At 53.4% G+C, this 56,777-nt stretch carries 54 protein-coding genes and 1 tRNA gene; 25 read left to right on the forward strand and 30 right to left on the reverse strand.

All coding sequences use genetic code 11. From position 1 onward, the window contains the following. Positions 1 to 79: 79 nt before the first annotated feature. The 9 genes from PsAD5_RS16310 to pcaDC all read right to left on the reverse strand — a co-directional run bounded on the left by PsAD5_RS16310 (position 80) and on the right by pcaDC (position 8,260). A tRNA-Phe gene (locus PsAD5_RS16310) sits at positions 80 to 155 on the reverse strand. Between the two features lie 199 nt (positions 156 to 354). Then, complete coding sequence (locus PsAD5_RS16315; RefSeq protein WP_063288043.1) at positions 355 to 1,743, reverse strand: M20 family metallopeptidase; 1,389 nt, start codon at positions 1,741 to 1,743, stop codon at positions 355 to 357. Positions 1,744 to 1,776: 33 nt separating this feature from the next. Beyond that, positions 1,777 to 2,847, reverse strand: coding sequence for a 3-carboxy-cis,cis-muconate cycloisomerase (locus PsAD5_RS16320; protein ID WP_063292842.1), 1,071 nt, complete (start codon positions 2,845 to 2,847; stop codon positions 1,777 to 1,779). Position 2,848: 1 nt separating this feature from the next. Continuing rightward, complete coding sequence (pcaF, locus tag PsAD5_RS16325) at positions 2,849 to 4,054, reverse strand: 3-oxoadipyl-CoA thiolase (protein ID WP_063292843.1); 1,206 nt, start codon at positions 4,052 to 4,054, stop codon at positions 2,849 to 2,851. Beyond that, entirely contained in the window at positions 4,054 to 4,845 is a 792-nt protein-coding gene (locus PsAD5_RS16330) for a CoA-transferase subunit beta (RefSeq protein ID WP_063292844.1), read from the reverse strand. Before PsAD5_RS16330 ends, pcaF begins: the two co-directional genes overlap by 1 nt. Beyond that, positions 4,842 to 5,696, reverse strand: a complete 855-nt coding sequence (locus PsAD5_RS16335; RefSeq protein ID WP_063292845.1) for a CoA transferase subunit A — start codon at positions 5,694 to 5,696, stop codon at positions 4,842 to 4,844. The genes PsAD5_RS16330 and PsAD5_RS16335 overlap by 4 nt, the downstream gene beginning before the upstream one ends. 9 nt (positions 5,697 to 5,705) lie before the next feature. Further along, positions 5,706 to 6,317 carry a protocatechuate 3,4-dioxygenase subunit alpha gene (pcaG, locus tag PsAD5_RS16340; RefSeq protein WP_063292846.1) on the reverse strand — a complete coding sequence of 204 codons (612 nt, stop codon included), beginning with the start codon at positions 6,315 to 6,317 and terminating at the stop codon, positions 5,706 to 5,708. 1 nt (position 6,318) lies between these two features. Then, the gene (gene pcaH, locus PsAD5_RS16345; protein WP_063293081.1) at positions 6,319 to 7,077 is read right to left on the reverse strand and encodes a protocatechuate 3,4-dioxygenase subunit beta; all 759 of its coding nucleotides are present in this window, start codon (positions 7,075 to 7,077) and stop codon (positions 6,319 to 6,321) included. Beyond that, entirely contained in the window at positions 7,061 to 8,260 is a 1,200-nt protein-coding gene (gene pcaDC / locus PsAD5_RS28765; RefSeq protein ID WP_063292847.1) for a bifunctional 3-oxoadipate enol-lactonase/4-carboxymuconolactone decarboxylase PcaDC, read from the reverse strand. The genes pcaH and pcaDC overlap by 17 nt, the downstream gene beginning before the upstream one ends. An 83-nt stretch (positions 8,261 to 8,343) precedes the next feature. Between pcaDC and pcaQ the strand changes: the two genes are divergently transcribed. The 5 genes from pcaQ to pobA all read left to right on the forward strand — a co-directional run bounded on the left by pcaQ (position 8,344) and on the right by pobA (position 13,887). Further along, positions 8,344 to 9,282, forward strand: a complete 939-nt coding sequence (gene pcaQ / locus PsAD5_RS16355; protein ID WP_208981791.1) for a pca operon transcription factor PcaQ — start codon at positions 8,344 to 8,346, stop codon at positions 9,280 to 9,282. Positions 9,283 to 9,530: 248 nt separating this feature from the next. Continuing rightward, positions 9,531 to 10,565: a TRAP transporter substrate-binding protein gene (locus PsAD5_RS16360; protein WP_063292848.1), complete on the forward strand. Its 1,035-nt coding sequence runs from the start codon at positions 9,531 to 9,533 to the stop codon at positions 10,563 to 10,565. A gap of 2 nt (positions 10,566 to 10,567) precedes the next feature. Beyond that, complete coding sequence (locus tag PsAD5_RS16365; protein ID WP_063292849.1) at positions 10,568 to 11,080, forward strand: TRAP transporter small permease; 513 nt, start codon at positions 10,568 to 10,570, stop codon at positions 11,078 to 11,080. Continuing rightward, positions 11,080 to 12,435, forward strand: a complete 1,356-nt coding sequence (locus PsAD5_RS16370) for a TRAP transporter large permease (RefSeq protein WP_063292850.1) — start codon at positions 11,080 to 11,082, stop codon at positions 12,433 to 12,435. Before PsAD5_RS16365 ends, PsAD5_RS16370 begins: the two co-directional genes overlap by 1 nt. A gap of 234 nt (positions 12,436 to 12,669) precedes the next feature. Next, positions 12,670 to 13,887: a 4-hydroxybenzoate 3-monooxygenase gene (gene pobA / locus PsAD5_RS16375; protein WP_063292851.1), complete on the forward strand. Its 1,218-nt coding sequence runs from the start codon at positions 12,670 to 12,672 to the stop codon at positions 13,885 to 13,887. A gap of 55 nt (positions 13,888 to 13,942) precedes the next feature. On the opposite strand, the gene PsAD5_RS16380 is transcribed toward pobA, so the two are convergent. From PsAD5_RS16380 to PsAD5_RS16405, 6 genes are all read right to left on the reverse strand, one after another. Next, a complete protein-coding gene (locus PsAD5_RS16380) occupies positions 13,943 to 14,836 on the reverse strand; it encodes an alpha/beta fold hydrolase (protein ID WP_063292852.1) in 894 nt (297 codons plus the stop codon). Between the two features lie 143 nt (positions 14,837 to 14,979). Then, positions 14,980 to 15,651, reverse strand: a complete 672-nt coding sequence (locus tag PsAD5_RS16385; protein ID WP_063292853.1) for an HAD family hydrolase — start codon at positions 15,649 to 15,651, stop codon at positions 14,980 to 14,982. 143 nt (positions 15,652 to 15,794) lie between these two features. Continuing rightward, positions 15,795 to 16,352, reverse strand: a complete 558-nt coding sequence (locus PsAD5_RS16390; protein WP_057461494.1) for a DUF3885 domain-containing protein — start codon at positions 16,350 to 16,352, stop codon at positions 15,795 to 15,797. Between the two features lie 120 nt (positions 16,353 to 16,472). Continuing rightward, a complete protein-coding gene (locus PsAD5_RS16395) occupies positions 16,473 to 17,279 on the reverse strand; it encodes a gamma-glutamyl-gamma-aminobutyrate hydrolase family protein (protein WP_063292854.1) in 807 nt (268 codons plus the stop codon). A 67-nt stretch (positions 17,280 to 17,346) separates the two neighbouring features. Beyond that, complete coding sequence (locus tag PsAD5_RS16400) at positions 17,347 to 18,321, reverse strand: amino acid ABC transporter permease (RefSeq protein WP_063292855.1); 975 nt, start codon at positions 18,319 to 18,321, stop codon at positions 17,347 to 17,349. A gap of 4 nt (positions 18,322 to 18,325) precedes the next feature. Beyond that, complete coding sequence (locus PsAD5_RS16405; RefSeq protein ID WP_063292856.1) at positions 18,326 to 19,162, reverse strand: transporter substrate-binding domain-containing protein; 837 nt, start codon at positions 19,160 to 19,162, stop codon at positions 18,326 to 18,328. Between the two features lie 125 nt (positions 19,163 to 19,287). On the opposite strand from PsAD5_RS16405, the gene PsAD5_RS16410 reads away from it, so the two are divergent. From PsAD5_RS16410 to PsAD5_RS16450, 9 genes are all read left to right on the forward strand, one after another. Then, positions 19,288 to 20,223 (forward strand): LysR substrate-binding domain-containing protein, encoded by a 936-nt coding sequence (locus PsAD5_RS16410; RefSeq protein ID WP_063292857.1) that lies wholly within the window; start codon positions 19,288 to 19,290, stop codon positions 20,221 to 20,223. 642 nt (positions 20,224 to 20,865) lie between these two features. Then, entirely contained in the window at positions 20,866 to 21,798 is a 933-nt protein-coding gene (locus PsAD5_RS16415) for a LysR family transcriptional regulator (protein WP_057461499.1), read from the forward strand. Between the two features lie 183 nt (positions 21,799 to 21,981). Beyond that, positions 21,982 to 22,680, forward strand: coding sequence for a glutathione S-transferase family protein (locus PsAD5_RS16420; RefSeq protein ID WP_063292858.1), 699 nt, complete (start codon positions 21,982 to 21,984; stop codon positions 22,678 to 22,680). Positions 22,681 to 23,095: 415 nt separating this feature from the next. Beyond that, positions 23,096 to 23,746, forward strand: a complete 651-nt coding sequence (locus PsAD5_RS16425) for a prephenate dehydratase (protein WP_057461501.1) — start codon at positions 23,096 to 23,098, stop codon at positions 23,744 to 23,746. Beyond that, entirely contained in the window at positions 23,727 to 24,161 is a 435-nt protein-coding gene (locus PsAD5_RS16430; RefSeq protein ID WP_063292859.1) for an acyl-CoA thioesterase, read from the forward strand. The genes PsAD5_RS16425 and PsAD5_RS16430 overlap by 20 nt, the downstream gene beginning before the upstream one ends. A 32-nt stretch (positions 24,162 to 24,193) precedes the next feature. Next, the gene (locus PsAD5_RS16435) at positions 24,194 to 25,390 is read left to right on the forward strand and encodes an acyl-CoA dehydrogenase family protein (RefSeq protein ID WP_063292860.1); all 1,197 of its coding nucleotides are present in this window, start codon (positions 24,194 to 24,196) and stop codon (positions 25,388 to 25,390) included. Positions 25,391 to 25,451: 61 nt separating this feature from the next. After that, positions 25,452 to 26,000, forward strand: coding sequence for a hypothetical protein (locus PsAD5_RS16440; protein ID WP_063292861.1), 549 nt, complete (start codon positions 25,452 to 25,454; stop codon positions 25,998 to 26,000). Further along, entirely contained in the window at positions 25,997 to 26,668 is a 672-nt protein-coding gene (locus PsAD5_RS16445) for a M23 family metallopeptidase (RefSeq protein ID WP_063288024.1), read from the forward strand. The genes PsAD5_RS16440 and PsAD5_RS16445 overlap by 4 nt, the downstream gene beginning before the upstream one ends. A gap of 80 nt (positions 26,669 to 26,748) precedes the next feature. Then, positions 26,749 to 27,300, forward strand: a complete 552-nt coding sequence (locus PsAD5_RS16450; RefSeq protein WP_063292862.1) for a gamma-glutamylcyclotransferase — start codon at positions 26,749 to 26,751, stop codon at positions 27,298 to 27,300. Between the two features lie 38 nt (positions 27,301 to 27,338). Here the strand turns inward: PsAD5_RS16450 and PsAD5_RS16455 are convergent, their stop codons facing one another. Genes PsAD5_RS16455 through tsaA form a run of 5 tightly spaced genes read right to left on the reverse strand, consistent with a single transcriptional unit; the run spans position 27,339 to position 32,802 of the window. Further along, a complete protein-coding gene (locus PsAD5_RS16455) occupies positions 27,339 to 28,838 on the reverse strand; it encodes an ABC transporter ATP-binding protein (protein WP_063292863.1) in 1,500 nt (499 codons plus the stop codon). Continuing rightward, positions 28,825 to 29,709 (reverse strand): ABC transporter permease, encoded by an 885-nt coding sequence (locus PsAD5_RS16460; protein ID WP_244272093.1) that lies wholly within the window; start codon positions 29,707 to 29,709, stop codon positions 28,825 to 28,827. The genes PsAD5_RS16455 and PsAD5_RS16460 overlap by 14 nt, the downstream gene beginning before the upstream one ends. Then, complete coding sequence (locus tag PsAD5_RS16465) at positions 29,675 to 30,733, reverse strand: ABC transporter permease (protein WP_244272094.1); 1,059 nt, start codon at positions 30,731 to 30,733, stop codon at positions 29,675 to 29,677. Before PsAD5_RS16465 ends, PsAD5_RS16460 begins: the two co-directional genes overlap by 35 nt. Next, positions 30,726 to 32,288, reverse strand: a complete 1,563-nt coding sequence (locus PsAD5_RS16470) for an ABC transporter substrate-binding protein (protein WP_063292865.1) — start codon at positions 32,286 to 32,288, stop codon at positions 30,726 to 30,728. The genes PsAD5_RS16465 and PsAD5_RS16470 overlap by 8 nt, the downstream gene beginning before the upstream one ends. Positions 32,289 to 32,343: 55 nt before the next feature. Further along, positions 32,344 to 32,802 carry a tRNA (N6-threonylcarbamoyladenosine(37)-N6)-methyltransferase TrmO gene (tsaA, locus tag PsAD5_RS16475; protein WP_063292866.1) on the reverse strand — a complete coding sequence of 153 codons (459 nt, stop codon included), beginning with the start codon at positions 32,800 to 32,802 and terminating at the stop codon, positions 32,344 to 32,346. A gap of 263 nt (positions 32,803 to 33,065) precedes the next feature. On the opposite strand from tsaA, the gene PsAD5_RS16480 reads away from it, so the two are divergent. From PsAD5_RS16480 to PsAD5_RS16490, 3 genes are all read left to right on the forward strand, one after another. Further along, complete coding sequence (locus PsAD5_RS16480) at positions 33,066 to 34,517, forward strand: SLC13 family permease (RefSeq protein ID WP_057461510.1); 1,452 nt, start codon at positions 33,066 to 33,068, stop codon at positions 34,515 to 34,517. Between the two features lie 113 nt (positions 34,518 to 34,630). Continuing rightward, positions 34,631 to 35,896: a vanadium-dependent haloperoxidase gene (locus PsAD5_RS16485; protein ID WP_063292867.1), complete on the forward strand. Its 1,266-nt coding sequence runs from the start codon at positions 34,631 to 34,633 to the stop codon at positions 35,894 to 35,896. 142 nt (positions 35,897 to 36,038) lie between these two features. Further along, on the forward strand, positions 36,039 to 36,569 hold the full coding sequence (locus PsAD5_RS16490) for a DUF2938 domain-containing protein (RefSeq protein ID WP_063292868.1): 531 nt from the start codon (positions 36,039 to 36,041) through the stop codon (positions 36,567 to 36,569). Positions 36,570 to 36,644: 75 nt separating this feature from the next. On the opposite strand, the gene PsAD5_RS16495 is transcribed toward PsAD5_RS16490, so the two are convergent. Beyond that, positions 36,645 to 37,244 (reverse strand): flavoprotein, encoded by a 600-nt coding sequence (locus PsAD5_RS16495; protein WP_063292869.1) that lies wholly within the window; start codon positions 37,242 to 37,244, stop codon positions 36,645 to 36,647. Positions 37,245 to 37,570: 326 nt separating this feature from the next. On the opposite strand from PsAD5_RS16495, the gene PsAD5_RS16500 reads away from it, so the two are divergent. Then, positions 37,571 to 38,584, forward strand: a complete 1,014-nt coding sequence (locus PsAD5_RS16500; RefSeq protein ID WP_208981790.1) for an NAD-dependent epimerase/dehydratase family protein — start codon at positions 37,571 to 37,573, stop codon at positions 38,582 to 38,584. A 7-nt stretch (positions 38,585 to 38,591) separates the two neighbouring features. On the opposite strand, the gene PsAD5_RS16505 is transcribed toward PsAD5_RS16500, so the two are convergent. Continuing rightward, positions 38,592 to 39,620 (reverse strand): LacI family DNA-binding transcriptional regulator, encoded by a 1,029-nt coding sequence (locus tag PsAD5_RS16505; protein ID WP_063292870.1) that lies wholly within the window; start codon positions 39,618 to 39,620, stop codon positions 38,592 to 38,594. Positions 39,621 to 39,772: 152 nt separating this feature from the next. On the opposite strand from PsAD5_RS16505, the gene PsAD5_RS16510 reads away from it, so the two are divergent. Genes PsAD5_RS16510 through PsAD5_RS16525 form a run of 4 tightly spaced genes read left to right on the forward strand, consistent with a single transcriptional unit; the run spans position 39,773 to position 44,943 of the window. After that, positions 39,773 to 40,798, forward strand: coding sequence for an ABC transporter substrate-binding protein (locus PsAD5_RS16510; protein WP_063292871.1), 1,026 nt, complete (start codon positions 39,773 to 39,775; stop codon positions 40,796 to 40,798). Positions 40,799 to 40,856: 58 nt separating this feature from the next. Then, positions 40,857 to 43,067, forward strand: coding sequence for an ABC transporter permease (locus PsAD5_RS16515; RefSeq protein ID WP_193757744.1), 2,211 nt, complete (start codon positions 40,857 to 40,859; stop codon positions 43,065 to 43,067). Continuing rightward, complete coding sequence (locus PsAD5_RS16520) at positions 43,064 to 44,125, forward strand: ABC transporter ATP-binding protein (RefSeq protein ID WP_057461516.1); 1,062 nt, start codon at positions 43,064 to 43,066, stop codon at positions 44,123 to 44,125. The genes PsAD5_RS16515 and PsAD5_RS16520 overlap by 4 nt, the downstream gene beginning before the upstream one ends. Continuing rightward, a complete protein-coding gene (locus PsAD5_RS16525; protein WP_063292872.1) occupies positions 44,122 to 44,943 on the forward strand; it encodes an inositol monophosphatase family protein in 822 nt (273 codons plus the stop codon). The genes PsAD5_RS16520 and PsAD5_RS16525 overlap by 4 nt, the downstream gene beginning before the upstream one ends. Before the next feature lie 76 nt (positions 44,944 to 45,019). Here PsAD5_RS16525 and PsAD5_RS16530 read toward each other — a convergent pair whose 3' ends face one another. The 3 genes from PsAD5_RS16530 to PsAD5_RS16540 form a co-directional block, all read right to left on the reverse strand. Then, positions 45,020 to 46,777: a TRAP transporter permease gene (locus PsAD5_RS16530; RefSeq protein ID WP_063292873.1), complete on the reverse strand. Its 1,758-nt coding sequence runs from the start codon at positions 46,775 to 46,777 to the stop codon at positions 45,020 to 45,022. Between the two features lie 71 nt (positions 46,778 to 46,848). Beyond that, a complete protein-coding gene (locus tag PsAD5_RS16535) occupies positions 46,849 to 47,802 on the reverse strand; it encodes a TAXI family TRAP transporter solute-binding subunit (protein WP_063292874.1) in 954 nt (317 codons plus the stop codon). 218 nt (positions 47,803 to 48,020) lie between these two features. Next, entirely contained in the window at positions 48,021 to 48,719 is a 699-nt protein-coding gene (locus PsAD5_RS16540) for a helix-turn-helix transcriptional regulator (RefSeq protein ID WP_057461520.1), read from the reverse strand. Between the two features lie 113 nt (positions 48,720 to 48,832). On the opposite strand from PsAD5_RS16540, the gene PsAD5_RS16545 reads away from it, so the two are divergent. Then, positions 48,833 to 49,201, forward strand: a complete 369-nt coding sequence (locus tag PsAD5_RS16545; protein WP_063292875.1) for a VOC family protein — start codon at positions 48,833 to 48,835, stop codon at positions 49,199 to 49,201. Positions 49,202 to 49,375: 174 nt separating this feature from the next. Continuing rightward, positions 49,376 to 50,860, forward strand: coding sequence for a metallophosphoesterase (locus PsAD5_RS16550; protein ID WP_063292876.1), 1,485 nt, complete (start codon positions 49,376 to 49,378; stop codon positions 50,858 to 50,860). A gap of 64 nt (positions 50,861 to 50,924) precedes the next feature. On the opposite strand, the gene PsAD5_RS16555 is transcribed toward PsAD5_RS16550, so the two are convergent. The 4 genes from PsAD5_RS16555 to PsAD5_RS16570 form a co-directional block, all read right to left on the reverse strand. Next, complete coding sequence (locus PsAD5_RS16555) at positions 50,925 to 52,220, reverse strand: amidase family protein (RefSeq protein ID WP_208988656.1); 1,296 nt, start codon at positions 52,218 to 52,220, stop codon at positions 50,925 to 50,927. Between the two features lie 191 nt (positions 52,221 to 52,411). Beyond that, positions 52,412 to 52,723, reverse strand: coding sequence for a hypothetical protein (locus PsAD5_RS16560; protein ID WP_063288007.1), 312 nt, complete (start codon positions 52,721 to 52,723; stop codon positions 52,412 to 52,414). 246 nt (positions 52,724 to 52,969) lie between these two features. Beyond that, positions 52,970 to 54,184, reverse strand: a complete 1,215-nt coding sequence (locus PsAD5_RS16565) for an HlyD family secretion protein (RefSeq protein WP_057463644.1) — start codon at positions 54,182 to 54,184, stop codon at positions 52,970 to 52,972. Then, positions 54,181 to 54,561, reverse strand: a complete 381-nt coding sequence (locus PsAD5_RS16570; RefSeq protein ID WP_152986716.1) for a hypothetical protein — start codon at positions 54,559 to 54,561, stop codon at positions 54,181 to 54,183. Before PsAD5_RS16570 ends, PsAD5_RS16565 begins: the two co-directional genes overlap by 4 nt. A 193-nt stretch (positions 54,562 to 54,754) precedes the next feature. Between PsAD5_RS16570 and PsAD5_RS16575 the strand changes: the two genes are divergently transcribed. After that, positions 54,755 to 55,762, forward strand: a complete 1,008-nt coding sequence (locus PsAD5_RS16575; RefSeq protein ID WP_208986550.1) for a helix-turn-helix domain-containing protein — start codon at positions 54,755 to 54,757, stop codon at positions 55,760 to 55,762. Between the two features lie 27 nt (positions 55,763 to 55,789). Here the strand turns inward: PsAD5_RS16575 and PsAD5_RS16580 are convergent, their stop codons facing one another. Beyond that, positions 55,790 to 56,683, reverse strand: coding sequence for a LysR family transcriptional regulator (locus PsAD5_RS16580; RefSeq protein WP_063292877.1), 894 nt, complete (start codon positions 56,681 to 56,683; stop codon positions 55,790 to 55,792). Positions 56,684 to 56,777 lie beyond the last annotated feature (94 nt).

Consider the following 56,777-nt stretch of genomic DNA (forward strand, 5'->3'; position numbering starts at 1 on the left):
CTCACCAAAAAAAAGTGTCAAACCTTGAGAAAGCTGAGCGAATACTCAGTTTATTATCTAGTAATTTCAACAAGATAAGTGGTGCCCGGAGGCGGATTCGAACCACCGACACGCGGATTTTCAATCCGCTGCTCTACCAACTGAGCTATCCGGGCACATTCTGCTAGGGCGGTTTGTTTCCCGTCCTGCGAAGGTGAGCGTCTTATAGGGTGCCAAATTTCTCCTGTCCAGCAGGCAAATGCATTTTTTACAAAGAAATCTATTTTCTCCACTGCCTGCTCACCTTTTTCTCTTAAGCGCCTTAAATCATGAGGGTTTTATCCCAAAATGAGCCTCGCGGCGTCATTGAATAGCCTAAGTAGGTGCCCCTTTTTCCGAAATATCCCAAAACAGCGCCACCATATTCCGCATGGCATCGCGGGCAACTGGTTTGAGAATATGCTCATTGGGCGCATGTTGCGAGCACCCGGCATAAGAATGCGGAACCCAAACGGTTGGCAGGCCCAATGTTTCTGCAAAGCACTCATTTGGCAAAGAGCCAGCAAGGTTTGGCAAAAGGTGGGGTGTCTTGCCACTGGTTTCTTCCAAAGACGCCATCACCATGCGCACCCAAGCATTGTCTGGCGAAAGGCGCGTTGCATGAAAGAACCCGCGATCTTCCTGCCTTATCTCGACATTATTAAATCCATTGGCATCCAGATGCGCACGCAAGGATGGGACGAGACCCTGTACATCTGTTCCCACGACGTAGCGCAGCTGACAAACTGCGAAGGCATAGCCATCAATCGCATTTACTGGCGCTTCTGGCACACCGCTCTTCATTGCGAGCACGGCAAAGGAGTTCCAGCCAAACACACGCTCGGCAGGGGTGAGACCCTCCTCTCCCCAATTCTCGTTTATGGTCGGGCCTTGACTATCACCAACGGGAAGATCACTCAGAGCTTCCCTAATGTCTGGTGTCAGGCTGGTTGGGCGCCAACTAGGAATCTGGATTTGACCGCGTTTGTCCGCGATGCAGGAGATTGCATTGGCAAGGATAATGGCGGGGTCTGCAAGCAGCCCGCCCCAGTTGCCTGAGTGATTGGCACCATCACGCAAGTTTACTTGTAGTGTGAATGTTTGCGCACCACGCGCACCGGTGAAGACTGTTGGTGTATCCGATTGCAAGCGCGGCCCGTCAGAGGCGATCAGCACATCCGCTGCCAACATCTGCTTGTGTTCATCGAAGAACTCTTGCAGGCCAGCGGAGCCGGTTTCTTCAGAAGTCTCAATAATCACCTTACAATTGAAGCCAAGTTGCTTCTTTTCCTGCAAAAGGCATCCCAAGGCCTGAAGGTTAATGAGATGCTGGCATTTATTGTCAGCTGTACCGCGCCCGTAAATGCGTTCGCCGTCTTCTTCCAGAACGAACGGGTCTCTTCCCCCCATCCAGTTACCAGCTTGTCCGCGCACAACATCTCCGTGTCCGTAAGTCAGCACTGTCGGGAAACTAGGATCTTCGATGCGTTCACCGAACAGGAAAGGGCCACCAATCGGGTTCGGATTATCGAAGATGTGCGTTTTGAAGCCAAGACGCTCGAGAAGAGGTCGCATCTCCTCTTTCAGATAACGCATCAATTGGTGTTTTTGGTAGGGTTCCTGGCTTTCCGTCGGGATTGCGATTAATCGGGCCAGGTCAGTGAGGAATGCGCCGCTGTCGAAATATGTTTCCGCCCGTTGGATGGCTTCATTGCGACTGGACATTCTCATTCTCCCTTTCAGACTAGGTGCGCGCAGTTAATCACTTAAGGGGGTTCCAATCCACTCTGTTTGTTTCAGCAGCTTTAATGCACTCTGAAGACCAGCACCCGTAGCAATGCACATGCCGGGCAGGATCATCCACTCCAACGCCCAAGCTGAGCCAGAACGCTCTTGTTCATGTACCAAAGCGCTATGCATCGCAGAGACCTGGGTGCTGTTGTAACGGGCAAGCGTTACCAGTAATTCCGCGTTGATCGGGTTGTGTTTGTGGGCCATGGCTGAGGAGCGTCCACCACCGGAAAGTTTAATTTCCTCAAGGCCCTGTTGTGCCATCAAGGCAACGTCCGTACCAATTTTGCCAAGGCTGCCGGAGATCATGGAAAGGACGTTGGCGTAATCCACCATATTGTCCCGCTGCGTGTGCCATGAGTGCTCCGGAACTCTCAGGTCCAGCTCTGCCGCCATGTGCGCGGCGATCGCAACTGCATGTTCGCCCTGAGCATGGCTTGTTCCTACAGGTCCGCCAAACTGGAGCACTGCAACTTCCGCAGCGACATCGTCTAGCCGTTGATAGTGCCGTTTCAGCGGTTCAATCCATGTGGAAATGCGGTCACCTGCCGTTATTGGCAGCGCAGCTTGCATGCGCGTTCTGCCCATCAGCGGATAATCGCTATTCGCCGATTTCACAGTCTCAAGTGCAGCGATAACCGCAGACAAGCGCTTTTGCAGAATTAGAGAGGTTTTTCGCAGAGCTAACGCCAGCGCGGTGTCCATCACATCCTGACTGGTGGATGTTTTGTGGCATTCAGCGGCATATGGCTCACCAACACGCATGCGCAGTTGTTTGATGAAAGCCGGGATTGGCAGGCCATCTTTTGCGACGCCTGCCTTGATCCGCGTTATGTCAGGTGCAAACCCTTTGCAGCCAGCAAGCACAGCGTCTTTTGCTTCGGCTGAAACGAGAGAATGTGCGAACAAGGCCTTGGTGAGAGCCACTTCATAAGCCAGATAGTGATCCAGAGTTGTTTCCAGAGCGAAGGCGCGTTGCACGTCCTCATCTCCAAACAATCCGCTCCACATAGGATTGGTGAAGAGGCTCACACTCACATTAGTCCCTTTCCAGCGCGATCGCGATGCCCTGACCAACTCCAATACACATAGTGGCCAGTGCGCGTTTTTTGCCTTGCAGGCTCAGTTCCAACGCTGCGGTTCCGGTGATGCGTGCGCCGGACATGCCCAGTGGGTGGCCCAATGCAATCGCCCCGCCATTCGGGTTGATATGAGCTGCACCTGCATCCAACCCCAGTTCGCGCAGAACTGCAATCCCCTGACTTGCAAAGGCTTCATTGAGCTCAATGACGTCAAAATCAGAAGGTTGCAAATTTAACCGCGCGCATAGTTTTTGCGCTGCAGGAGCAGGGCCAATGCCCATAATACGTGGCGCAACGCCGGCTGTTGCTCCGCCAAGCACGCGTGCAATTGGGGTCAGACCATATTTTTTGACCGCTGCTGCAGAGGCAACAATCAGCGCAGCAGCGCCATCGTTGACACCTGAGGCATTGCCCGCAGTCACGCTGCCATTTTCACGAAATGGTGTCGGCAGCTTTGCCAGTTTCTCGGCAGTTGTCCCTGCACGTGGGTGCTCATCAGCGGACACGATAATCGGATCACCTTTGCGCTGAGGGATTGTGACCTCGATGATCTCCTTGGCAAGGCGGCCATTTTCTTGTGCAGCCGCTGCTTTAGCCTGTGAGCTCGCGGCAAACGCGTCCTGATCAGCACGAGAGACACCAAAGTCTTCAGCAACGTTTTCGCCAGTTTCAGGCATGCTGTCGATGCCGAACTGCTTCTTCATCTTCGGATTCACAAACCGCCAGCCAATGGTGGTGTCGAACACTTCGTTGGCACGAGAAAACGGTGAGGTTGCCTTTGGCATCACAAATGGTGCACGGGACATGGATTCCACACCGCCAGCAATCAAAAGATCGCATTCACCTGTCTTGATGGCGCGAGAGGCCGCAATGACAGCATCCATACCAGACCCGCACAAACGGTTCAGCGTTGTACCAGGTACGGCTTCTGGCAGACCTGCCAGCAGCGCGACCATGCGAGCTACGTTGCGGTTGTCTTCACCAGCCTGATTGGCACAGCCGTAATACACTTCATCAACGGCTTCCCAATCAACTGACGGGTTCCGCTCCATCAATGCTTTAATTGGCAATGCGCCAAGATCGTCCGCCCGAACAGAAGACAGCGCGCCCCCATAACGACCAATCGGTGTTCTAATATAATCGCAAATATATGCCTCAGACATCAGGCCGTCTCCACTCTGTTACCCGCATGTGCCGCCGCCGTTCGCGCTTTTAATGCGCGCAGAACAGACAGTTCCTCCTCAGTCGGCACAGGGGTCTCCTGCAAATCATCCGAGAACCGTACAGCCCAAGACACTGTTTGTTGCACCCGTTCTTTGGTCGTACCCGGATGAAGCGAGACCACTGTCAGCTCTTTGGTAACAGGATCAGGTTTCCAGATGGCAAGGTCGGTAATCAACAGGGTTGGGCCTTTTGTGGTGATGCCCATACGAGCGCGGTGGTCACCTCCTTCTCCGTGCCCAAAGGAGGTGAAAAAGTCCAGTTTCTCTACAAAACCACGCTTGCTTTGCTTCATGGTGATGTAAGTTTCCTGAGAGGAGGAGGAGATCTCAGGCGCTCCGCCGCCACCCGGCAACCTAACCCTTGGATGGTCGTAGTCTCCCACCACGGTGGTGTTGATGTTGGCGAAACGATCAATCTGCGCTGCCCCCAGAAAACCGACTGTGATCTTGCCACCTTGCAGCCAGTAGCGGAACATCTCGGTTACTGAAACCGTCGTCAACGCTGTGTCACAAAGCTCACCATCTCCAATGGAAAGCGGCAGAACATCTGGTGCTGTGCCGATCGTTCCACTCTCATAAATCAGCGTAATATCTGGTGCGTGAGTTAGACGGGCGATGTTACAGGCAGCCGATGGCGGGCCGATGCCCACAAAGCACACATCCGTGTTGCTCAAGGCGCGGGATGCCGCGATGGCCATCATCTCGTCCGGGGTAAAGTCTTGTGCTGTCACGGAGTTACCTCCAGCCCTTTGATGCGGTCAGCAAACACCTCTGGTCCCTGCTTCAGCACGTGTTCTTCCATCCATGCCTGAAACCTCTCACGATCTGCTGCGATCGGATCCCAGTCGATATACGTCTTGTTGTCTCTGCCGTAATACCCTTGCGCATAAGACGGATGCGCCCCGCCGCGCACTTCGCAAATAGCGGAGACGGTCCAGTGTGGCAGGATGCACGCGTTCATATGCGTATCCAGCTCATCAACCACTTCCTCAACCGTCACTATGGAATGCGTAGCAGCCAGCACGGCTTCCTTTTGGACACCTACAATTCCTTCAATCAGCACGTTGCCTTTGCGGTCAGCTTTAAGAGCATGGATAAAAGCAACATCAGGACGAATGGAAGGAACAGCAGCTAGTTCCTCACCCGTGAAAGGGCAATTGATTTTTTTGATATTCGGATTTACGCGCTGAAGTTCTGTACCCATATAACCACGAAACACGGCGCATGGTAGGCCAGCGGCCCCAGCTTCATATGCATTAGCAAGAGCGGCATGGGAATGCTCTTCAATCTCGATGGATCGCGGCCAGCCGTTTTCGATTGAATCACGCACACGTCGCAACAACCCAACACCCGGATTACCCGCGTAGGAGAAGATCAATTTCCTGACCAGCCCCATGCCGATGAGCTGATCATAGATAAGATCAGGCGTCATGCGAATGACCGTGAGTTCATCAATGCCCTGCCGGATAACTTCGTGGGCAGCGGCATGGGGAATGAGATGCGTAAAACCCTCAAAAGCGGCAGTGTCGCCGCTTTTGAGGTATTTCGTGACCGCATCTTTTAAAGACAGAAATTCAGCCATATTTATCAATCAGATATCAAAGAAGACGGTTTCGTTTTCACCTTGAATGTAAATGTCAAAGGTGTAGGTGTCGCCGGATTGCTTCGCGATCAGCGTTGATACGCGCATGCGATGTTCAATACGGCCCAGCACCGGATCAACTGCGTTGGCTTCTTCCTCATCCGGGAAGTACATGCGCGTATTGAGGCCAATGTTTATTCCGCGCGCAACGATCCAGAAGTTGATATGTGGTGCCTGTGTCCTGCCATCAGGAAACGGAACAGAACCCGGCTTCACAGTTTCAAAGCAGAACTCACCATTTTCCAGATTGACCGGCTGGCGCCCCCATCCAGTAAAGTTGGGATCAGCTTCACCACGTGTTTCTGACGGGCTGTTGAACAGACCTTCACTATCTGCCTGCCAGATTTCCAGCATGGCGTCTTTCAAAGGTGTTCCTGTTCCGTCAAACACACGACCTTTGATGGTAATGCGCTGGCCTTTGGTTTGCACATTCACCATGCGCGCGCCAAGGTCTTCTTTGAAGACCCCTGTGTTCCCGATGAAATTCGGGGTACAGCCGATATGAACGTACGGACCAGCCGTCTGGCTTGGGCTTTCTTTCAGATACTCCAGCTTTGTCATATCAATTGCCCTCCATACGGTTTTCAAACATGGTCGAGCGACGGCCACGCAGGACGATATCAAAACGGTAAGCACGGGCGTCCATTGGCACACAATGGTTCATGTCCAGCTTAGCAACCAGCATCTCAATCGCAGCCGGATCATTGATCGTCCTCACAATCGGACACAGCGGAATATGAGGATCGCCCTCAAAATACATCTGCGTGATCAGGCGCTGTGCGAAACCGGAGCCAAAAAGCGAAAAATGGATGTGGGACGGGCGCCAGTCATTCACCCCGTTTGGCCACGGATACGGGCCGGGACGAACGGTGCGAAAAGCATAGTATCCATTCTCGTCGGTGATGACGCGACCACATCCGCCGAAGTTCGGGTCAAGCGGCGCAAGATAGCCATCTTTCTTGTGGCGGTAGCGGCCACCAGCGTTGGCCTGCCAAACTTCTACCAGCGCATTCGGAACTGGTCTGGCTTCTTCATCCAGAACATGACCATGGACGATGATGCGCTCTCCCTGCGCACTTTCACCAGGCTTGGCATAGTTCTGCACCAAATCGTGATCCAGCTCACCCAGTATGTTGTGGCCGAAGACTGGTCCGGTAGTTTCGCTGATTGTATTTCCGAGAGACAAAAGCGCCTTTTGCGGAGACCGCAACACGCTCGTTTTGTAGTTAGGCGACAATGCCGGAGGATGCCAGTTCCGGTCTCGCGGAAAGAACGGACCAGCATTGGTCGTTGGCTTGCTCATCTCACTCCTCTGACGCATCAAGCTGCGCGAAAACATTTTTGACGACTTTGATGGCGCTGTTTGCGGCTGGCACACCGGCATAAATTGCGGTGTGCAGCAGAGCTTCGCTTATATCTTCCCGTGTTGCCCCGGTGTTTCTTGCAGCCCGCACATGCATGGCCACCTCATCTAGGTGCCCTAACGCAGCGAGAAGCGCAATAGTTACAATGGACCGTTCTCGCAATGTCCAGTTGTGCCGCGACCACACATGCCCCCAAGCCGCTTCAGTGATAAGCTCCTGAAAAGGCGCATCAAAACTGCTCTTTTGAACTTCAGCAGCATTCACGTGAGTGTCTCCCAACACTCTACGTCGTGTCTGCATGCCTTGTTTGTAAATTTCGCTTTGCCGCAGTTCACGCTGGTCAACCCTGTTTGGCCAACGAGAAATCGCCTGCCGAACAAGATGCGCCAGATACTCAGGTTGCTCCAAACTTGGCAGATGTCCGCAGTTTCCCACCCGCTCATATTTAGCGTTCGGAATGAGGCTTGCCATCTCCTCAACCAGTTCTGGCGGTGTAGACTGGTCGTCCTCACCAGCAACGCAGAGAACAGGCACGTCAATCTGTGCGGCCTGACAGGTCAGATCAGCGTCCCGAATGGCTGCACATGTGCCGATATATCCGTCCAAAGGTGTTCGGCACAAAAGATTCCGATATCCTGCAACTGCTTCTGGCCATTTTGCCTGAAAGCCCGCTGAGAACCAACGAGACATCACTGTATCAGCGATCCCCTCCATCCCGTTGGCCTCAATTGCGTTGATACGCTCTTGCCACGTCTGTGCGTCACCGATGCGCGGTGCGGTGTCACACAGGATCAGCCCGCTCACCAGATCAGGCCGGGCGGCCTGCAGCGCCATTGCGATCATGCCCCCTACAGATACACCGCAAATCACTGCATTCTTGATGGACTGGCTGTCCATGAGCGCAGCAAGGTCACGCATATGCAAGTCAATCGAATACCGCTCATCGCCAACACTAGAAAGACCATGCCCACGTTTATCATAGGTCAGAACTTCGCCTTGATGCCCGAGATGAACCAGAAATTCATCCCAAATGCGAAAGTCCGTTCCCAATGAATTAATCAGAACAAGCGCTGGTGCTGCTGACTCTGAATTGGTCTTACTGAAGTGAAGCGTTGTAGAGTTTAATTCTATGAAGTGCATGCGCATCCCCCTAAACGGATCAATTGCATGTCTGTTTCAAAATGAATAATGATATTATCCAGACTAATCATATTGAGATTGTTATGAATAACTTACGCAGATTAAAGCTCAGGCATTTAGAAGCATTTGTGGAAGTGTCTCGCCAAAACAGCGTGAGCCGCGCTGCGGAGGTGCTTCATCTCACCCAGCCAGCCGTCACCCGTACTATTCGCGAACTGGAAGAAATATGCGGGCAGCCTCTGATTGAAAAAGACGGACGCGGTATCCGCATCACTCATTACGGTGAGGTGTTCCTGCGTCATGCAGGCACCAGTCTGGCCGCTGCCCGTAACGGCATCAATGCATTATCTCAGCTCAACTATAGCGATGGCCCGATGGTCCGCATTGGCGCTCTGCCAACAGTGGCTGCATCGCTCATTCCGCAGGCTGTTAAGGCTTTCCTTGATACAGGGTTGCGAAACAGGCTTCATATCGTAACCGGAGAGAACCACGTCTTGCTGGATCAACTGAGAAATGGTGAGCTGGATCTTGTTATGGGCCGCCTGCCAGCACCAGAGAATATGCAGGGATTGGTGTTCGAGCCGCATTATCGCGAGCGTGTCGTTTTTGCCGTCGACAAGAACCATCCCCTCGCAGGAAAACCGCAGATCAGCGTGAATGAGCTGGATGCTTATCCGGTGCTAATCCCTTCTGCAGCCTCAATTATTCGCCCGTTCGTCGATCGGCTTTTCATTGAACACGGCATTCCTGAACCAGAGCAGGCAATCGAAACCGTCTCGGACTCATTCGGCAGAGCCTTCACACAGGAATACAACGCGATCTGGATCATTTCGCGCGGTGTGATTGCGCGTGAGATTGAAAGCGGCCAGTTCGTGGAGTTGCCGATTGATACCCGTGCGACGGTCGGCTCTGTCGGCCTCAACATGCGCGCTGGCGAAACGCTGGATACGGCGGCCCAATGCTTTGCCGAGATCCTTATGGGGTTGAGCGAGCAGGAGGAAGTTCGCGCTCCAGCTCACTAAGTCAGAGCAAATTCAGGGTGCACATTGATACCCAATACGGCATGAGAAGCACGGTATTTTTCATTATTCATTTTGAAAAGTATATGTAATTCTCCGATTTCACAGTGGTGATTCCTAAGAATTCCCTTGGCGGATCATCCGGATCGTGATTAAGAATTTGACGGCCTTAGGGAGATGAGACTGCCCCAAGTAGCAGGATCAGGAAGGCTTGTCTAGTTTCGACCATTCTTCAGGAGGGTCACATACTTATGTTTGGTAATTTCAAAGGCTTCTGCGCTTCTACAGCTCTTTTGCTTGCTAGTGTTTCCATGGCAGGGGCAGCAGAATACACATTTAAGCTCCACCACTTTCTAAGCCCCAAAGCGCCAGCGCAAACCAAGATGTTGGAACCATGGGCAAAGGCCGTTGAAGAGAATTCCGGCGGCCAGGTCAAAATCGAGATTTACCCGTCCATGTCACTTGGCGGTCGCCCGCCAGAGCTGGTCAACCAGGTTCGTGACGGCGTTGTTGATCTTGTCTGGACCCTGAACGGTTACACACCGGGCCTGTTTCCGCGCACCGAAGTGATGGAACTTCCGTTCGTGTTCCTGGATGATCCACGCGCGGCAAACCTTGCACTTTACGACATGTTCAAGAGCGATCTTGAAGTTGAATACAAGGGCTTGGAAGTCATGTTCCTGCACGTGCATGCAGGTGCAGGCCTTCACACACGTGACAAGGAAGTCCGCAGCCCAGCTGATATGGCAGGTATGCGCATTCGTACGCCATCGCGCACCGGTGCATGGGTGATTGAAGCACTTGGCGCGTCTCCTGCAGCTATGCCGGTTCCCGAGCTGCCGACTGCTCTGCAAAAAGGCGTGATTGATGCGGCGTTTATTCCTTGGGAAATCATTCCACCGCTGAAAATTCAGGAACAGACCGAGTATCAGATCGAAGGTGCTGGCAAAGCGCGCTTTGGTACTTCTGTCTTTCAGGTTTCCATGAACAAAGAGCGCTGGGAAGGCTTGCCTGAAGACATTCAGAAGGCTTTCCGTGATGCGTCTGGTCCTGAGTGGTGGGCAAAGGTTGGTGAAGTTTGGCGTGCGACAGATGACTTTGGCATCGGCCTCGCTGTAAAGTCAGGCAACAAACACATCACTCTTTCTGAAGAAGAAACAGCTGTCTTTAGAGAAGCTCTGGCTCCGGTCGTTGATAAATGGACCTCAGAAGTCGCCAAAAAAGGCATTGATGGCAACGCGATTGTTGCAAAAGCACAGGCATTGATTTCCAAGCACAGCGAGTAGCTATGGGCGCCTTTCAAAAACTCGGACGCACCGGCATTGCCGGTGCATTCGAAAAACTTATTGTAGCATGGGCACTTACCGGCGGTGTAGTTCTGCTGGCGGTGGTCGCGATAAACATCTATTCCACCCTTGGCAACATGTGGGCAGCTCCTTTTCCCGGGGATTTCGAGCTCACTGAGATCGGCGTTGCTATCGCAGTTTTTTCCTTCCTGCCCTTCTGTCAAATCACTGATGCCAATGTCACAGCGGACATTTTTACCAGTAAGGCTGGTCCTCGTTTGAAAGCGTTTCTGGCGTTGATCGCATCGCTGATAGCGTTTGGGTTTGGGTTGCTGCTGTTGTGGCGGATGTACCATGGTATGTCTGATCAAAGAGAGTACGATTACACCACCGCAATTTTGCAAATCCCTGTTTGGTATGCGTATGTCCCTGTTTTGATTTCGCTTTTTCTGTTGAGCATTGGGGCGATTATTACGCTGAGTGAAAACACCAGAGATCTGACTCGGAGAACCTGATGGCGGAAAGTCTTATCATGGGCTTTGGAGCCCTCGCCATTTTGGTGTTCCTCATTGTCATCCGTATCCCGATTGCCTACGCGATGATACTTGTCGGCGGCGTTGGGATTGCGCTCGTCAATGGCCCAATGCTGCTGCTTAGTCAGTTGAAAACATTGGCATATGGCCAGTTCGCCATTTACGATCTCTCTGTCATTCCGCTGTTTATTCTGATGGGTGCGCTCGCCTCGAAAACCGGCTTGAGCCAATCCCTGTTCAGAGCGGCCAATGCATGGCTTGGCTGGATGAAGGGCGGCACAGCCATGGCAGCGATTGCCTCCTGTGCCGGGTTTGGCGCTGTTTGCGGATCATCACTCGCGACCGCCTCAACCATGGGTAAAGTCGCTCTGCCAGAGCTGAAGCGTTATAATTATTCAGGCGCTTTGGCCACCGGCACGCTCGCAGCTGGCGGAGTTCTGGGCATTCTCATCCCACCAAGCGTCGTTTTGATCATCTATGCGGTGATCGTGGAGGCGAACATCGTTACTATGTTCGTTGCTGCGTTTATTCCGGGTATTTTGGCCGTTCTTTTGTTCCTCGCGGTGATCGCGCTCTACGTTTTCGTCAGTCCCTCATCTGGCCCTGCAGGTGGCGCTGGAACGCGAGAAGAGTTCCTCGCAGCCTCTCTCGGCGTGCTGCCTGTACTGACCGTTTTCGGACTTGTCATCGGCGGCATTTATTTCGGCTTCTACAATCCAACACCAGCAGCTGCTGTGGGTGTGTTTCTCGTCATGTTGTTTGGGCTGCTCCAACGCAATCTGTCCCTCAGCGATATGATCGAGGCGCTGAAGGAGACAGCAGCGACTTCCGGCATGATTTACCTGATCCTGCTGGGTGCGGAACTGCTCAAGATATTCATGTCCCGCATTGGATTGCCGCAGGAGACGGCGGCGTGGATAGCAGGCTCTGGCCTGGAACCGATGACGGTGATGCTGCTGATCCTGCTGGCTCTGATCGCGCTTGGCTGCCTGATGGACAGCATGTCCATGATGTTGCTGGTCATCCCGTTCTTCTGGCCTGTGCTCATGGAGCTGAACGGTGGCATGTATCAGGGCGCTGACGACGCTGGGTACGGCATGAGCACTGAAGACCTGAAAATCTGGTTCGGAATTCTGGCGCTGATCGTCGTCGAGCTTGGGTTGATTACACCGCCAGTGGGCATGAATGTCTTCGTGATTTCAGCTTTGGCAAAAGACACGCCGATGATCCAGACCTTCAAAGGTGTTGCGCCGTTCTTTGGCGCCGAGCTGGTGCGTGTCGCAATTCTGGTGAGCTTCCCAGCGCTAACCCTTTGGCTGCCCAGAGTCCTTTCCTAAACGCAAAACGACAGGTTGTCTTGGCAGCATTGATTGCTGAGACAACCGAATGGATCAAAGCGCTCTGATAGCAATTTCGCTATAATTTCTGCCTATAAATCAATTTTACATATCAATCATAAACAGCAACACTGAACACCATTCAAACGTGTATTCGCAATCCATTTTACTTCTGACTTAGCGCATACCCCATTGCCGCGATCTGCCAGATGTTTTGAACCTAAGGAATTTTTCATGACCCACCATAGAGATCGTACTCAGGTTGCGATTATCGGCGGCGGTCCTGCTGGTTTATTACTCTCTCACATCCTGAGCGAAAACGGCGTGGACAGCGTTGTCCTGGAACAGCGCAGCAAAGACTATGTTCTCTCTCGCATTCGTGCTGGTCTTTTAGAGGCCGGCACAGTCCAACTGCTCCGCGATTATGGCCTTGCGGAGCGTATGGATAAGAATGGTAAGAGCAAAAAAGGCTCATGGATTACGCGGCAGGGCTTTGAAAGTCATTTCATTGATACGCACAAATGGACTGGCAAGGAGATGATGGTCTACGGCCAGACCGACATCACCGAAGACCTGTATGACGCCCGCGAACGCGCTGGCGGCAACATCATCAACGAAGCCACTGATGTGACCCTTCATGATGTGACCTCTGACAAGCCTTCTGTGACCTACATGAAGGACGGGCAGACCTGTCATCTGGACTGCGACTACATTGCTGGCTGCGATGGCTTCCATGGTGTCAGCCGCAAGACCATTCCTGACGACATTTTGCGTACCTACGAGCGGGCTTATCCGTTTGGTTGGCTTGGCATCATGGCGGAAGTGCCACCCCTGCCAGATTTGGTTTATGCCTATCATGAGCGTGGCTTTGCACTTGCTTCGCAGCGAAACCGCCTGCTGAGCCGCTACTACATTCAGTGCCCGTTGACAGACAGTGTTATGGACTGGTCCGATGAGCGGTTCTGGGAAGAGCTGATCGCCCGCTTCCCTGCGGATGTGGCGTCAGATATCGTCACCGGACCCTCTATTGAAAAATCTATCGCGCCACTCCGCAGCTTCGTGGCTGAGCCAATGCAATACGGACGTATGTTCCTCGCAGGCGATGCTGCTCACATTGTGCCACCAACCGGAGCGAAGGGGCTCAATCTGGCGGCCTCTGACGTGTTCTATCTCTCACGCGGATTGATTGAGCAGATCAAGAGCAATCAATCCGCTCATCTGGAGCGTTATTCCGAGCTGGCGTTGCGCCGTGTGTGGAGCTCTGAGAATTTCTCGTGGCGGATGACGCAGTTGATGCACGTCTTCCCGGACATGAACGGGTTCGATGCCAAAATCCAGCAGAACAGCTATGAGCTTCTGCTGCAAAACGAGACCCAGCAAAGAGCGCTGGCAGAAGAATATGTTGGCTTACCGTTTGAAGAGCTGGACGCGCTGACTTTATCAGCCGCTTAATCCAGCGATTGGAGAGAGGTCCATCCCTCTCTCCCCACCACGAGAACGCGGCTGACTATTCTGTTTTGTCAGCAATTTCAATAATCGCTGCGGCAAAGGCCTCAGGGTTTTCTTGCGGCAGGTTATGTCCTGTACCCTCGACGAGACGCGCCTCATAATATCCGTTGAAGTTTGTCTCGTGCCCTTTGCTGTGCCGCGGTGGGCTTACGCCATCATTGGCACCAAGCAATGCAATGGCTGGCACATTGATCTTCGGCTGCGCAGTGAGCAGAACCTCGATCTTCTCAAAAGCGGGATCTCCCTCAACCAGCCCAAAACGGTGCCTATAGGAGTGGATGACAGTCTCAACGAAATCAGGATTGTCAAAGCTCTCGGCGCTTTCGCGGAAGGTTCGGCGAGAAAACTCCCAGGTGGGTGACCATTGCTGCCAGAGCATTTTTGTCAGATCTTCGCGGTTCTCAGTCAGGCCATTCCGGCCACGTTCACTCTGGAAATAGTACTGATACCACCAGAGCTGTTCCTCCTCAGGCGAGGCAGGTCGGTAAGCTGCGGGGATGTTCTGGATGTTGTAGGCCACCCCGCCACTCACGAGCCCCCTCACCTTTTCCGGCCAGAGGGCTGCGGCGATACAAGCCGCACGGCCACCCCAGTCATAGCCCGCAACAATCGCCTGCGGCAGCTCCAAAGCCACCATCAGTGACCGCAGATCAAAGGCCAATGCGCCTTGCTGACCGGAGCGCGGCGTTTGAGGAGACAGATATTGGGTTGGCCCGTAGCCACGCAAGTAAGGGATGATGCATCGAAAACCGCGATTGGCGAGAATAACGGAGACTTCGTCATAGCTGCGCACATCATACGGAAAGCCATGAAGCAGAACAGCTGGAACACCTGATTTCGGCCCAACATCCATATAGGCGACGTTCAGCACCCCGGCTTCAATAAACTTCATATGTCCAGTCCCCTATATCGCGCGGTCCCTTGCGCAACACTATAGATCAGGCCTGCTATGAGAAAGTAATAAACTTTCATACTCAAAAGCCTCCGAACAGCCAAAATCGCCTGTTCGGTATGCCGAAAGACCCAAGCCGATATTCAAAAAGCCTTCAATACTCCACTTAACTCTGACAAAGACTGAATTTCTGCATCAGCTCGTGTGGGAAGATCTGTGGGCCAGATAGCCCCATTTGGAAACCAAACGGATTTCATTCCAACTGTTTGGGCCCCGGAAACATCAGCCGTTGGAGAGTCGCCAACAAAGACGCAATCCTCGGTCCGCACTGATAGATTTCCAGCTGCAAGTTGAAAAATCTTCGCATCTGGTTTTCGCAACCCAACCGCCTCTGAGATAATGTAGTCGTCGGCGAGCCGGTCCAAATTTAGAGCCAGAAGAGACCTCAACTGTATGTCGGTCCTTCCGTTAGTGACAATTCCGATTTTTGCACCCAAGGCCCTGATTTCACTAAACGCCTCGTTAAGCCCCTCAAACGGCATCGCAAATCGCCATGCGTTTCGCATGTAGTGATCGTATAACTCAGCTGCGAGATTTTGGTCGTCTATTCCAAACTCTTTGAATAGCGTTTGGTACACTTTATATTTTGACGACCTCCCGCGATTGTCGAGCTCCAACAAACGAGCCACGACATGAGAAGGAGTCGGGAACACGTTCGGGTACTGGTTGTTTAACTGGTCTTCTGCGAACGCCTTCAATGAAGACGTGCGAGCAAAAAGCGTTTCATCAAGATCAAATATTACTGCAGAAATCATAGCTGGACTGTGAACACCTTGACGGCAGTTCGTCAAGTTCCGCTTTAGCCACGCTCCGCCTGCCCAAGCATACCAGTTGTTGGAGATGGTCAATTCAGGATGACGCTTTATTACTCAGTGTGAGATTTTTTGGCTTCGCAACATCAGCAAGGAGGAAGCCATTCTGCAAACTCACATTTAAGGCGGGCAACTTCTTCTGCATTTTGCATGAAGCAATCGAAGCCGCCGTCATAGGGCGCAAATATGCGCGATGTTTCCCGGTTCATGAGTAGAAAACGCTCTTCATCCTGTGCTGCATCTTTAAGGGCTTCGCGATAGACCTCAGGAAACCAGCGAACCTCATTGCCGTAAAAGCCTATGGTTTCCTCTTCGCCCCATGGGTCATCCTCATACTTCCATTTGAACCAGTACTTCAGACGAAACTGATCAAGAAGCTTGTGACTGTAAGGGAGAGGATACTTATCGAAATTGGGGAAATACGAGATGAAGAGGCAATTCTGCCCCTCCTTTAAAATCCGATTGGCCAGTACCCTGCCTCTGTTAAAGACAATTGCAGCTTCTTCCGGCGTTTCTGCGTATCGTCTTGTATCCGGCAGTGCATGGAACCTGACCCACCTTTCGGGCAGTACATCACGGAGGTAATGGCTATAGGGAGGGAGGTCTCCAAAATAGCCTTTCCATTCATCAATGAACCTTTTCACAATGATACAACCCTGTCTCAACCACTCAGCGGAACCATTGAATAATCAGAGGACACTTAGTTGAGATTGGTTCGAATTTTCCTAGGTAAATAGCTGCAATCCGTTTTGAATTGAGAAGAATTACAGGAACGCCTTCACATCTTCTGTGCTCTGCATGGCCTTAGAAAAGGCCGCAAAAATGCGGGTGGAAACGGGATTGCTCACGGCTTCAAATTCCGCATGCCACTGAATGCCAAGGAAGAACGCTTTGTCTGGATGATGAAAGGCTTCAATCACGCCGTCCTCGGAAAGAGCATCAAGCACCAGCCCGTCCCCAAGCGTCTCAACCGCCTGTTCGTGCAGAGAGTTTACCTGATGGTCGCCTTCACCAAGGATAGAGTTCAGCAGTCCATCCTCCTCAAGGATGAGTTGATGAGCTGCCCCGTATCTTTGTTTTGGTGGCAGCGTGTAGTCGATGGGGTGGTGCAGCGAAAACTCATGGTTCGCATAAAGGTCATTTCGGATGGTGCCGCCGAAAGCCACATTCATTTCCTGCATGCCGCGGCAAATTCCAAGCAGTGGCAGGTCATTTTCAAAAGCGGCACGGATCAGCGCAAATGCGGAAGTGTCGCGTTTGTCATCAAAAGGGCCATGGCTCTCCAAGGTGCCGTCATTGTTGTAATACGCAGGCTGAATGTTGGAGGCGTCCCCTGTCAGAATAAGCCCGTCCACTAGCGACAGTACATGAGCCAGTTCCGCGTCCTTCAGGAGCGTTGGGATGATGAGAGGGATTGCCCCAACAGCCTGCAATGCGGCTGTCAGGTACTTATCATCAATGGTTTGCGTTCCAAGGCCCGCATCTTCTGAGGAATTCGCCAAAATTCCGACAATGGTTCTTTTATCAGCAGCCACGCTCTGCGGCGTGGTTTTGCCAGTGTTGCTTGTCATAAGCGTATCCCTTCAGGGCACGAAAACTCGTGGCGCACCTACGCGCTCAAAATCAATGGAAGAATAATTATCGCTTCAGCGATTTTGCGTAATGTGTCTCAATGCGCTGTTGCACAAATTCCAGCATGACCGACATGACCCAGTAGATGATGGAGGCGGTGATCAGCATCTCCAGAATCTTGAAGTCAGATCGTCCCTGCGTTCGTGCAATGAACATGATGTCCCAGACGCCGACGACCGAAACCAGCGAGGAATCCTTGAGCATCGCGATGAACTGGTTGCCCGTTGGCGGCACAATAACCCGCATGGCTTGGGGCAGAATGACTTTTCGAAACGTCAACAAACGCGGCAGGCCCAACGCATCCGCAGCTTCCCATTGCCCAAGTGAGATTGACTGAATGCCGGAGCGGAAAATCTCGGTCATGTACGCCCCATACACCAGCGACAGCGCGATGATTGCTGCTGGAACGGGCGAAATGACGTAGCCAATCTGCGGCAGGCCGAGATAGATCAAAAAGAGCTGCACCAACAGCGGCACGCCGCGAAAATACGAGGTATAAAATGCCCCGACACCTTCAACCACACCAATGCCCGAGAGCTTGGCCGTCGCCCCCAGCAAGGCAAAGATGAAGGCCAGTGTGATCGCAATGGCAGAGACATAAAGCGTCGTGAACGCCCCTGTTGTAATCAGGAATGGCAATTTGCGACCGATAAACTCAAAACTCAGCTCAAAGCTCAAAAAGAACCCGAGAGCCCCTGCAGCAAGCAAAAGCCACACGGTTATCAGCTGAGCCCGCCGGGACAGGCTGAGGACGAGAAACCCCAGCCCTGACACCAGCAGGAAAATCACCATGGATACAGAAAAACGCCCCCACCAGCCGGCAAGTGTTTCCTCACTCATCGCAGGGCGAAGGAATGACCCGATCAGGCCTTGATTGAACGCGAGAAAGAACGCGAGCACGAAGGCAAGTGAACCAAGCGTTGCTGCAGCTTTCAGGCGGGCTGGACCCTGCCTGAAAGCACCATTGGTGAGTGTGACCATGATCTTACTTAACGCTCACGAGGTCCGCGCCGTGCCATTTCACGGAGAGCTTGGTCAAAGTGCCATCACTCTTCATGTCCTCAACAATGGAAGCCAGCTTGTCGCTGAGCTCTTTGTCGCCTTTATCAATCGCAATCGCCAGCGGCTCATAAAAGATCGGATCACCCAGCTGTTTGATCGGCAGGCCCTTCTTCATCGCCTGCTGAATAACAGGAACGGACTGCGCCAATGCGTCAAGGCGCACGCCATCGCCCAGAGACAGCTCGTCAAACTCGTTGATATCGCTGTAAAGTTTGATTTCACCCGGTGTCACAGCGTATTCGAACGCCGGTGCGCCAACCGCATCAATCTCAAGCTTGTGCTCCAGGTACTTGTGGTAGGTGGACGAGCCCACAACGCCGATCACCTTGCCGTCCAGATCCTTAAGCGATGTGGCCTTGGAGTTTTTGTGAACCGCAAAAGCTGCCGGGGTGTAGTAGTACACGGCAGGGAAATCCAGCACCTGTGCGCGGGCTTTTGTTGGGGTCATGGACCCGACAACCATATGCCATCTGCCAGACCAGCGGCCCGCAGTCATGATTTCCCAACCCGGCGTTACAAACTGCACCTCAACACCAAGACGCTTAGCGATCTCTTTGGATACGTCAATGTCAAAGCCCTGCAGTTGGTTGTCGTCTCCCATAAACGCGTTCGGGCGATAATCAGAGTTAGAGCCTACGAGCAACGTCTTGCTCTTCATGATCGCATCCAGAGCCTCTCCCGCCTGTGCGCTCATGCCAACAGCGCTTGCAGAGACAAATAGTGCAGCCCCTAAAATGACTTTTCCGGTATTTTTAAACATCCCAACCCCCAAATTCGTCATTATGACGGATATTTCTCAAAGTTTTGGGCAGTTTATAAGTGCGGGTTAGAGCAAGACAAATCAGTCTGATTGATCCACGTATAGAAAAACTCTATACATCACTCATGGCTATCTCTCGACGTTTCGTCCCTACCCTTCAGGAATTACGCGCACTCGCGGCAGTTGCACGGCACAAATCCATCTCCGCTGCCGCGCGGGAACTGAACGTCTCACAACCAACGATATCCTATCATATCAAACAGTTAGAAGAGCGTTGGGACGTTAAGCTGTTCCGTATGAACGGGCGCAATCTGGAGCAGACGGAACTGGTTCAGGATATCCTTTCGGAAGTCTCAGCAATCAACAATGGTATAGAGAACCTCTCATATCTCCTCGCCAGCCAGACCGCACGAAAGCAGCTCACAATCGGCATTGCGCCCTCTCTCGCCTCCATCATGCTGGTACCACGTCTGGCCCAGTTCTCCGCCTCGCATCCTCATGTGGCGATCCGGATCAGTGCAGCCAATCGCTTCGTTGATTTTGCGGAGGAAAAGCTCGATGTAGCGCTGCGCTTGCTGCCCAAGCCTGAGGGCGATCTCGGCGCATCGCCGCTTATTCCCCTGCCGCAAGAGCGGATGCGTGTGGTGTGCTCACCAAACTATCTGGAGAACATCGCAGGAGAGCGTCTGGCACCGCATTCAGCGCCGGTTGAGCTCTTTGCCAAAGCTGATTTCATTCATGAAGACGAGGCCTTCCACTGGCAGAAGTATCTGGAAGCCAGTTGGCCTGACTTTTCCGGCCAGATGGTGCAGCAGCTCACCTTCAACAACACGGACTTAATCCTGCAAAGCGCTATTGCCGGACGTGGCTTTGCCATTCTCAGAGATCTCTATGTCATAGATGCATTGAATGCAGGCACGCTTGTTGAACCGTTTGCTGAGACGCTCCCTTGCCAGCGTGCTTTTCAGTTTGTCTTGCCAGAAACATCTATCCCCTCAGCCCCGGTTTGGGATTTCATTAACTGGCTGAGTGACGAGATGACAAAGATGCAAATCCGCTAAGCAACTTGCCCCCAAAACCATCTGGATAAGATAGTCAAGCTGACACTCATGCTCCCGACATATTGTCAGTTTGCCCGCATCGTTGCCGTCAAAGTGCCAAGGAAGTAGTCACTTGACCTTCCATCTGCCCAAAAAACCATCAAGCAAACAAAGGGCTTCATTTAAGTGATTATCAATAATTCACTTTAGCACTATACAATATTTACTGGTTATGTATTGTCATATTAAATAGATAAAACCCATATAATCATAAAAACAGATTTCCACATCAATAAATACAACAAAATTAAAATCACTAAATCAAATTACGGAAACAAACTACTTATATGATGATGAGCAATCAAATTATTCATCCAAACCGCAAATTAATTTACTTATTGCGGCGGAATCGAACTTCGCTATACGAAAGAGATCAGGAGCTCAGCGTCCAGCCCGGCAACATGACCGGACATACACCTCTCGGGAGGACAGGCCTTCAAAAGTAGGCTTGGTCTGACTGCAGAGATATCGTAGGGTGATAGCAGGGCATACCCGTTTAGCGGGTGCCAGCACACTAGCCCAAAGCCAACGGCTGAGCATAGTTATTGTCCTTTTCAGAGCCGAATACGTTCAAGAAACTCTTTTCTTATTGGAAGGAAAAGGATGGACATTCATCAACTCAAAACCTTCGTGACGGTCGCGCGCGAAGGCAGCATAACCAAAGCTTCAGAATTGCTCTTTCGCAGCCAGCCAGCTGTCAGTGCGCATATCAAAAACATGGAAGAGACATTGGGATTAACGCTCTTCCAACGGACACCCCGTGGAATGGCGGTCACCCCCGACGGACAACGCCTCCTCACGGAAGCGCATCAGTTGCTAGACCGGCACCAGAAGTTTCTGGAGGAAGCATCGCGGTTACGCGGAAGTCTTGCAGGCAATTTGACCCTCGGCGCTGGCCGCAACTCAAGCACAGGCGTTGTGAGCAATCTGCTTGCGGCCATGTCTCAGGAGTTCCCCGAGGTTGAAGTTGAGCTGCAACACCGCCCCTCTGTGAAGGTGTTGGAAGGCATTCGCAATGGCAGCCTCGACGCCGGATTTTATACGGAAACGGGCGAGGATGACGCGGGACTGTCTACCTTGGAGATCTCCAATTTCTGCGTTTACCTCGCAGCCCCTGCGGACCTTGTGCCCGTTGCGGCTGAGGTGAACTGGAAGGCGCTTGAAAACGTGCCCTGGATCTACCCAAGCGGCAATTCCTGTTGTGGGCGTGTGGCAAGGGACCTTCTGGACACGCATGGCATCAGGCCCAAGCGGGTAATCAATGTGGATGATGAGGGGGTTACACGTGCTTTGATTGCCAGCGGTGTTGGTATCGGGCTCGTTCATGCCAACTCAACAAACCCTCAAGAGAACCAGGGCGACATCGTCTTGCTCTCGCAGGTGCAAAAATCAGCCCGCGTGTTGTTTGCGCACCTTTCCTGCCGGAAAGAAGACCCGGTGATTGCGGCAGTTCGCTCCATTCTGGCGACAGACAATTGCACGAGCCTTTCGTTTCAGGACGACCGAACACTAGAGGCGGCGCTTATCGCCTCCTGACACTTTCAAAAGAACCAGATTTGCAAGACTTCAGCTCAGCAATGGGCTGAAGTCGCTGCACCCTGCTTTCCAGTTGGGCGGATGGCTGCTCTGCTCAGTTGGCGTTAAAGACAAAAACAATCCGGAATACTGAGGAATTTTTTAGCGCAAACCCATTGTTTAATTCTCATCGGGAGAAGCCACATGCAAAGACTTCTTTACAGCCTCAGCGGAGCCTCCGGGCAACATTACTCCCCGCATGTCTGGAAAATTATGATGTCCCTGAAGCACAAGGGCCTCGATTTTGACCTGAAGCCGGTTTTCTTTGGCGACATTTCCAATATTGAAGACGGATCCTTCACCAGCGTTCCGGTGCTCAACGACCAAGGCAAGCTTTTAGGTGATAGTTTTGAGATCGCCGAGTATCTGGAAGACACCTATCAGGACGCACCCAGCCTGTTTGATGGTGCTGGCGGTCTCCAGCTTTCCCATTTTGTGGAGAGCTACTGCAAAACCGTCCTGCACCCGACATTGGCGGTGATTGCTGTGATGGATATGTACAACATCATGAATGATGCCGACCGCGCCTACTTCCGGCCTGCACGCGAAAAACGGTTCGGAAAACCTCTCGAGGAGATCTACGCAGGGAGAGACGCTGAACTGAGCACTTTGCCGGAGAAGTTGAACCCTGTGCGCGACCTGCTCACCAATCAGGATTGGTTCGGTGGTGAGAGAGCTATGCATGCAGATTATGTTCTGTTCGGCACCTTGCAGTGGTGCAAAGTGTGCTGCCCAGATCCAATTCTTGCGCCAAGCGACCCTGTCAATTTGTGGTTTGAACGCATGTTGGATCTTCATGATTACATGGGTCGCAAAGCTCTCAGTGAAGCTGTTGCCGCCTAGCGCTGTCTATATTTCGCGCAACTCCAAATTACTAAGCCCTTCAGAAGGCATCGCATTTTTTTGCGGTGCCTTCTTTTTATGCAACCGCCTGTATTATCAATAATTTAGAAGCGACAACTTCCGCTGAGGCATTCCTCATCTATCCTGAGGGAAGCCATCAGTTTTTTCAGCTTGTTCAAAGCAAACCTTTCCGGCTCCATAGGGCCACACGAAAAAATATTACTGGACGCGAGGAACAAATTTCACCTCAAAACCGGCAGAGCAAACGGAGATTTATCGGAGTCTGCGCGTGCTACCGCTCTGCACATGCATAAGAACAACGACAAGCCAACGCAGTTTGTCAGGGGAGCGCCTCGCGCAAATCCTGCATCGGCATTTTTCAGTCTTTCTTCCCAAGTGAAGGATCAGAGAATTTATGGATGCACATATTGAAGCCTCGGACTATTTGGCCAAAGGAACAGCCCCACTGTCCTTTGATTGGGTCCGGCAAGTTCACACTCTGGGGCCGACTGGTACGAACTGCGAGAGAGCAGCTCTGACATGGGTACAGCGTCACTGCAAAAACGCCGAAGTCTTTCTTCACCCGACCATGGAAATTGCAGCGGAAGCCGTTGCTCAATGCCGCAAGTCCGTTTTGCTGAGTGTCGTCGCCTACCCGCATCTTCATTCTATTATTTACGAGCACATCGGCCAGCTGAAACTGATGGACGTGTTCATCATGAACACCGACAACATGGTGCTGGCCTCTTCTACCGGCAAAACACCAGCCCTTTGCGCAACGCATCCGGCACCGGAAAAGCTGATCCCGGCCTCTATTGAGCGCAAGTACGTCACCAGCAACGCGCAAGCCGCGGCTGTGTGCGCCAAAGGCGAGGCTGATGGCTGCATCACCACGCTGTGCGCCGCCAACGAGTTTTCTCTGACAGTCCTGACAAAGCACGGCCCCGTGCCTATGGGCTTCACCATTCATGGTCCGTTGCAGGCCGCAACACAGACCCAGCCTTCATTCACCAATGATTTTCAAAACCCCAACAGGAGGGAATTTCATGACACAGAAAGCTTATGAAACACCAATCGATATCCGCTACCGCGATACAGATTCAATGGGTCATGTGAGCAGCCCGATCTACTACGATTACATGCAGTCCGCTTATCTTGAATACATGCATGATCTGCTCAAGCTGCCTAAGTCTGAAAAGCTGCCGCACATCATGGTGAAGACCTCTTGTGACTACGTTTCTCAGGCTCTTTACGGCGACCATCTGGTTGTGTTGAGCCGTGTGACAAAGTTTGGCGGCAAGAGCTTTGAGATGCAGCATGAAATGCGTCTTGGTGATGCAGATGGCCGCGTGGTTGCCAATGCAGCGTCCACTCACGTGATGTTTGATTACGAAAAGCAGGCAACCTATCCGGTGCCGGATGAGTTCAAGACTGCGGTTGCAGCTCTGCAAGAACCTGCCCCTCATCATCAGCCAGCTTAAGATCCGTCACTTTTGAAATCTGGAGATCTCTGATGGATCTACAATGGAATGAACGTCAACAGGCTCTGCGAGCAAAGTATGCTCAAATTGGCAGCCAGATTGACCACTCAGAGCTTCACGCTGGCAAGCAGGCATTTGATCAGAACACATGGGACCGGCTTTTAGAAGCCGGTCTCTGGAAGATCATCGTCCCGGCTGAGTATGGCGGTGCAGGCACGGACTGGTGGGACTTTACCGCTGCTCTGGAAGGTCTTGCATGCTCTGTGCGTACGCCGGGTATCCTGCTTTCTATCATCGCACAGGCAGGCATGGTTCATGCACTCAACCTGTTCGGCACGGAAGCGCAGAAGAAGGATTATCTTGGCCGTATCCTGAAAGGGAAGCTCAGCGCAACTGCGATTGCAGACCCTGATACGGGCACAGATGTGCGCTCCACCTCCTCTGTGCTGACACCGGGACCAAATGAGACGTTCATGCTCAATGGTGCCAAGTACAACATTGCCCATGCGCCTGTGGCGGATTTCACGCTTGTGGTGTGCAAGCTGGATGGTCATGCGCGTGACGGTATCTCGCTCATTTTGCTGGATGCAGGCACCAAGGGCCTTGAAGTTGGCGACTACGACCAGAAGCTCGGCAATCTGGATTTGCCAACCGGGCCGATGAAGTTCACCAATATCCCGCTGCATTACGGTGATCTGCTTGGCGTTCCCGGCAAGGGCCTGCGCAACCTGATCACCTTCGTCTCCCTCGGCAGACTGTATTACGGTCTGGTTTCGGCATGGATGATTGAACCGATGCTGAAGGAAGCGATGCGCTACGCTCAGGAGCGTCAGACCTTCGAAGTGCCGGTGCTTGAGTTCCAGTACGTGCAGAAGAAGCTCACCGACATGCGCATCTCCGCAGAATCCGCCAAGTGGACGGCCTATGGCGCGCTCCAACAGCTTCTGTCCGGCGCACCGGAAGCCGGCATGACCTGCTCTATTGCCAAGCTGGTTGGGGCTGAAGCGATCACCAGTGGTGCGATTGATCTGCTCAAGCTCTACGGCACCAAAGGCTATCACCAGGGCGAGGTTTCGACCTTCCTGCGCGATGCACTGGCGTTTTGCGCTGTGGGCGGCACTGAAGAAATGCACCGCCGCAACATCATCAGCCAGATGAAACGGCTGGAGGCGAAAGCGGCAAAAGAAGCAGCGCCCGTGCGCGAAGAACGCGTACTTGAAACAGCATGATTTGATGCAGGCCCCGATATTGCCGGGGCTTTGCACTCTTTTGCATTTACAGGAGACTTTTATGGAATTCGCCAAAGTCGCATTAGCGGCCACTCTTCTGGCAGCAACAACCGCCGCTCCCACTCTGGCAAAGAATGGTGTTGAGCGTGTGCCAACCAAGATCGATTGGCAAGCAGCCAAATCCGCTGCAAAGCGATCACTCGCGAGGGACCCAGCCGCCGTGGAGAAGTTCGTCGCCGCTACAACTGGCAAGCTCAGTTACATTGAACTGCCAGTCTTGATTTTCGGCAGTGATGCGAAGATGGAGACACCACAGTTCGGAAGCCAGAACTCATCCTATGCTGCGTTTTACACTCTGGAAGGTGCGCAGATCAGCATTCTCGGTTCTCACAGTGTGCTGACCGGAACGGAAGATCTCACCGAGCATCATAAGGCAACAGCGCATGAATCCATCGGCAACGGGGCAGACTACAATCTGAACCGCTATGGGGCGCATTACACAATCCGCCTGACCTGCGATAACCCGATCAAAGACACGCGCTGCCGTAAGTCTGATTTTCTTCAAAGCGTCGTTCAGACCCTCCTTGTTGTGAATGGAGCAAACCAATGATGCGATTTATCTATCTCTGTCTGGCCCTGACCTTTGGCTTCTCCGCTCACGCAGATGACAGCTCCCGCTTTATGCAGCCGGGTGACCTGATTGCAGACACCGGCAAGGGTGTTGCAAGCCATGCCATCTTTTTCCCAAACATGCGGTTTCCGGTGGAATCCGGCCCAGCCTATGCCAACTCTCACGCTTATGCACCGGGTGGCTTCAAGGCTGATGGCGGGTCCGAGTGTGATCCGGTGAACTATTCCTACCCATGGCGCGATAACTTTTGCGAGTTCCGCAGGGCCGATCTGCCAGTTTGCGCGTCAGGCGGCCATCAGGGGCAAGACATTCGCCCGGCATCATGTGAAGCCAGCAAGCACTGGGCCGTTGCAGCAGAAGACGGCATTGTTGCCCATGTAGGTCGTTTTGGTGTGACCATCCAGAGCGCCACCGGCACGTTGTATCGTTATGTGCATTTAGACATGGCCACTCTGCAGGTGAAGCCAATGGACAAGATTGTCCGCGGCAACCGCATTGGCAAGATCTCCAACAACTGGCTTGGGCCGCTACCAATCCATCTGCATTTCGATGCAAAAGACACGGTGTTGCTGAACGGGGAACCGAAATCAGTGTTCCTGCCGCCTTACACCAGTCTCGTGGCATCCTATCAATTGATTATGGATTGATCAGCTGAGATTTGATCACGAAGGGCGCCTTTCACGGTGCCCTTTGTGCTTTTCAATGTTCTCCTGAAAAGGGAAAAGAAATGGAAGATATTCTCTGGGTCTTTGGCTACGGCTCACTCATCTGGCACCCTGGCTTTGAACCTGTTGAGCAAGTGCCCGCCCGTCTTGATGGCTGGAAACGCCGGTTCTGCCTGTGCTCGCTGCGCTACCGCGGCACATTTGAAAAACACGGCCTGGTTCTGGCGCTGGATGCAGCACCCGATGCTTATTGCAGCGGTGTGGCTTTGGGTATTCCTCGCGATGGACAGGAGAAGGTGCTGGAAGACCTGCGCAAACGAGAGCTGTTCAATCCGGCATATAGAGAAATCATCACCACGCTTAAACTGCAGGATGGCCGCGAGGTTGAGGCACTCACCTATGTGGTCAACCGCGAGCACGAGCAATACGGCCAGTTTAACGCCGAAGAACAAGCTCAGATCATCGCGACAGCTGCTGGCGAACGCGGCCCGAACTGTGACTACCTCTGGAACACAGCAGATCACCTGACAGAGCTCGGCATCGCAGACCCCGACCTGGACTGGCTCTCAGACCGCGTGCGCTCGATACGGTCTGCTGCAGTAGCCCCAGCCTAAGCAAACCAGCACGTTGCCAAAACGTGCTGGTCCTCTTTTCAGCTTGCAGCGTTCGTTTCCGGTGCTTGGGTGCAGATGAGTTCGCCCTGTTCCAAATGACAGACTTTGTCTGCCAGCGAACGGGCGGCGGCATGATCATGAGTGAAGAGCACCAGAGCCATCTTCTTGTTGCGCATCACACTGCGCAGGATTTCCAGCACCTGACTGCGGGCCTGCATGTCCAGAGCTGAGGTCGGTTCATCAGCTACCAGACACTGAGGCCGTATTGCCAGTGCCCGTGCAATCACCAATCGTTGCGCTTCACCGCCGGAGAGCTTTCTGGTTTTACGGCGCAGGAAGTCTGAATCCGTCGGCAAGCCAACCCGCTCCAGCAACCGCGTGAGCTCAGACTGGTCCCCGCCAGACAACATCAGCGCTTCTTTCAGGACCTCATAGACCGTAAAATGACAGGCCATAGCGCGGTGTGGGTGCTGTGGTATCAACGCCACCACGGACTTGCCGCGCCCTTCCTCATTCTGCCAATAAACAAAGCCGTCCTGCACAGTTTCATAACCGCTCAACAACCGCGCAAGCGTGGTTTTTCCGCTCCCACTTCCCCCCAAAATCGCAAGACACCGGCCTGCCGGCACAAATGCAGAAATGTTGGAGAGCAAGGCTCTTCCATCAAAGCTGTGATGCAGTTTATCAAGGGTCAATCCATGACCACTACGCGCCTCCAACTCCGGATACCCCCCTTCTCCACTTGCCAGGATCGGGGCTGAGTTGTGCGCGTTTCGCCTCAGTTTCAGCAGTTGCTGGGTGTAGATGCTGCGTGGTCTGTCGAGCACCTCTTCAGCTGTCCCGATCTCAGTCAATCTGCCTTTGCGCAGAACAGCCACATGGCTTGCCAGACGGCGTGCCAGTTCAATATCGTGCGTGATCAGCATCTGGCAGCGGTCCTCACTCCCAGCCTGAAACGAGCGAATGGCGATTTCCCGATTGAAACTATCCAGCGCGGCGGTCGGCTCGTCCATGATCAGAAATTCAGGCGAGTTCGCCAGAGCAAGCACCGTCAGCACGCGCTGAATTTCACCGCCGCTCAGAGCCGAGGGATAACGATGTAAAAGACGCTCCGGAATATTCCCTCTGGCACATTCCTCAAGCGCATCCCGCTCATAAAGCCCATGTGCCTGCAGCATCTCCTGCACATGTTGCAGAACGGTCAAATGAGGGTTTAATGCATCCGACAGCGCTTGCACGATCAGGCCTGCAGAACATCCCCGCATGCCTTGCAATTGTGCGCGTGACGAGCGCAGGACATTCATGTCTCCCAGCCAGGCCTCTCCATTCCAGCTGAAATGACTGGAAGCCAAGGGCTGTTCATCTTCTGCCAACCGGCGCCCTTGAATGAGACCCATGAGAGAGCGGGCGAGGCTCGTCTTGCCACCGCCGGGTTCTCCAATAACCGCCAGAGTTTGCCCTTTGTGGATCTCAAAAGAGACATCCTCAAGCAAAGACTGGCGACCATAGTAAAGATTAAGCTGCTCAACGCGGATCATGATGTTCCCTTCCGTTGAGGCTGCCGTTTGACATGTAGCCTTCACCAATAATCAAAATGCCAACGAGAAACAGTGAAAGCGCACCCGCTGGCGGAAGCAAGAGCCAGAGCCATGCATCCGTATAAAGATAGTCCATTGAATCCTGTATCATACTGCCCCAGGTCAGCAGCCTTGGATCAGTCAGTCCTAAAAACCCGAAACCGGCAGTTTTGAGGGCTGCCTGCCGTACATTTTGCAAAAACAAACCAACGATTGCGGGCCAGATCGCGGGTAGGATGTGGTGGCGCAGACAGTATCTACGACTGGCCCCCATCCGCCGCGCAAAATGCACGTTCTCGCGGGTCAGCTCCCGCAGCAAAATCGGCAGAGCAACGCGTACATCCTCATGCCAGCCAGTCAGCGACAAAAGCACGACAAGCCCAAGGAAACCGGGTTGTATCCAGGCCGCCAGCAGCAGCAATAACAGGATGGACGGGATCACCTGCAGCACGTCCACCAATCGCAAGACCGCACTGCGAATGCGCGGCCCGCCAAACGCAGCCAGACTGGACGCAGCCAAAGCCAGCGCGAGCGCCGCGGTGGCTGTGATGAGTGCAAGAAAAACCGTGATTGGAGCAGCTCTTACAAGACCGACAAAAACATCCTGCCCAATCCCATTGGTGCCAAGCCAGTGGTCCATGCTCGGGGCCTGCAAAACATCCGGGCTGGTTTTGTAATGAGGCAAACTTTCTGACAGCGCAAAGCCTGCCATAACCAGCACAGCTGAGGCAGCAATCGCTCCTCGTGAAATGAAACCAGCACTTTGTGTGATTGGTGACCAATAACCAAGCATGAGATCACCCTCTACGCGCCAGGCTTGTTGCGACAGCATCAATGACCCAGTTCAGCAGCAGAACCAAACCAGCCATAACGATAACCGCACCCTGCAACAAAACGTAGTCACGATCCAAAATAGCGTTATAAATCAAGTGCCCTGTTCCGGGATAGGAGAAGACAATCTCAACGAACAGGACAGCACCAAACAAGCCAGTCAGCGCATCACTCATTCGTGCCAGAAAAACCGGAAACAGGCTTCTCCCGTAATAAGCCGTGCGCAAGCGCCAGCCTTTGATGCCACGCCCGCAGGCATTGAGAATGAAAGGCCGCTGAGACAGCGTGATCGCCTCTCCCCGTGCCAGAAAATAGAACCGGGATATTTCGTGCAGTGACAGGGCCAGTACAGGCAACACAGCGTGACGGGCGATATCAAAATCTCGCTGCAACGGGTTGCTGCTGGGAAAAAACGGCTCAGATCCACCGGAGGGCAACACGGGCCACACAATGCCGAAAGCAAGCAGCAACAGCACGGCAGAGGTGAATGGCGGAATGCTGGCGACAACCGTCACAACGCCAGTCGCAATCCTGTCAAAGAAAGCCCCAGGCGCCTTGCCAGCTTCAATGCCACCAGCAGCCCCTGCCAGAAGAAAAATCGGCGCAGCGCAGGTGATCAGAAGCAAGGTCCAGGGAATAGATGCTCTGAGCAGTTCCGAGACAGGGGCAGCATGCGGAACCGAGTACCCCAGATCGCCTCTGATAAGATCCCAAAGGTAAACGCCAAGCTGCTGCGGCCAATCTCCCGCCAGGCCGAACTGAGCGCGGAGTTCAGCACTCTCCGCACCAGTGAGGTTACGAGAAAGATCAGAGGCAAGAAACACCTCAACAGGATCCCCTGGAAGCATTCGCGGTAAAAAGAACACCAGCAAAACCAGCAGGGCAAACACCAGAAGGCGGATGCCAAGGCCAGACAGCATGTTTAAAATAATCGGAGGTACCACAAGAACGGCCTGTCTGTTGTTGGTTGTCTTATGCCAGCCCCCCGAAGGCAGCTGACAATGGGTGTCCAGCTGATCAGTCAACCAGATAGGATTTATGGAGTGCTGAAGGGACGCCGATCGCCACACCGCCGGGCATAAACTGAAGGGCTGAAAGCTTATCGTTGTAAGCCGTCACCATGTGAGGATTTGCGATGGCATAAGCTGGTAGTTCTTCAGAATAAGCCTTCTGAAATTCGCCCAGAATTTTCTGCCTCTCCGTCTTATTGGTTGCAACAGACTGTGCAATCACCAGCGATTGCAGATGCTCACCCTGATAGCCATCGCTGGCCCATTTACGCCCAAAGACACGGCGCATGATTCCATTCGGATCGCCAAGAGTACCGGAGGCATAGAGGGCCAGATCATAATTGCCCTCAGACAGAGTGTCCTGAAGCGCGGCACGCTCCAAAATGCGAACCTCCAGCTCTATGCCAAAGGTCTCCAGTTGTTCTGCAAGGACTTTCGCTGTTTTGCTTTCACGCCTGCTGGCAAGAAGGCGTAAAACAACCCGCTCTCCATCACGATACCACAGCCCATCTTCTCCTCGGTCCCACCCTTTAGAGAACAGCAGATCAGTAGCCCGCCGAGAATTAAAGGAATACTCAGGATGCTTGTCTTGGGAATGCCAGGGCGACTCTTCCTGAATGAACCCGGTATCTGCAACATCCGCTGTTTTTTGGAAAACAGTTTCGATGATGGCAGGCCGGTCAATCGCATAGGCAATCGCGTGGCGAAGCGTCTTGTCGTTGAAGCGTCCGCTATGGTTGAATCCAAGGCGCAGGGAATGGTGGCTAAACGCCTTGGCAACGTTCATGCCTATCACTTCGGCCTGTTCCAAACGGTCCGGAGGCAGATAGGAAATCACGTCAATCTCCCCAGCATGAGCCGCCCGCAACGCCGCGTCTGTTGCCATCTTCACAATCGCAATACGCTTGAATTTCGGCTTGCCCAGATAATAGTCTGCATTGCCTTCCAGCACATAGCGCCCTTGTGCCTTGCTGTACTCAACAAGGCGGTAAGGTCCGCTACCAATAACAGCATCCGGTTCCGCAAAACGCTGTGGTTCAACCACATCCTGATAAACGTGTTTTGGCAGGACTGGCATGGAAAGCAGGAGCCCGTTCAGCAACCCTGCATCTGGCTTTTTGAGAAAGATCTTGAGGTGATCAGGAGAGATAACCTCGGCTTCTCTCACATTCTCGACGGAAACAAAAACGTACGGATGTTCCTTCATGTAGCTGAAAGTGAAAGCTGCATCCGCCGCTGTAACCTGCTGCCCATCATGCCAGGACGCACGCAAATCCAAATACAGATCACAGGTCAAGCCATCCTTGGAAACAGTCCAGCGCCGCGCCAGTGCAGGAACCAGTTCGCCGTCTTTCGACTGGCTCAACAGGCTATCAAAAACGTATGTGGTGTAGAGGTAACCAATGCCGTTTCTGCCATGAACATAAGGCGCCAACATCCCGCGGTCTCCGCGGGCATCGGTTATAACAAGCTGGTTTATGGGACCAGCAATCCCCGCAGCTATTGTCAGCAGCAGAGCCGCGACAGCTGCGATTACAACGCGCACAAGGGGTTGGTGAAAGATGTGCATGTCTCAGACTTTCTGAGCGGGACGCACGGCAACATGCGCATCCTCAGGTTCCGGATCATGGCTGCCACGCAATTTGCGCAGTTGGCTGGTGGTCTTCTATAGGGACATAGGGTTTGATATCCAGAATTGGCGTGCCATCGATGCAATCCAATCCACTCACTGTCAAAACGTTGCCGTCCCGTTTGATTAATTCAACCGAGCTCAAACCAATCGGGTTCGGGCGGTTGGGTGAACGGCTGGCAAAAACACCACGTGCTGCTTCCTCTCCGCGGGCGCGCCGAACAAGCGCGGTTCCGTCAGAGTGGTGCAGCCAGTACATCACCCAAAGATGAGAGGCCATCGTGATGTTCAAAAGCGCATCCGCATAAGGAGAAGCAATTTCCAGTTGGCTCTGGGCAGGGTTGCGACGACTGGATTTCGGGCATTCGCGCGTTTCTGAGAAGCCTGAGCGCACAAAGCCAATCGGGTTCATGATGATGCCTGAAGACACCGTGGTTTCCTGCGGGTTATTCATTTATGAAGCCGTAATAGGTTGCAAAATTAAACACTTAACGTCTCCAAAGCCAAAGCCTACCTTAACAACAGATCGATACTTGGAGACGATATCCGAGTAAATTCGATTTATCAGATAGGCTACCTCAGCTTTTCTGAGGGCGCATTGATCAGCATATTCGAAAATGCTGAGGCTATGCCTCTGATAAATCGATTGGATTATTGGCAAGCGCGAAAATCATAGTTCTGGCACCTCATTTTTCAAAATCAGAATCACAGGTCGCTATGACAGATCACACCCAGCACGACACAGCTCCGGCCTCCGGGCTCAGTCCCACGCCCGAAAAAATAAAATCCTCGTTTAACACCAAACAGACCTGGCAGTTTCTTGGAGTGGCTATTGCCGCCACAATCGCGGGCCTTCTGGCTTCCGCTTATCTGCCTGCTGGCATGGCCGTTGCTGCGGTTTTATCCGTTGGTTGCCTCGGCTTGTGGGCAACAGGTGTGGTGCCGGAATACTGGACCGCGCTCGCCTTCTTCTTCGTTGCCATCGTGATAGGCATTGCTCCGCCGGACGTGGTGTTCTCCGGCTTCCAGACGTCAACCTTCTGGCTGCTGTTTGCAGGCCTTGTGCTTGGCGCCTCCATCAAGCACACCAAGCTGGACAAACGAGCTGCCGTTCTGTTGATGCGTTTGCCGCTCAACAGCTATGCCGGCTTGGTCTCCAGCATTGTTGCCTTCAGTGTGGCGCTGGCGTTTGTGGTGCCGTCTTCCATTGGCCGTATCATGATTTTGCTGCCGGTGATCTCCGCCCTTGCTGCACAGATCGGTTTCAAGCCCGGCTCCAACGGGCGCACAGGTATGCTGTGTGCGGCGGCCTTTGCGACCTTCGCTCCAGCCTTCACCATTCTGCCTGCCAATGCCCCCAACATGATCCTCGCGGGGATGAGCGAGAGTCTGTATGACCTCAGCATTTCCTATTGGGATTACCTGCGTCTGAACTTCCCGGTTCTGGGCATCCTGAAATCACTCATCCTTATCGGTCTGACGCTGGTCCTGTTCCCGGACAAACTTCCTCAGGACGCGCATGAGACCACAGAGGAAGTACCACCCGTTAGTGCTCCTGAACGGCGCCTGATGATCATTCTGGCCCTGTGCCTCATCTTCTGGCTGACGGACAGCCTGCATCCGATTGGTCCTGCATGGGTTGGTCTTGCTGCGGCTCTCGCCTGCTTCTGGCCCAATGCCAAGCTGACTTCCAAAACCTGCATCAATCAGGACCTGAGCTATGGCTCTCTGATGTTCGTCGCGGGCATCATGGGGCTGGGAGCGGTTATCTCAGTTGCCGGACTGGGTGAGGCTTTGGTTCAGGCTGTTGGCGGCAAAGCCGGGTTTGCTGAGGACACACCAATTTGGAACCTGTCCGTCCTCACTGGCCTGTCGACACTGGTTGCCATGGCAACAAACCTGCCGGGTGTGCCTGCGGTGATGACCCCTGTTGCCGGGGATCTGGCAGATGCCACTGGCCTGCCCTTGCAGACTGTTTTGATGACGCAGGTTATGGCGTTTTCCAATGTATTTCTGCCGTTTCAGGCGCCGCCACTGGTCGCCGCCATTCAGGTTGGAAACCTGCCGCCGAAGGCCGTGATCAAACTGTGCCTGACGCTGTTTGCGATCAGCCTGTTCCTGCTTGTCCCAATCGACATGCTGTGGTGGTACCTACTCGGATTTCTTTAAGCACCCTCAGGCGGGCCCACACAAATACTGAGGCCCGCCTTCCATTCTTTCGATTTGTGCAAAGCGAATTTCCATTCCTAGCTATAGCCGTTTTCAAATTGCGAGGTTTTAGTATGACGACCCGATTTACTTGGTTGAAGACAATTGCTTACAGCGGCGCTCTGGCGCTCGTGATTACTGGTGGAGCCGCCAAAGCAGAATTGGCTGCTGACTGGCAAGACACCGCCATGGGCCTTTTCAACGCTGAAAAGTGGCCTGGAGCCAAACGCCAGCGCGCCCTGACAATTTTGCATACTGCAATGTTCGATGCCGCAAACGCAGTCGAGGGCACCTACGCTCCTTACGCATATACTGGCTCAACCAATCCGGATGCATCTGCGCAAGCAGCCGTCACTCAGGCGGCCCTGCACGTTCTGTCGACCCTTATGCCAGAGCGTAAAGCGGAGTTGGAAATTGCAGCAAAAGAGCGCCTTGCAAACCTGAAGAGCCCTCAGTCCGGCATTGCTCTGGGCCAGGCAGTTGCGGAGCAAATTCTGGCAGCGCGCGCATCAGACAACGCTAACTTCTCGGTAGATTACACGCCGGGTCCAGCAGAAGCGGGTGTGTATCAGCCAACGTCTAAACGCCAGATGGTTGCGCCGAAAATTCGTGAGATGAAACCATTTGTCCTGTCCTCTGCAACGCATTTCCGCGTGCCGCCACCTCCGGCACTGGAGAGCATGCAGTATCAGCGTGGTCTGAGTGAAGTCGTAAAGTTGGGCGGCAAAGAAACGCAGACTAATGAGAACAACGTCTTCATCGCCAAGCTTCATGCAGGCTCCGGCTCCGGTGCATGGAACCAGATCGCCCGCAAAAGCAGCTCGTCCTGTGATCTGTCCATGCTGGAAGAAGCCCGCACACTGGCGCTTCTCAACCTTGCGCTGACAGACTCACTGGTTGCTGGTTTCAACGCAAAGTATGAGTACGCGTTGTGGCGTCCGCAAACAGCAATGGAAGCTCTGGGCAAAACCTATAAGCACCCAACCCTCAAGGCCGATATGGAGTGGAGCTCTTTGGTGCCAGCACCAATGCATCCTGAATATCCATGTCAGCATTGCACCAGCGGCAGCGCGGCTCAGGAAGTCATGGAGTCCGTCTTCGGCGACGGCAAAATGGCCTTCACCTTCAATGGCAAGGGCGGTCTTTCCAAAGAATATGTCAGCTTCCAGCAGTTTGCTGAGGAAGAGTCAGAATCCCGCGTTCTTGGCGGCGTTCACTACCGCCGTTCTAACGCTGTTGGCGACATGTTGGGCTACCAGATCGGCTCTTACGTAGCAGAGACCTCTTTGCAGCCTCTGAAGCAAATCAGCGACATCAAGAAATGTGCAGGCAGCCGCTAGGTCAGCTCCTCCTGACTTAGCTTGCACTTGCAGGCCGCACTCCAATCCCCTCGCGGCCTGCTTTTTTTATCACCCCAGAAAAGGGAGCACTTGCAAGCGCCACTTCCGGCAAAGCACCCGCAGATCTAAAGGAACAGGTACTATGGAAAATCGAACTGGTTTAGCACTCCGCATTCTCTTTGTTGGCATTGGCGCAACGCTCTTCATGGATATCTGGGCCATCGCAGCAGATAGCCTCTTTGGCATTCCGCAGAGCAACTTCTCAGTGGTTGGCCGCTGGCTGGGTCATATGCTGGACGGACAATTCACGCACGAAAGCATCCGCCGCGCTGCACCTATCGCAGGAGAAGCAACCATTGGCTGGACGGTGCATTATCTGGTCGGGATCGTCTTCGTTGCAGCCTTCGTCATGATTTTTGGAAATCGTCAGCTGCAAAAACCATCCCTGATCCTTGCGATCTTGTTTGGTGTTGTGATGATCGTGTTCCCATTCTTTGTCATGCAGCCATCTCTTGGCGCTGGTGTGATGGCCTCCAACAGGCCGAACCCGGACTTCGCTCGCCTGAAAAGCCTCATGACGCACTTCTCATTTGGCCTGGGCATGTATGTCGCGCTTTGGGTTCAGACCAAGGTCTTCAAACCAATTGAAGCACCGGTTTCCTCCGCATCCTGATTGTTTCAGGATCACGAGAAAGCCCGCCGTTCTCCTGAGCGGCGGGCTTTTTGTCGGTCGGGAAAGCTGCTTAAATTAGCTCAGCTCAAGCTCTCTGCGCACCTGATATTGAGGCAGATGCTTCTTGATCTGCTCCACCACCACCTCAGGGTCTGGCAGGGATTGGTGCCCGTGGATCTTGCCCATATGCGGGTCAAAATTCTCACGCCAAACCGGATCACAAACCTCGTAACCATCCTCGCGGATCTGCGCCACATTGCGTCTGACGGAGGCTTTTTTCCACATGGGTCCGCCCATCACCGGAAAGAAGAGCACCGGAAACTCAGCAGCAAGAATGACGGTGGTCAGTCGATTGAGTGAAGATCCATTGGCAACACCAGACAGTGTATTCGCCGTTGCTGGCATCACGGCGAGAATATCGTGCTCGGCTGCGATACGTCCCGGTTTGTCGGTGGGCCAGTCCTTCGGGTCATCTCCGCAGATCACCCGGTCTACGAACAGCGCGATGCTGTCCATGTTCACAAAGTTGATGGCATTGGGTGTGAACATGGCGGTGAGAGTGCAATCAATCGAATTCTTGATCTCGCGCAGATAGCTGGGTAGCAGAGTCGCATCCAGAGATGCGCTCGCCCCAATCAGAATGCGGGCTTTGTCGGGAGTGTCATTGGTGACCATGGAAAAATCCTCTCTGTAAAATCCATTTCAAGATGATGGAGGTGCCGCGCGATTGGCGCCTTTGGATGAGCGACGGAACCCTAGGGGAGGTTGTTGACTGCACCTTGGCCCGCTCATCGCGCGGTGTCTTTTTCTGGTCGCCAGATGACCTCAAATCATGCCCCACATTCCAATTGTTTCTTTGAAATGCTCTCCTCAGGTTTGCTGAGGACGACCTCTCAAATTTTCTGAGGACCTGCCTCAGAACTTCCGATGTGCAATGAGAATGTACTGCTGGCATGGTTCCATTCAGATGAGCCATCAGGCTGCTGGAACTGGAGGGATTGATGAGGGGTACTGAAATCAAAACCATTTGCGTTGCAGGAGCCAGCGGGCTGGCAGGGGCTTACATGGTCAAAGAAGCCCTGGCCCGCGGTTACCGCGTCAACGGCACCATGCGCGACATTTCCCAACTTGATAAAGTCAGTGGCCTGATGCGTTTGCCCGGCGCGGCGGAACGACTGCACCTGTTTTCAGCAGATACATCCAACTCTGAAAGGTTCGATGCGCCAATGACACAAGCGAAGGCTGTGTTCATCGCCTGCATTCCAACAACCAAACACGGTGTAGACGGGACGCCTGCTGCGGAGTTGGGTCGCGAGCGCGGCTTGAAAGAGATCATTCAACCTGCAGAACAAGCTTGTCTGAACATCCTGAAAGCAGCACATCGGCAAGGTGTTAAAACAGCAGTGCTCTGTTCCAGTACAGCCTCCGCAGAACCAGCCACCCCCTCCTTTAAAAAGCAGGAGGACAAGGACATTTCAGATGCCGAGATGCAGATTCAGCAGAGGAAATATGCGCAGGCACAAAAGACTGTAATGGAAGCAGCGGCAGAGGAGTTCACCGAGCAACATGGCATGAAGCTTTGCACCTTCTTGCCAAGCATGATGGTGGGCGCCCCTCTCCTGCCTTCGCACTTGAAAGGTCACGTTCTCAGCTTTCTTGCAAAACTACGGCACGGCAAAACAGGCTGGCACAGCACAGTTCCAGCAGGGTCCATGTCCCTCACCTCCCCGCAGGATCTTGCAAGGATGGCATTGGCCGCTTTAGAGCAGTCAGAGGCCTCCGGACGCTACTTTGCTGTGAGCGGCAGTTGGACTTGGCGCCGGATTTACCAGGAGATTGCTGAGTATGTGCCGCTAGAAGCGCTCCCAACCCCACTTGGCAAAGACCCGGAACCGCCAACGCGCTTTGACTTCAGCAAGCGCGACAGCCTTGGTGTTCCCATACGAGGCATTCAGGAGATGTTTGCGGAGTTCTATGAGGCCTATGAGCAGGTCAGGCTCGTTCCTCAAGCCTGAGACTCTGCTACTTCATAGGCACACGCGCTTTTTGCACGCTGTTACGCCACACAAACTTGGCGGGCAGCTTCACCGTTTCACTGGATGGCTGTTCCGTGGTGCACCATTCAAGACACTTGTCGATGATCTGATCCGTCGGCTGCGCAAAGGTGGTCAGGTCATATCCTTCCCATTCTGCCTGCTGAATATTGTCAAACCCAATCACTGAAAGATCATCTGGTGTGCGCAAGCCAAATCGTTGACGCGCAGCATCAATGACCCCGCACGCAATCAGGTCTGTCGTGCAGAAGATGCCATCCGGACGGTCTTCACGATCAAGCAGTGCCGTTCCCAGCTCCAGACCTGCCTGATAGGATGTGAAACCATCCACCTCACACAGAACATCAACTCCGGCTTCTTCTGCAGTGGCAAGGAAACCCTTCTGTCGTTCCACAATGCTCCAGGTCGCATTTGCAGAGTTTGCAAGGGCGATTCGCTTACATCCTGCACGCAAAAGAGCCTTCAGCGCGGTCTTGCCTGCTGCCCTGTTATCCGGCCCGATCTGTAGAGAACCCGGGAAATCTTCCTCACGATTGATCAAAACCAGCTTCATGCCATTGCTAAAACATGTGTCGGCTAAGGAAGGATCGGGCGCACCGGACAAAATAATCGCTGCTTCTGTGCGAAAACTGATGGCCTGCAGCAGTGCATCCTTCACACGCTCCTCATATCCACTTGTGTTGATAAGCATTGTTACCTTACCAGCAGCCTGTAGCCTTTCGGAGAGTTCAGCGATCATCGCAGCGCGGTGCGGCGTATCAATCTCAGCAGCAACAAGCGCCACGATACCACTTTCAGAGCGGTTGAGACTGCTCGCGAGGCGGTTGACGCGGTACCCTAGTATTTCTGCTGATTTCAATACTTTAGCGCGCGTCGCGTCAGAAACACTGGCCCCCGGAGTAAAGGTTCTGGAGACAGAAACACGGGACACGCCAGCATGGCGCGCTACGTCCTCAGCCCTGACCTGCTGCTTTCTTGAAGACACTTTTTCCGACATCAAATTTCGCTGATTATTGTACACGTTTGCATCTGCATATCAGGAAATATCCAGAAAATAAATTAGTCTTTCTTGGAATAAAGTTGACATTGCAAAAATTTAGCCGACTATATTATGTACACGTGTACACAACGTGTTTGGGAGGAGTAAACATGAAATCTATTAAGAAAGCTTTGTTGGGTGCAACCCTCATTGTGGGTGCTGGTGCAAGCCCGGCGTCTGCAGATGAACTCAATGTCATCTGCTCCGCTGACAACGCTCTGTGCGAAAAGCTCGCAGCAAAGTTTGAAGAAAAATCGGGTGCTGACGTCAGCATGATCCGTCTTTCTTCAGGCGAAGCTTATGCAAAGATCCGTGCAGAAGCTCGCAACCCGCAGACGGACGTATGGTGGGGTGGAACCGGAGATCCGCATCTGCAGGCAGCAAACGATCAGCTCTCTGTCGCTTACAAATCGCCAATGCTGGAAGAACTTCTGCCATGGGCTGTTGCTCAGGCTGAAACCTCCGGCTACCGCACAGTAGGCGTGTACTCTGGCGCACTAGGCTGGGGCTACAACAAAGAGATCCTCGCGGAAAAGGGCATCGAAGGTCCTAAATGCTGGTCTGACCTGCTAAATCCTGCGTTGAAGGGCGAAATCTCTATTGCAGATCCAAACTCTTCAGGCACCGCATACACCGCACTTGCTACTCTCGTTCAGTTGATGGGTGAAGAAGAAGCCTTCGAATACCTGTTGGCTATGGGCAAGAACGTATCGCAGTACACCAAGTCCGGTTCCGCTCCTGTTAAAGCAGCGGCCCGCGGTGAAGCAGGTCTCGGTATCGTGTTTATGCACGATGCAGTGAAACAGGCTGAAGCAGGCTTCCCAATTGAGGTTGTCGCTCCATGTGAAGGCACCGGTTACGAAATCGGTTCAATGTCTCTCATTGACGGTGCGCCAAACCCAGACACTGCAAAAGTGTTCTACGATTGGGTGCTAACTCCAGAAGCACAGAACCTGATGGCGGAAACTGGTTCCTACCAGATTCCATCCAACAAGGGTTCTACCCAGCCAGAAGCTGCTCCTAAGCTCGAGAACGTACGTCTGATCGACTACGATTTTGCGGAATACGGAAGCAGTGACCGCCGCAGAAACCTGCTGGCACGCTGGGACATGGAAGTTGGCGCTGCTGCAAACTGATTGAGATCGGGGCGAGTTAACGCTCGCCCCGTTTCCCCAAAAAATCTGGTTTTTCCAAATGACAAATGAAAATCGTCGGCTGGACCTCGCACTTATATGCGGCGTCCTTGGGTTGTTTATATTGCCTTGGTTCCACATTCGCAGCGGCTTTTTTGGCGGCGAATGGGTCTTGGATCTACTGAGCAAAGAGCGTTATTGGCCGGGCTTTTTCCAGCTCTTCCTAGGAAAGCTGCAACTGCTCCCCGTGTTTGCTCTTGTTGGTGCTGCCGGATATCTGCGCCTGAAATCTGCGCCGGGCCACCGTGGCAAACTGATTGCCATCATCGGTGCTCTTGGCCTGTTCTGGATGGTGCTGGAAGGCCTTTCCATTGGCCTGCGTGGCTGGAACTGGAGCCTGCTGGAAGCAACATTTGGCCGTATCGATGGTCAGCCTGCGTTTGGCGCCGGTGCCGTGTTGCTCGCACTTACCTTCACCACCTTCATTTCATTTGGCCTGGCTGAAAAGGGCGCTCTCAAAGGCGACGCGATTGTCCTCACCGCCGTCTCGCTTTTGATCCTGCTTGTAGCGACCTTCGTATTCTACCCAATTCTGTCCATGTTCGCTGGCGCGTTTCAGGATTTCCGTGGCAACTTCACCACTGAAGGTGTCATGCGGAACATCACCGATCCGCAAATCTGGAAGCTGAACTGTCTGGTTGGCGGAAGTTGCGGCATTGCATGGCGCACCATGTTCCTCGCGATTGCAACAGCGGCAGGCTCCACCCTCCTGGGCCTTGCGTTTGCACTGATCGTAACCCGCACGCAGATGCCATTCCGCAAAAGTCTGCGCACCTTGAGCATCCTGCCAATCATCACGCCTCCCTTCGTGATTGGTCTTTCTCTGACCCTGATGCTGGGCCGTACAGGCTTTGTCACCGAGGCCATTGAAGCTGCAACAGGTCTTGAGCTGGGCCGCTGGATCTACGGTCTTCCGGGGATCTGGATTGCACAGATGCTCAGCTTCACACCAATCTCCTTCCTCGTGCTGGTTGGCGTTGTTGAAGGCATCAGCCCGTCGCTGGAAGAAGCAAGCCAGACCATGCGTTCTGGCCGCTGGAGAACCTTCCGCAAAGTGTCATTGCCTCTGATGGCACCGGGTCTGGCAAACGCCTTTCTGATCGGCTTCATCGAGTCCATGGCTGACTTCGGCAACCCGATGGTTCTGGGTGGTAACGGCGGCGTGCTCTCAACAGAGATCTTCTTCGCGGTTGTTGGTGCACAGAGTGATCCGTCCCGCGCAGCAGTTCTGGCGATGATCCTCCTCGGCTTCACACTCTCTGCCTTCTTTGCGCAGCGGATGTGGCTTGGTAAGCGGAACTTCGCGACTGTAACTGGTAAGGGTGATGGTGGCCGTTACTCAAAACTGCCACGGCGTATTGCAATCCCGGTCGGCACTATTGTTGCTCTCTGGAGCTTGTTCACCGTTGCTGTGTACGGCCTGATCCTGTTCGGTGGCTTCGTGAAAGTCTGGGGTCTGGACCACAGTGTCACGCTGGCGCACTACATCACCGCGTTCTCCATCTCGTTTGAAAACGGCTTTGCCTTTACCGGCGTTGCGTGGAACAGCTTCTGGACCACAATGTGGATCGCTCTAGCCGCAGCCCCATTGACTGCTGCAGTTGGCATCCTATCCGCATGGCTCATCGTTCGTCAGGACTTCCCGGGCAAATCCGCCTTTGAATTCGGCCTGATGATGAGCTTCGCAATTCCGGGCACCGTGATTGGTATCAGCTACATTCTGGCGTTCAACCTGCCACCATTGCAGATGACAGGTACCGCTCTGATCCTGATTTTCTGCTTCGTGTTCCGTAACATGCCAGTGGGTGTGCGCGGCGGCGTGGCGGCGATGTCTCAGCTGGACAAGAATCTGGATGAAGCTTCCCTGACACTGGGTGCAAACAGCGCGCGTACACTGAAAAAAGTGATCCTGCCGCTGCTGCGTCCAGCCATTCAGGCGGCACTGGTCTACAGCTTCGTGCGTGCGATCACATCCATCTCTGCGGTCATCTTCCTTGTGAGCGCAAAATACAACATGGCGACGGCCTATGTGGTCGGTCTGGTTGAGAACGGCGAATACGGCGTGGCGATTGCCTACAGCTCCGTTCTCATCTTCGTGATGGTCACCATCATTCTCATCTTCCAGCTGCTGGTTGGTGAAAGAAAACTCCGTCGTCCGGAAAACACTCAAAAATCTCCTGCTCAGGGTAAACTGAAGGAAGTCGCAGCATGACACATTCCAAATTTGGTCAGGTCCGCTTCGAAAATGTCGGCAAAAACTACGGCGACTTTACCGCAATCCCGAACCTCAATCTCACGATTGAGCCGGGTCAGCTGGTTACCCTGCTGGGGCCATCCGGGTGTGGCAAGACAACAACCCTGCGCATGATCGCAGGGTTGGAAACCCCAACATCTGGCCGCATCATGATTGGTGGAGATGACGTCACCCGTCTTCCACCGAACGAACGTGACGTGTCCATGGTGTTCCAGTCCTACGCTCTGTTCCCGCACATGAGCGTGCTTGAGAACGTGAAATACGGCTTAGAATCCAGTGGCTTCAAAGACGCAGAAGATCTGGCTCTGAAAGGTCTCGACCTTGTCGGCCTGCGCGAAAAAGCACCGCGTCTTCCTTCCGAGCTGTCCGGTGGCCAGCAGCAGCGTGTGGCAGTTGCCCGTGCACTGGTTCTGGAGCCGCAGGTTCTTCTGCTTGATGAGCCGCTCTCCAATCTGGACGCCCGCTTGCGCCGTTTGGTGCGTACTGAAATCCGCGAAATCCAGCAACGACTTGATTTCACTGCAGTTTACGTCACCCACGACCAGGAAGAAGCGCTCGCAGTTTCCGACCGCATTGTTGTGATGCGTGACGGTCTCATTGAGCAGGATGGCACGCCCTATGAGCTTTATGAGAGCCCGGCTTCCGAGTTCATCGCGGACTTCATCGGCGAAGCAAACATCCTTGATTGTGATATCAGCGACGTAAATGCAGAGACTGCAAACGTTCAAATTGGCGGCAAGGGCTTTGACCTGCGCAGCCGTAACCACAGCATTGGCAAGGGCAAACTGGCCGCTCGTGCCAACTCCATCAAGCTCAGCAGAGATGTCAATGGCGGTCCAACCGGCAAGATCAAATCCGCGGCTTATCTGGGTGATCATTTCCAGTACGAAGTTATGAGCGACCTTGGTCTGCTGTTTGTCATCGACAACCACACAGACGAATTGCTGGAAAACGGCACCTCTGTTGGCATCGACTTTGATGCACGCGGTCTTGCACTGATTGGCGGTAAAAAATGACCACTGAAACAGTTCTGGACCAAGCTGCCGAGTTAGAGCAACGCTTCAACGTTGCCCAAAAGATGGCTGATGAAGCGGCAGCGCTTGCCCTTGAGCACTTCGCCAATCGCGATGATCTGAACATCGACACAAAACGGCATCCGCAGGATGTCGTTTCTGAAGCTGACAAAGCCGTAGAGCAGAAAATCCGCAGTCTAATCGCCAAAAACTTCCCTGAGGATGCATTGCTTGGTGAGGAATTTGGCTTTGTGGAAGGGACGACCGGTTACACCTGGGTCATCGACCCAATTGACGGAACTGCCCCTTTTCTCAATGGCTTACCGGGGTGGTGCGTGTGCATCGCCGTAACCGACAAAGACGGCGCTGCCATCGGCATCATTGATGTTCCGGTCCTCAAGGAGCGCTTTGCGGCGCTGCGCGGCAAAGGCACCACTCTCAACGGTTCCCCAGTTCGGGTGACTGATCGATTTAACCTGCAGACCGGCATGTTGGGCGTTGGCGCGAATGACCGCGTTGCTCCTGCGCAGGTCGGTAAAATGTTCGAAGACCTGATGTCCGCAGGCGTGAGCTACACTCGTTATGGCTCCGGTGCATTGATGTTGGCATGGGTCGCTGCGGGGCGCTTGGTTGGCTACGTTGAGCCGCGCATGTCTGCCTGGGACTGCATGGCTGCATACTGCCTTATCACTGAAGCTGGCGGGAAAATTCTCCCATTTCCGATGGCTGAGAACCCAAGTGCCCCGTATCCTGTTTTGGGCGCTGCTCCGCAGGTGTTCGATGAGGTTTTGGACCTCACAAATCTAACCCAGTTTGCCTAGTCTCCCGAGTAGACAACGGGTTAGATCACACTTGCAGGCGCTGTTCACCCAGAGCAGCGCCTGTTTTTTTATGCACTCAGATGAAGAGCAAAACGCCACCACCTGCGATCAGGCCACCGCGGATAAGTGGTGAGAATGGTGCGATGACTCCGTAGGAAATTGCAGAGAGCGCAAGCCCCACCTTCACCGTTGCCAGCAGCGACCAGACTGGCGAGCTCACAAGCGTGATCAGCGTCGGATTTGCTATCATTCCCAACGGGATAAGGTAAAGACCAATCCCCAGCGCCATGGCGAACAACGCGACCTTCAACCAGTTCTCATTGACCATGCCCGCAGCAATAAACACCGCTCCGCACACAGGGGGAGTAATGGTGGAGAGCAGCGCGAACCAGAACACGAACAGGTGTGCCTGAAGCGGTTCTAATCCGATATCAATAAGCGCTGGCCCAGCAACAGAAACGCAGATGACATAGGCCGCTGTTGTTGGCACTTCCATGCCTAACACCATGCAGGCGAGTGCCGTCAGCAGCAAAGCTGGCCACAACATGCCGCCGGAGCCGGAGAGGATAAGTGAGGTGATCTTCACTCCAAGGCCAGTCACCCCAAGCGTACCGATGATGATGGACGCACAGAGGATAATCGACGCGATCATCGCCACCTGCTTGCCGGAGTTCATCAGCGCTTGCTCGAAGCGCCCTCCGATTTTCCGCAGATCTACCTTGAAGTTCTTGTCGATCAGCAGCAGCACAACCGCAGCCATAATCGCCAGACAGGCGGCATACTGAGGGGTATAACCCAGCACGAACATAGCCCAGAGCAGCACCGTGAACGGCACGAGGAAGAACAGCGAGGTGATGATAACCGAGCGCGTATCCGGCTGGTCTTCCACCGCCAATCCCTTCAGCTCATAGCGCCGGGCAAAGGCATTGATGCCCATCCAGACCGCGAAAAAGTATAGAAATGCGGGCAAAATCGCAGCTGCCATGATGCCGGTGTACGGAACGCCAGTCAGTTCCACCATGACAAAAGCACCTGCTCCCATCAGCGGCGGCATGATTTGTCCCCCTGAGGAGGCAACAGCTTCCACGGCAGCGGCAAGTGCACGTGGGTAACCCAGTTTGGTCATGGCCGGCAGCGTAATCGCGCCGGTAGACGCCACGTTCGCAGAAGCCGAGCCGGAGATGGAGCCGAACAAAGCCGACGAAATCACTGAGACTTTCGCCGTTCCGCCTTTCAGTTTACCAGCAGCGGCGGCGGCCACATTCATGAAACCAGCGCCTGCTTCTCCGGCATTCAAAAACGCGCCGAAGATCACAAAGATCGCGACAACACCAACAGATACTCCCGTCAGCTTGCCCCATAATCCCCCTTCAGCAATGGTCATGGTACCGAGAAAACTTTCCAGCGGGACACCTGCATAACCGAACTCACCGGGGATATGTTGCCCAAACATGCCATAGGCCAGCGCGATCAAAGCTACCAGCGGCAGCGGCCAGCCAATGGCTCGACGCGCCATTTCCAGCACCGTGATCAGCAGGCCAAATGCCAGATAAAGCTGATAATCATCAATAAGATAGCCGTATTGATCCGACAGGTCCGAGTGGTTCCATGCAATCCAACCAGCCGCGAAAACACCAAAGGCTGTGAGCACATAACCCGTCACCTTCTCAAGGGGATTACGTGCCATCAGGATGAGCGCCCAAGGCAATGCCAGTGCCATATGCAAAGGACGACTGACCAGATTGGGAACCAGACCGGAAAAGATCAGACCCAGATGAAACAGCACGGTGGCCAGACCGAGCACCAGCCAGACGGAACGGTGAATTATATTCAACGAAATAACCCAAAATGAGTAAGGCCCGAAGAATATACTCCGGGCCTGAATTTTTGATAAGATGAATGAGCTTAGCGCTGCGCGTCGGTGATTGTGTACCCAACTTCATCATAAAACTTCAGTGCACCCGGATGGATTTTGCCGCTGATGTTGCCGAGCAGATCCTTGTCCACACCGTTCCACCATGCTGCGCCCTTGCCCATTTTTTCCTTCTGGTCCCAGAAGCTTTTGGTCAGCGCATATGCGGTCGCATCATCCATCTGTGTTGTTGTGTAAGCCACAACAGGCAGAGAAGTTGTTGTGATGTCAGCGTCTTGACCAGCATAGGTTCCAGCCGGGATCACCAGTTTGGTGCGCTTGGTCTGAGCGATCTGGTCATCAGAAAGAGACAGAACATCAACACCTGTCCCAGCAGCAGCCTCAATCACGTTTGGCGCCGGGTAGGAACCTGCGGTCACAAAGCCATCAATCTGGCCGTTCTTCAGCGCAGGCACAGCGTTGGAAAGCTCTACATCCGCGAGCTCTACTTCACCTTCAAGGCCAAATAGTTTCAGGTACTTAGCACCTTCACGCGCACCAAAGGAACCTTTGCCGATGAGGATTTTCTTACCCTTCATGTCCGCAAAGCTCTCAATACCGCTGTCTTCACCAACAACAAAGTGCATGGTCAAAGACGGGATCGGGAACAGTGCACGGATTTCACCGAACTTGGGATTTGCCCGTTCTTCGAACATCGCCTTGCCACCTTTGGCGAGCTTCACCAGTACCGGCGGTGTGGTGAAAACGTAGTTGCCTGGGCGCACCTCAGATTCCATCACGTTCTGAACAGAACCCTGACTTTCTTCAACGGTTACAATGATATCTCCACCTGAGGCTTCCTTCATTGCTTCCGCAATCTGTACTGCCATCTGGTAATAGGAGGATGAGGTTTTCGCTGATTTATAAGTGACGCGGGTTTCCGCCTGAGCGCTAAACGAAAACGCGACAAGTGCTGCAGCAGCCACGCATGAGTGTAATAGTTTCATGGATCATCCTCTGGAACGACAAATACTTAAAATTGCTGAGAGATTTTATCGAGTATGTGAGGTGTTTCAAGTAGGGGGATCAGCTTACCGCTGATCTGAGGCGGAAATTTTCTCATGAATGCATGACAGAACGAACAGCTTGCGCGATTTTGCGTTTTTTACGTGAAATCTGCGTTACTCGCGTTTTGCCTGCGTTGAAATGAGTGTTTGTACCGCAATCATATCAGAAGGCCGTTTTTGTCTAAAGTCTCCTGAAACTCTTCCTTGGGCAACAGCCGGAAATGATCCCCCGTCATGTCCGCCGTCAGAATTCGATCACACCGAAATGTGCGCGGCGCATTTCGCAGATGGTCAAATGCGATCACGTACCAAACCGGATAATTTAACATGAGGTAGTGAGGTTCGATCCGCCGTTCAGAAGATGCACCATCCTCTCGCTTGTATCCGATCGTGAGCGTCACCTGATCGATGAAGGCCTGATGCAGTGCCTGCACGACATCTTTGGGCGGGGCATTGATCGTCCGCTGAACATAGGTGGAGGCTGTCGACCCGATCAGGATGCGGGATTTCAGGCGGTTTACCTTATGACGTTTTTCAGGTGAGAACGACGCCACCAGCTGTCGGCGAACGGAACCAAGGCTCGCCAGAAACATGGGCGAATCCATTTGCTCAGAAACCGCGATGCTGATCAGCAAATCGACAGCTTCCGGATACGCCAGATTCATGCGCCCGACGCCCCAGTTGCGATCAAGGCGGACACCTCCGCCGCGACCACGATCCGCATCAATGGGCAAGCCCTGCTCACGCATCAGCTGAAGGTCCCGAGTGATCGTGCGTTCGCTGACATCATGCTGAAGGGCCAGATCTTTGACCGTGCAAAGCTCTTCCTGCTTCAGCTGAACAGCCAGCAATTCCATCCGTCTTAATCTGCCATTTGAATTTGTGCGCGCCATCGAAAAAATAGGACATTAAATGTCTTATTTGTCAATACAACCGAGGTGACCCGAGTTCAACACATGGAGATCACACGATGAAAATTGGCTATTTCACTGTCGGAACGAACAACAGAGAAGCCTCTGCCAAATTCTATGACACACTCTTCGCGCAAGGCGGACCAAAGCAAGTTGCGGCCAATGAAAGGCTAACCTACTGGCAAAATGAGAATTTTGCCTTTGCGACGGCTCTGCCCATTGATGGAAAGCCCGCAACACATGGAAATGGTGCAATGGTTGGCTTTGGCGTCGACTCTGTCGATGAGGTCAAGAGGCTCCACAAACTGGCGATCGACCTGGGTGGTACCAATGAAGGCGATCCAAACCAGCGCGGTCCTTACATTTCAGCTTATGTCAGAGATCTCGACCACAACAAACTCATCTTCTTCACAGATGCAATGAGCTGAGCACCCAGCCCACACCTCAGTCTGTCTTCATCCCCCAGAAGTGCAGATGAGCTGTGAGAATGCAGGTATTGCAACCTCGATACATAGGTCGCCTAATGCCTGCGGGTATGATGCTCATGTGCAGCGGTTTCGACGTGAGATCGCTGCACCTATCAGCTTCAGTTGGGGGACAATATGAACACGCCAAATGCCGACCTGCAAAACAAGATCAGCCAGATCAGAGAGCAACTGCAACATCTGAAAACGACCGATACAAAGCCGAAAGCCGTCGCAGGGCCTAGTCTGAACCAAGCCTTGCAAGCCAGCGAGCGAATGTTGTTTGGCGAGCTCAACAAGCAGGGTGTTTTGAAGTCTTCGCCACCACAAATCGATCTGGAAGGCGGAAACATTGAGTTCGGCCTGTCCCTCTTCTGGACCTTCAATCCACCCGAAGATTACGAGGACGTGTTTGCAGTCGTAAAAGAGTTTCTGGAGTGGGAAACAGGCGGACGATTACAGGCTCCTCTGCTGGATGATTACAGCACCATCAAACAGCAAATCGACCTTGGCGGTATTGTCATGGCAGACGGTTCAATTTTGGGCTTCGGCAAATATGAGATGGCCGATGTTGGGTGGGCCGTCTGCCTCGTCTATGTGATTTACTACAGTCTCTTCCCGAATAAAAAGGCGCCCTTCAACACCGCGCCAGCAGGCGTCATCGATCTGGCGGCGGGGACCTCTCAAAACGAGGTGAACATCGCGATCCTTGGAGATTGGGGGACAGGTGATTACACCAGCGATGGTGGCCCTGCTAAAGCTGTCATGGACGCGATCAGCGAGAGCGCTACGCTTGATAATCCTGACTACATTATCCATCTCGGGGATGTTTATTACGCTGGCACGGAATCCAGTGAAGAGAACGACAACCTCATTCAGATGTGGCCCGCAGATCGCTTTGCTGGTGGCAAAATGGCCGGGACGTCCTTCACACTAAACTCCAACCACGAAATGTATGATGGAGCGAACGGTTACTTTAAGATCGCTTTGACACCTGCAAACACGCCTTTCAACGAGCAGCAGAAAGCCAGCTTTTTTGCGCTGAAGTTTGGTGACTGGATGATGCTGGGCCTGGACAGCGCTTACTACTCGTCCGCCTCAACCCTCTTCATGGACGGCACTCTGGGCGGTAGCAAATCAAGCGTGCAAAGAGACTGGATACAGCAGGTCGTTGGGGACAGAAACGGTAGGGATGTTATTCTCCTGACCCATCATAATCCAATCAGTTTTGATGGCCTGAAAAGAGAACCACTATGGGATGAGGCTGTTGCAGATCTGGGCGGTACCCCAGATTACTGGTACTGGGGTCATGTGCATTTGGGTGTCGCCTATGGCGACCAACTGCCCACCGCGAAAGGCACTGACGGGCGTTTTGCGAAAGTAAGATGTTCCGGCAATGCTGCGATCCCGAATGGAGCTCCCTCTGGTTTGGAGGACAAACCGCACATCGACTACTACTCGCATACTCCCTTGAAAAATAAGGAGCCACGGGTTCGCAACGGGTTCGCCCTGATTACGTTGAGCCTTGATGGGCAGATTAAAGAGAGCTTCTACGAAGTCTCCGATGGCTCGGAAGAACCCGTCGAGGTCTGGAAGTCATCGCACCAGAAAACAACGGTATAGAGTTGGCCTCCATGCTCAGGCGAGAAAGCAGCCTGCCTGAGCATGGAGGTTCATAGATTGAATGCTATCGCAGCACATGCTCCACGGCTCGTCCTGCTGCCAACACCTGCTCGTCATGGACAGCAGCCCCACAGATGGAAATGCTGTGCGATGGCTTGCCTGGATCAACTGGCAGGGTGAGCGATGGCATGTTCAGGAAGGCGGTGATCATGGTCAGCCGCAACGCCTGCGCGTTGGCTTTCTGGAACGCCTCGATGCTTTCCTCTACCTCTGAGATTAGAGGCGGTACATCCGGTACCGTCGGCATCAGGACCAGGTCCCCTTTCAGCTGCGCCTCCACCTCAGACTGAAGCACCGCCCGCTGACGTCTGATATAGGCCAGTTTCTTCGGCGTTATGGGCAGGGCATGTTCCAGACGGGCTTTGATCTGCGGGTCGATCTGGTCTTTGCTCAGGTCCACAAACTGAGAGATCTGCTCCCGCGCTTCCACGCTGACCAGTGTTCCATGCTCAGAAAACAGCAGATGCGCCTTCAAAATTGGCCGCAAATCGCGGCGGACAATATGGATGCCAGCGGCAACGAGCGTATCGATGCAATGCTCAAACATCTCCATAATCTCAGCGGAGATGCCCAGCCCTTCCAGATCCGGCACCACAAGACGGAAGGCCCGTTCCTCTACATCCTTGTTTTCAGGCAAGGTTTTACCACTCATCACCGCATCAAGCGCGCAGATGCCCTCAACCGTTCGCGCCATCGGCCCCAGCACATCAAGGCTCGCCCCAAGCGGCACAACGCCTTCCATGGGATAGCGCCCCATGGTCGCCCGATACCCGCAAATGCCCTGAAAGGCTGCAGGAACCCGTGTAGAACCGGAGGTATCGCTGCCAATCGCCAGATCACAAATGCCGTTGGAGATCGCTGCCGCACTGCCAGAGGACGAGCCGCCCGGAATAAGCGCAGCATCCAACCCGTTGGGTGCATTGCCATAATGGGGGTTGAGCCCGATGCCAGAAAACGCAAACTCGGTCATGTTGGCAGGCCCGATGGGAATGCCCCCTGCCTCAATCACCTGCTGCACCACCGCTGCATTCTCAGCTTCAATCTCGGTGGCATAAACAGCAGAGCCCGCCGTCGTTGCCCGCCCTTTCAGCGCAATATTCCCTTTGATCGCAACAATCTGCCCATCAATAGCACTCAGCTTCTGCCCTGCCACGCGCCGCGCATCCGCCGCTGCAACCAACTCCTCAACCTGCTCCCGATTGAGCCCAATAAAGATGCCCCGGAGTTCCTCCCCCCCAAGCCGCTGCCAAAGCCCCGCAAGATCACCCAGTTCCACCATCCCAGAGCTCCATCCAACCATTCACCCCACCCATACTAAAACCAGCAATTCCAAGGTGTCAAAGCTGGAATGTGAGAGAACCGATCACATATTACAAACGCAGGAGCCGGCTCCTCAAACAGAAAAAAGGCCTCTCGCGATGAGAGGCCTTTTGTGGTTGGTCACCCATGATGCCAGGACGGTGGGACATCTGGGAGGGACGGTAGTCTCCCTTATGGATTTACAACCACATAAACTGTTTTTCCATCTTCGGTCGTGGCCTGATAGTAAGTGCCGCCGCAGTTGTAGTAGCCATTGTATGGGGTACAGCCTGAGATGCTCTGGCGGCGGTTTACACGGCGGGATGTGCGGCGGGCGGTCCGGCGAGCTGCATTGCGCTCTGCTGTCTGGGCATTTGCCTCACCGATTTTGAAGGAGATTGGTGAGATGGACTTGGTGCCAGGCTGCGAAGGTCTTGGGTTATAATCCACTGTGTAACCAACGGAGAGAGCAACTGCTGCGATTGTCAGGGCTTTGATAGACATTTTTCTTCTTCTTTTTATTGGTGGTCGTAAGGTTTTGCTTCGGCTTTCAGGGTTCTCGCCGCTGGTCCTTACTGCTCTGACCACTGGGTTGCTTTGAAGAGAACGAGGTGCTCAGATTGCCAGTTAGGCTGCTCTCTTCGGTGGTACTCCCGAGCGGAACCAGTCCGGATCCTTGAGTTCTTGATCGGTTTACTTTCCGTCTTCGGGAGAAACCTGTTTTCTTTGGGTTTTCTAATCTGATCGCTCTTAGTGAGCGGATCCTGCAAGGCCAATTCCGATTGCAAGGCCAAGCCATGCTTTCACTCGAAGGCCTACTGCTTTGATGACGCCGAGGGCTGAGATCACGTGGGCTGTTACACCGCCTGACATGTCGCCTTTCAGGTCTGTTGTATAGGTCTGCACAACACATCCACTGCCTGGGACCAGATACTTCTGGTGTTCCGGGTAGACCAGATCGAGGTGAGCAACGACCTGACCACGTTTGGCGCGTTCTCCTGGTTCCATCAGCTTGCCGGATGGTGCCATCTGGCCGGAGGAGATTGACTTTTGAATGCGAGAGATCCGTGCTGGTAGAACCGTGTGGAACATCGCAATGTTAAAGTTACTTTCACAGGCGATCTCAGCTGCCATGCCTTCGTAAAGTTCAGTGCGGGAAACCTGAGAGAAACCAGCAACCACACGAGAACCTTCCTTTTGGGTTCGGTCCGGGATGATCACCATGGCCGGAGCCATTGCTGCCTGTGCTGCTCGGGCCCCAACATGCAGGGTCACTTGCTCAACAACACCATCAACCAGACTGTAAACCCGTGTCTTTTTCAGTTCTATTTCAGCCTGCTCAAGTGTGGACTGGGCACTTGCCAGTTGTGATGGAAGAGTAGAGTGCGCTTGCACTTTTGCAGCTTCCAGTTTTGCTTTCGCTGCTTTCACATCTGCCACACTGGTGTCTCGCTGCGAAATCGCACGTTCCAATCGGGCTCGCTGGAAAGCTGCAGAGTTTTTCATCTTAAGCTCTTCGTGGTCCGCCAACGTCATCTCAGCCTGATTCAGACCTGTTTTGGCTGCATCCAGCGCTGCATCTGCAGTTTCCACTTCCAGATGTGCGGTTTTGATAGCGCTTTTGATTTCGTCAATCTTGCGGTTTGCATGATCAACTTTGGCCTTTTCCATTGCACTTTCTGTGCTGAACAGCGGGTCGCCAACTTTGACACGGTCGCCACCAGTGACGAAGACTTCTGTGACTGTTCCACCGTTTTCGGCAACAACCGGAACGGTCTTAAAAGGAACGATGCCTGTAAACGACTTCGGGTAGTAATAGAACACCGCAAAGAAGACGGCGAGAGCCATAAACACCCATAAAACCAAGGCATAATGCACGTTGTAGAGAGTAATCGGCATGCCCTTCCAGCGCAGGTACCATACCCGCAGCACGAAAGGAAAAGAGGTGACAAGAAGCTCAATCATTTGTTTGCCTCCTGCATTTTAGGTGTCCACCACAGCATAAAATCGCGAGCGATCGCTGTGAGGATCAGGGAGGCCGGAAGCAAAATGCTGAAATGAGACAGGGCCGGCATAACTTCATAGGCAAGGGCTACAGTCAGCATCACTGGCACTGTTGTGCGAAGCGGTGTTCCCTTTGCCTTGTGTTCCGCATAGCGGTCAAAGCGGGAATAAAGATGCACAATCAAAAGAAAGGCCAGAAAGAAAACAACAATACTGACAATGGAGTAACTGTCAGATTCTCCTGGTGGAACCCACCAGCGTGGTTCACCACCTGCCGCTGAGGCTTCGGTGGTTAATGCGCCAACTACCATGACGCTTGAAAGGATGATCGACTTCACGGTGAATGTCCTTTGCTTTGATTAGAAAGCTACCGTCCTAGGCAGCACCGTTTGTTGATGTTCGTAAATTAACGTATGAGCAAAGGACGTTCTTTAGAGTTCTGGCCATCGATTTTTGATTTCTGGACATTTGAGAGGCTAATCGACGCAAAAGAATGTTGAGGCGCCCCTCTCAGACAGATTGGAAGTCAGCATGACACGCATAAGCGCCTACCGATTGCGCCATGCAGCGCAAGTATATGGGCGGGAGCCAAACGCGGCTCTCGGCTTTGACAAGATCCTGGAGGCTGTCGGTGTTTCAGTGGAAGAGCTGAGCAACGCAACAGCCAGAATAGATCTGCAACGAGAAGCCGCCGCGCTGGAAACAGCCTGCGAGGCTTTGGAGGACCCAACCTTCGCGGCTCGCGCTGGCCTCGCATCACCGGGAGCGAAGACACTACTGGCGTATTTGGCTCAGGCAAGTGACAACATCGGACAGGTGTTTCGCTTCGCGCAAAAATACTACGCATTGGAAGACCCGGATCTTCGCTTTGATCTGGATGGCAGTGAAGCTGAGCCCACCATTTGCCTGAGCAGTGACATTCTCAGCGCGCATCAATTCCCAAGACATCGCGAGTTTCTGGTATTTGGCTTACTCAAGCGCACAGAGCAAATTGCAGGTGATGGCTTTGGAAAAATGTCCGTCATGTTGGAATGTGAGGACACAGAGCACTGCACGCGTCTTTCTGAGCTGGCAGACTGCGAGGTTACAGGCGTTCAATCAATCAACGGCGTGAGGTTGCCCACTGGTGGGTTCGAGTTTCAGATCGCGACTTCCGACACAGCTTTGCGAGAGCATTTGCTGAAACATGGAGAGGAACGACTGAGCCAGTTGCCGCAAAACCGAACCGGCTTGTCTGCCAAAGTCATCAAACTGGTGCGCTCCCGCTTACCCGGCAGCCTGCCGAGCGGCGATGAGGTTGCCAAAGAACTCTGCATGACCCGCCGGACCCTGACGCGTAAACTCTCCGAGGAAGGAACAAACTTTAAGTCTCTGGTGGAGTCTGCCCGTTGCGATCTGGCAAAACGCTTGCTGGTGGGAACAGACAGCATCGCACAGGTCGCCTTCCTGCTCGACTTCGCCGACCAAGCCGCCTTCTCCGTCGCCTTCAAGCGCTGGACCGGCGCCACCCCCGCAGTATTCCGCAAGGCGAAGACGTAGAGAACATGAGCCTTTGCAAAACCTCCCCTACTTCGCCAGCAGGTCGGAGGTGCTTAGGAGGTCCATGAAGGTGCGGACGTTGAGGGAGAGTTGTTTGCTGCTGGGGTAGATGGCGTAAAGGCCTTGTGTTGGGGTGGTGTAGCCTGTCAGGATGTGTGTCAGCGCTCCGGTTTGCAGAGCCTCCTCGGCTGCTCTTTCCGGGAGCAAGGCAACGCCAATTCCCAAAGCGGCAGCGCTGGATGCCATGGAGATGCTTTGGGCAGCCAGCCTTGGTTTATGCCGTGCGAAAAACTCTGTGCCTTTGCCGTTCACCATGCGCCATGTGGTCTGACCCAATGTGGCTCCGTGAACAATGGAAGGAAACTCTGCCAGATCCTCCAGCTTTTTCGGCTCTCCTAAAACCTCCAGAAGCTTTGGACTGGCGCAGAGAATGCGGTGGGTGGAGGAAAGCTTGCGGGCTATCAACGATGAATCCTGCAACTCGCCGAAGCGCAGCGCCAGATCAATCCGCTCCTCAATCAGGTCTACATATTCATCGCTCAGCAACAACTCCACTCTGGTTTTGGGATAGCGGGCAAGATACGTCGCCACCACATCACCAAAGGCTCCCTCCCCAAATGCAGCCGGGGCCGCGATGCGCAAGATGCCTGAGGGCGTTGCCGTGCTTTCATCCACCAGCTGGGTTGCTGCGGAAAGCTCATCCACGCCGCGCTTGCACCGCTCATAAAAGGATCGCCCGATGTCCGTAAGGGTGACTTTGCGCGTTGTCCGGTGAAACAAGCGCACGCCGAGGCTTTCCTCCAGAATGCTGATCTTGCGACTGATGCTGCCTTTGGGGATGCCAATGATCTCTGCCCCACCGGAAAATGTACCCGCATCCGCGACAGCTACAAAGGCTGCGATTGCATTCAGATCAGCCATATCTGCTCCATCTCATTAACTCATATAGGAAACAGTAAAACGCATTTAGTGCAGATTGTGCAACAATAAATTTCCGCCTAATTTTCCCCTACAG

The organism is Pseudovibrio sp. Ad5 (assembly GCF_001623095.1).
Classification (GTDB): Bacteria; Pseudomonadota; Alphaproteobacteria; order Rhizobiales; family Stappiaceae; genus Pseudovibrio.

Bases quoted from the DNA above. Each gene is read 5' to 3' on its own strand.
- PsAD5_RS16420 (WP_063292858.1), top strand. From the start codon at position 21,982: ATGCAAAGACTTCTTTACAGCCTCAGCGGAGCCTCCGGGCAACATTAC.
- PsAD5_RS16485 (WP_063292867.1), top strand. From the start codon at position 34,631: ATGACGACCCGATTTACTTGGTTGAAGACAATTGCTTACAGCGGCGCT.
- PsAD5_RS16395 (WP_063292854.1), bottom strand. From the start codon at position 17,279: ATGACAAGCAACACTGGCAAAACCACGCCGCAGAGCGTGGCTGCTGAT.
- PsAD5_RS16450 (WP_063292862.1), top strand. From the start codon at position 26,749: ATGGAAGATATTCTCTGGGTCTTTGGCTACGGCTCACTCATCTGGCAC.
- PsAD5_RS16315 (WP_063288043.1), bottom strand. From the start codon at position 1,743: ATGTCCAGTCGCAATGAAGCCATCCAACGGGCGGAAACATATTTCGAC.
- PsAD5_RS16380 (WP_063292852.1), bottom strand. From the start codon at position 14,836: ATGAAGTTTATTGAAGCCGGGGTGCTGAACGTCGCCTATATGGATGTT.
- PsAD5_RS16505 (WP_063292870.1), bottom strand. From the start codon at position 39,620: ATGTCGGAAAAAGTGTCTTCAAGAAAGCAGCAGGTCAGGGCTGAGGAC.
- PsAD5_RS16535 (WP_063292874.1), bottom strand. From the start codon at position 47,802: ATGAAACTATTACACTCATGCGTGGCTGCTGCAGCACTTGTCGCGTTT.
- PsAD5_RS16555 (WP_208988656.1), bottom strand. From the start codon at position 52,220: ATGGTTGGATGGAGCTCTGGGATGGTGGAACTGGGTGATCTTGCGGGG.
- PsAD5_RS16360 (WP_063292848.1), top strand. From the start codon at position 9,531: ATGTTTGGTAATTTCAAAGGCTTCTGCGCTTCTACAGCTCTTTTGCTT.
- PsAD5_RS16335 (WP_063292845.1), bottom strand. From the start codon at position 5,696: ATGGCTGAATTTCTGTCTTTAAAAGATGCGGTCACGAAATACCTCAAA.
- pcaDC (WP_063292847.1), bottom strand. From the start codon at position 8,260: ATGCACTTCATAGAATTAAACTCTACAACGCTTCACTTCAGTAAGACC.
- PsAD5_RS16515 (WP_193757744.1), top strand. From the start codon at position 40,857: ATGACAAATGAAAATCGTCGGCTGGACCTCGCACTTATATGCGGCGTC.
- pcaQ (WP_208981791.1), top strand. From the start codon at position 8,344: ATGAATAACTTACGCAGATTAAAGCTCAGGCATTTAGAAGCATTTGTG.
- PsAD5_RS16545 (WP_063292875.1), top strand. From the start codon at position 48,833: ATGAAAATTGGCTATTTCACTGTCGGAACGAACAACAGAGAAGCCTCT.
- PsAD5_RS16500 (WP_208981790.1), top strand. From the start codon at position 37,571: ATGAGGGGTACTGAAATCAAAACCATTTGCGTTGCAGGAGCCAGCGGG.
- PsAD5_RS16365 (WP_063292849.1), top strand. From the start codon at position 10,568: ATGGGCGCCTTTCAAAAACTCGGACGCACCGGCATTGCCGGTGCATTC.
- PsAD5_RS16495 (WP_063292869.1), bottom strand. From the start codon at position 37,244: ATGGTCACCAATGACACTCCCGACAAAGCCCGCATTCTGATTGGGGCG.
- PsAD5_RS16565 (WP_057463644.1), bottom strand. From the start codon at position 54,184: ATGATTGAGCTTCTTGTCACCTCTTTTCCTTTCGTGCTGCGGGTATGG.
- pcaF (WP_063292843.1), bottom strand. From the start codon at position 4,054: ATGTCTGAGGCATATATTTGCGATTATATTAGAACACCGATTGGTCGT.
- PsAD5_RS16470 (WP_063292865.1), bottom strand. From the start codon at position 32,288: ATGCACATCTTTCACCAACCCCTTGTGCGCGTTGTAATCGCAGCTGTC.
- tsaA (WP_063292866.1), bottom strand. From the start codon at position 32,802: ATGAATAACCCGCAGGAAACCACGGTGTCTTCAGGCATCATCATGAAC.
- PsAD5_RS16455 (WP_063292863.1), bottom strand. From the start codon at position 28,838: ATGATCCGCGTTGAGCAGCTTAATCTTTACTATGGTCGCCAGTCTTTG.
- pobA (WP_063292851.1), top strand. From the start codon at position 12,670: ATGACCCACCATAGAGATCGTACTCAGGTTGCGATTATCGGCGGCGGT.
- PsAD5_RS16400 (WP_063292855.1), bottom strand. From the start codon at position 18,321: ATGGTCACACTCACCAATGGTGCTTTCAGGCAGGGTCCAGCCCGCCTG.
- pcaG (WP_063292846.1), bottom strand. From the start codon at position 6,317: ATGACAAAGCTGGAGTATCTGAAAGAAAGCCCAAGCCAGACGGCTGGT.
- PsAD5_RS16435 (WP_063292860.1), top strand. From the start codon at position 24,194: ATGGATCTACAATGGAATGAACGTCAACAGGCTCTGCGAGCAAAGTAT.
- PsAD5_RS16430 (WP_063292859.1), top strand. From the start codon at position 23,727: ATGACACAGAAAGCTTATGAAACACCAATCGATATCCGCTACCGCGAT.
- PsAD5_RS16460 (WP_244272093.1), bottom strand. From the start codon at position 29,709: ATGCTGTCGCAACAAGCCTGGCGCGTAGAGGGTGATCTCATGCTTGGT.
- PsAD5_RS16440 (WP_063292861.1), top strand. From the start codon at position 25,452: ATGGAATTCGCCAAAGTCGCATTAGCGGCCACTCTTCTGGCAGCAACA.
- PsAD5_RS16525 (WP_063292872.1), top strand. From the start codon at position 44,122: ATGACCACTGAAACAGTTCTGGACCAAGCTGCCGAGTTAGAGCAACGC.
- PsAD5_RS16445 (WP_063288024.1), top strand. From the start codon at position 25,997: ATGATGCGATTTATCTATCTCTGTCTGGCCCTGACCTTTGGCTTCTCC.
- PsAD5_RS16560 (WP_063288007.1), bottom strand. From the start codon at position 52,723: ATGTCTATCAAAGCCCTGACAATCGCAGCAGTTGCTCTCTCCGTTGGT.
- PsAD5_RS16385 (WP_063292853.1), bottom strand. From the start codon at position 15,651: ATGATTTCTGCAGTAATATTTGATCTTGATGAAACGCTTTTTGCTCGC.
- PsAD5_RS16490 (WP_063292868.1), top strand. From the start codon at position 36,039: ATGGAAAATCGAACTGGTTTAGCACTCCGCATTCTCTTTGTTGGCATT.
- PsAD5_RS16575 (WP_208986550.1), top strand. From the start codon at position 54,755: ATGACACGCATAAGCGCCTACCGATTGCGCCATGCAGCGCAAGTATAT.
- PsAD5_RS16405 (WP_063292856.1), bottom strand. From the start codon at position 19,162: ATGTTTAAAAATACCGGAAAAGTCATTTTAGGGGCTGCACTATTTGTC.
- PsAD5_RS16410 (WP_063292857.1), top strand. From the start codon at position 19,288: ATGGCTATCTCTCGACGTTTCGTCCCTACCCTTCAGGAATTACGCGCA.
- PsAD5_RS16370 (WP_063292850.1), top strand. From the start codon at position 11,080: ATGGCGGAAAGTCTTATCATGGGCTTTGGAGCCCTCGCCATTTTGGTG.
- PsAD5_RS16480 (WP_057461510.1), top strand. From the start codon at position 33,066: ATGACAGATCACACCCAGCACGACACAGCTCCGGCCTCCGGGCTCAGT.
- pcaH (WP_063293081.1), bottom strand. From the start codon at position 7,077: ATGCGTCAGAGGAGTGAGATGAGCAAGCCAACGACCAATGCTGGTCCG.
- PsAD5_RS16580 (WP_063292877.1), bottom strand. From the start codon at position 56,683: ATGGCTGATCTGAATGCAATCGCAGCCTTTGTAGCTGTCGCGGATGCG.
- PsAD5_RS16520 (WP_057461516.1), top strand. From the start codon at position 43,064: ATGACACATTCCAAATTTGGTCAGGTCCGCTTCGAAAATGTCGGCAAA.
- PsAD5_RS16425 (WP_057461501.1), top strand. From the start codon at position 23,096: ATGGATGCACATATTGAAGCCTCGGACTATTTGGCCAAAGGAACAGCC.
- PsAD5_RS16540 (WP_057461520.1), bottom strand. From the start codon at position 48,719: ATGGAATTGCTGGCTGTTCAGCTGAAGCAGGAAGAGCTTTGCACGGTC.
- PsAD5_RS16550 (WP_063292876.1), top strand. From the start codon at position 49,376: ATGAACACGCCAAATGCCGACCTGCAAAACAAGATCAGCCAGATCAGA.
- PsAD5_RS16415 (WP_057461499.1), top strand. From the start codon at position 20,866: ATGGACATTCATCAACTCAAAACCTTCGTGACGGTCGCGCGCGAAGGC.
- PsAD5_RS16510 (WP_063292871.1), top strand. From the start codon at position 39,773: ATGAAATCTATTAAGAAAGCTTTGTTGGGTGCAACCCTCATTGTGGGT.